Origin of the sequence: Lentzea nigeriaca, assembly GCF_016907955.1 — a bacterium.
GTDB lineage: Bacteria > Actinomycetota > Actinomycetes > Mycobacteriales > Pseudonocardiaceae > Lentzea > Lentzea nigeriaca.
Map to the genome: position 1 here is coordinate 114355 of NZ_JAFBCX010000010.1, position 55535 is coordinate 169889.

Annotated in this window: 62 protein-coding genes (2 of these 62 only partly in view); 36 read left to right on the forward strand and 26 right to left on the reverse strand. The window is 69.7% G+C overall.

Annotated features, from left to right (window positions below; all coding sequences use genetic code 11):
• Positions 1-1246, reverse strand: the 5' portion of a protein-coding gene (locus tag JOD27_RS30475; protein ID WP_204765743.1) for an MFS transporter. The gene continues 17 nt to the left of window position 1, outside the view; only the first 1246 of its 1263 coding nucleotides appear in the window; it begins with the start codon at positions 1244-1246; the stop codon falls past the left edge of the window.
• A 3-nt stretch (positions 1247-1249) separates the two neighbouring features.
• On the reverse strand, positions 1250-2743 hold the full coding sequence (locus tag JOD27_RS30480) for a carboxylesterase/lipase family protein (RefSeq protein ID WP_239569626.1): 1494 nt from the start codon (positions 2741-2743) through the stop codon (positions 1250-1252).
• 145 nt (positions 2744-2888) lie between these two features.
• Between JOD27_RS30480 and JOD27_RS30485 the strand changes: the two genes are divergently transcribed.
• From JOD27_RS30485 to JOD27_RS30495, 3 genes are read left to right on the forward strand one after another with little or no spacing between them, the layout of a single operon-like run.
• Positions 2889-3542, forward strand: a complete 654-nt coding sequence (locus JOD27_RS30485; RefSeq protein ID WP_307830416.1) for an HAD family hydrolase — start codon at positions 2889-2891, stop codon at positions 3540-3542.
• Positions 3539-4543, forward strand: coding sequence for a phosphotransferase family protein (locus JOD27_RS30490; protein ID WP_204765744.1), 1005 nt, complete (start codon positions 3539-3541; stop codon positions 4541-4543). Before JOD27_RS30485 ends, JOD27_RS30490 begins: the two co-directional genes overlap by 4 nt.
• 1 nt (position 4544) lies before the next feature.
• Positions 4545-5771, forward strand: coding sequence for an acyl-CoA dehydrogenase family protein (locus tag JOD27_RS30495; protein ID WP_204765745.1), 1227 nt, complete (start codon positions 4545-4547; stop codon positions 5769-5771).
• 53 nt (positions 5772-5824) lie between these two features.
• Here JOD27_RS30495 and JOD27_RS30500 read toward each other — a convergent pair whose 3' ends face one another.
• The 4 genes from JOD27_RS30500 to JOD27_RS30515 form a co-directional block, all read right to left on the reverse strand.
• Positions 5825-6286, reverse strand: coding sequence for a hypothetical protein (locus JOD27_RS30500; protein ID WP_204765746.1), 462 nt, complete (start codon positions 6284-6286; stop codon positions 5825-5827).
• Positions 6287-6395: 109 nt separating this feature from the next.
• Positions 6396-7019 carry a hypothetical protein gene (locus JOD27_RS30505; RefSeq protein ID WP_204765747.1) on the reverse strand — a complete coding sequence of 208 codons (624 nt, stop codon included), beginning with the start codon at positions 7017-7019 and terminating at the stop codon, positions 6396-6398.
• A gap of 110 nt (positions 7020-7129) precedes the next feature.
• Positions 7130-7843 (reverse strand): poly-gamma-glutamate hydrolase family protein, encoded by a 714-nt coding sequence (locus tag JOD27_RS30510; RefSeq protein WP_239569628.1) that lies wholly within the window; start codon positions 7841-7843, stop codon positions 7130-7132.
• A 54-nt stretch (positions 7844-7897) separates the two neighbouring features.
• Positions 7898-8329: an Hsp20/alpha crystallin family protein gene (locus JOD27_RS30515; RefSeq protein ID WP_204765749.1), complete on the reverse strand. Its 432-nt coding sequence runs from the start codon at positions 8327-8329 to the stop codon at positions 7898-7900.
• Positions 8330-8431: 102 nt separating this feature from the next.
• Between JOD27_RS30515 and JOD27_RS30520 the strand changes: the two genes are divergently transcribed.
• Positions 8432-8977 (forward strand): HSP18 transcriptional regulator, encoded by a 546-nt coding sequence (locus JOD27_RS30520; protein ID WP_204765750.1) that lies wholly within the window; start codon positions 8432-8434, stop codon positions 8975-8977.
• 263 nt (positions 8978-9240) lie between these two features.
• On the opposite strand, the gene JOD27_RS30525 is transcribed toward JOD27_RS30520, so the two are convergent.
• Together JOD27_RS30525 and JOD27_RS30530 are read right to left on the reverse strand one after the other, a co-directional pair.
• Positions 9241-10089 (reverse strand): S66 peptidase family protein, encoded by an 849-nt coding sequence (locus JOD27_RS30525; protein WP_307830417.1) that lies wholly within the window; start codon positions 10087-10089, stop codon positions 9241-9243.
• Positions 10086-11972 (reverse strand): prolyl oligopeptidase family serine peptidase, encoded by a 1887-nt coding sequence (locus JOD27_RS30530; RefSeq protein WP_204765751.1) that lies wholly within the window; start codon positions 11970-11972, stop codon positions 10086-10088. The genes JOD27_RS30525 and JOD27_RS30530 overlap by 4 nt, the downstream gene beginning before the upstream one ends.
• A gap of 78 nt (positions 11973-12050) precedes the next feature.
• Between JOD27_RS30530 and JOD27_RS30535 the strand changes: the two genes are divergently transcribed.
• Together JOD27_RS30535 and JOD27_RS30540 are read left to right on the forward strand one after the other, a co-directional pair.
• Positions 12051-12617, forward strand: a complete 567-nt coding sequence (locus JOD27_RS30535; RefSeq protein ID WP_189251517.1) for a DUF3090 domain-containing protein — start codon at positions 12051-12053, stop codon at positions 12615-12617.
• A 1-nt stretch (position 12618) separates the two neighbouring features.
• Entirely contained in the window at positions 12619-13407 is a 789-nt protein-coding gene (locus JOD27_RS30540; RefSeq protein ID WP_204765752.1) for an SCO1664 family protein, read from the forward strand.
• Here the strand turns inward: JOD27_RS30540 and JOD27_RS30545 are convergent.
• The gene (locus JOD27_RS30545) at positions 13404-13649 is read right to left on the reverse strand and encodes a hypothetical protein (RefSeq protein WP_204765753.1); all 246 of its coding nucleotides are present in this window, start codon (positions 13647-13649) and stop codon (positions 13404-13406) included. The two genes, JOD27_RS30540 and JOD27_RS30545, sit on opposite strands and share 4 nt — an antisense overlap.
• 38 nt (positions 13650-13687) lie before the next feature.
• Between JOD27_RS30545 and JOD27_RS30550 the strand changes: the two genes are divergently transcribed.
• The 16 genes from JOD27_RS30550 to JOD27_RS30625 all read left to right on the forward strand — a co-directional run bounded on the left by JOD27_RS30550 (position 13688) and on the right by JOD27_RS30625 (position 28219).
• The gene (locus tag JOD27_RS30550; RefSeq protein ID WP_204765754.1) at positions 13688-14722 is read left to right on the forward strand and encodes a S66 family peptidase; all 1035 of its coding nucleotides are present in this window, start codon (positions 13688-13690) and stop codon (positions 14720-14722) included.
• Between the two features lie 98 nt (positions 14723-14820).
• Positions 14821-15249, forward strand: a complete 429-nt coding sequence (locus JOD27_RS30555; RefSeq protein WP_204765755.1) for a hypothetical protein — start codon at positions 14821-14823, stop codon at positions 15247-15249.
• A 5-nt stretch (positions 15250-15254) separates the two neighbouring features.
• Positions 15255-15956 (forward strand): aminoglycoside phosphotransferase family protein, encoded by a 702-nt coding sequence (locus JOD27_RS30560; protein ID WP_204765756.1) that lies wholly within the window; start codon positions 15255-15257, stop codon positions 15954-15956.
• A gap of 127 nt (positions 15957-16083) precedes the next feature.
• Complete coding sequence (locus JOD27_RS30565) at positions 16084-16902, forward strand: DUF3097 domain-containing protein (protein ID WP_204765757.1); 819 nt, start codon at positions 16084-16086, stop codon at positions 16900-16902.
• A gap of 77 nt (positions 16903-16979) precedes the next feature.
• Positions 16980-17405, forward strand: coding sequence for an NfeD family protein (locus JOD27_RS30570; protein ID WP_204765758.1), 426 nt, complete (start codon positions 16980-16982; stop codon positions 17403-17405).
• Positions 17406-17452: 47 nt separating this feature from the next.
• A complete protein-coding gene (locus tag JOD27_RS30575; protein ID WP_372441762.1) occupies positions 17453-18640 on the forward strand; it encodes an SPFH domain-containing protein in 1188 nt (395 codons plus the stop codon).
• Between the two features lie 161 nt (positions 18641-18801).
• Positions 18802-19224: a YciI family protein gene (locus tag JOD27_RS30580; protein ID WP_204765759.1), complete on the forward strand. Its 423-nt coding sequence runs from the start codon at positions 18802-18804 to the stop codon at positions 19222-19224.
• 14 nt (positions 19225-19238) lie between these two features.
• Positions 19239-20531, forward strand: coding sequence for an RNA polymerase sigma factor (locus tag JOD27_RS30585; RefSeq protein ID WP_204765760.1), 1293 nt, complete (start codon positions 19239-19241; stop codon positions 20529-20531).
• A 4-nt stretch (positions 20532-20535) separates the two neighbouring features.
• Entirely contained in the window at positions 20536-21591 is a 1056-nt protein-coding gene (locus JOD27_RS46880) for a sensor histidine kinase (RefSeq protein WP_204765761.1), read from the forward strand.
• Complete coding sequence (locus JOD27_RS30595) at positions 21588-22238, forward strand: response regulator (protein ID WP_204765762.1); 651 nt, start codon at positions 21588-21590, stop codon at positions 22236-22238. The genes JOD27_RS46880 and JOD27_RS30595 overlap by 4 nt, the downstream gene beginning before the upstream one ends.
• A 116-nt stretch (positions 22239-22354) precedes the next feature.
• A complete protein-coding gene (locus JOD27_RS30600; protein WP_204765763.1) occupies positions 22355-23278 on the forward strand; it encodes a hypothetical protein in 924 nt (307 codons plus the stop codon).
• Positions 23275-24300, forward strand: a complete 1026-nt coding sequence (locus JOD27_RS30605) for a hypothetical protein (RefSeq protein WP_204765764.1) — start codon at positions 23275-23277, stop codon at positions 24298-24300. Before JOD27_RS30600 ends, JOD27_RS30605 begins: the two co-directional genes overlap by 4 nt.
• Positions 24297-25331, forward strand: coding sequence for a cache domain-containing protein (locus JOD27_RS30610; protein ID WP_204765765.1), 1035 nt, complete (start codon positions 24297-24299; stop codon positions 25329-25331). Before JOD27_RS30605 ends, JOD27_RS30610 begins: the two co-directional genes overlap by 4 nt.
• The gene (gene pgsB, locus JOD27_RS30615) at positions 25332-26513 is read left to right on the forward strand and encodes a poly-gamma-glutamate synthase PgsB (protein ID WP_204765766.1); all 1182 of its coding nucleotides are present in this window, start codon (positions 25332-25334) and stop codon (positions 26511-26513) included.
• Positions 26507-26989: a poly-gamma-glutamate biosynthesis protein PgsC/CapC gene (locus JOD27_RS30620; protein ID WP_204765767.1), complete on the forward strand. Its 483-nt coding sequence runs from the start codon at positions 26507-26509 to the stop codon at positions 26987-26989. The genes pgsB and JOD27_RS30620 overlap by 7 nt, the downstream gene beginning before the upstream one ends.
• A 156-nt stretch (positions 26990-27145) precedes the next feature.
• A complete protein-coding gene (locus JOD27_RS30625) occupies positions 27146-28219 on the forward strand; it encodes a hypothetical protein (RefSeq protein ID WP_204765768.1) in 1074 nt (357 codons plus the stop codon).
• Here the strand turns inward: JOD27_RS30625 and JOD27_RS30630 are convergent.
• The gene (locus JOD27_RS30630; protein WP_204765769.1) at positions 28183-29631 is read right to left on the reverse strand and encodes an amidase; all 1449 of its coding nucleotides are present in this window, start codon (positions 29629-29631) and stop codon (positions 28183-28185) included. The genes JOD27_RS30625 and JOD27_RS30630 overlap by 37 nt on opposite strands.
• 145 nt (positions 29632-29776) lie before the next feature.
• On the opposite strand from JOD27_RS30630, the gene JOD27_RS30635 reads away from it, so the two are divergent.
• The gene (locus tag JOD27_RS30635) at positions 29777-30610 is read left to right on the forward strand and encodes a pentapeptide repeat-containing protein (RefSeq protein ID WP_204765770.1); all 834 of its coding nucleotides are present in this window, start codon (positions 29777-29779) and stop codon (positions 30608-30610) included.
• Here JOD27_RS30635 and JOD27_RS30640 read toward each other — a convergent pair.
• Positions 30598-31098, reverse strand: a complete 501-nt coding sequence (locus JOD27_RS30640) for a CGNR zinc finger domain-containing protein (protein ID WP_204765771.1) — start codon at positions 31096-31098, stop codon at positions 30598-30600. The genes JOD27_RS30635 and JOD27_RS30640 overlap by 13 nt on opposite strands.
• Before the next feature lie 26 nt (positions 31099-31124).
• Here JOD27_RS30640 and JOD27_RS30645 point away from each other — a divergent pair, with 26 nt between their 5' ends.
• The gene (locus tag JOD27_RS30645; protein WP_204765772.1) at positions 31125-31331 is read left to right on the forward strand and encodes a hypothetical protein; all 207 of its coding nucleotides are present in this window, start codon (positions 31125-31127) and stop codon (positions 31329-31331) included.
• Positions 31318-31932 (forward strand): TetR/AcrR family transcriptional regulator, encoded by a 615-nt coding sequence (locus JOD27_RS30650; RefSeq protein WP_307830418.1) that lies wholly within the window; start codon positions 31318-31320, stop codon positions 31930-31932. The genes JOD27_RS30645 and JOD27_RS30650 overlap by 14 nt, the downstream gene beginning before the upstream one ends.
• On the opposite strand, the gene JOD27_RS30655 is transcribed toward JOD27_RS30650, so the two are convergent.
• The 5 genes from JOD27_RS30655 to JOD27_RS30675 form a co-directional block, all read right to left on the reverse strand.
• Positions 31886-32563 carry a hypothetical protein gene (locus JOD27_RS30655; RefSeq protein WP_204765773.1) on the reverse strand — a complete coding sequence of 226 codons (678 nt, stop codon included), beginning with the start codon at positions 32561-32563 and terminating at the stop codon, positions 31886-31888. The genes JOD27_RS30650 and JOD27_RS30655 overlap by 47 nt on opposite strands.
• Before the next feature lie 9 nt (positions 32564-32572).
• Complete coding sequence (locus JOD27_RS30660) at positions 32573-33121, reverse strand: AAA family ATPase (RefSeq protein ID WP_204765774.1); 549 nt, start codon at positions 33119-33121, stop codon at positions 32573-32575.
• Between the two features lie 10 nt (positions 33122-33131).
• The gene (locus JOD27_RS30665) at positions 33132-33995 is read right to left on the reverse strand and encodes a ferredoxin family protein (RefSeq protein ID WP_204765775.1); all 864 of its coding nucleotides are present in this window, start codon (positions 33993-33995) and stop codon (positions 33132-33134) included.
• Between the two features lie 78 nt (positions 33996-34073).
• Positions 34074-34397, reverse strand: a complete 324-nt coding sequence (locus JOD27_RS30670; RefSeq protein ID WP_204765776.1) for a hypothetical protein — start codon at positions 34395-34397, stop codon at positions 34074-34076.
• Positions 34394-34981, reverse strand: coding sequence for a PadR family transcriptional regulator (locus JOD27_RS30675; protein ID WP_204765777.1), 588 nt, complete (start codon positions 34979-34981; stop codon positions 34394-34396). The genes JOD27_RS30670 and JOD27_RS30675 overlap by 4 nt, the downstream gene beginning before the upstream one ends.
• A 48-nt stretch (positions 34982-35029) precedes the next feature.
• Between JOD27_RS30675 and JOD27_RS30680 the strand changes: the two genes are divergently transcribed.
• Together JOD27_RS30680 and JOD27_RS30685 are read left to right on the forward strand one after the other, a co-directional pair.
• Positions 35030-35728, forward strand: a complete 699-nt coding sequence (locus JOD27_RS30680; RefSeq protein WP_204765778.1) for an SDR family oxidoreductase — start codon at positions 35030-35032, stop codon at positions 35726-35728.
• A 55-nt stretch (positions 35729-35783) separates the two neighbouring features.
• The gene (locus JOD27_RS30685; RefSeq protein ID WP_204765779.1) at positions 35784-36413 is read left to right on the forward strand and encodes a class I SAM-dependent methyltransferase; all 630 of its coding nucleotides are present in this window, start codon (positions 35784-35786) and stop codon (positions 36411-36413) included.
• Here the strand turns inward: JOD27_RS30685 and JOD27_RS30690 are convergent.
• From JOD27_RS30690 to JOD27_RS30705, 4 genes are read right to left on the reverse strand one after another with little or no spacing between them, the layout of a single operon-like run.
• A complete protein-coding gene (locus tag JOD27_RS30690) occupies positions 36410-36772 on the reverse strand; it encodes a VOC family protein (RefSeq protein WP_204765780.1) in 363 nt (120 codons plus the stop codon). The genes JOD27_RS30685 and JOD27_RS30690 overlap by 4 nt on opposite strands.
• Before the next feature lie 13 nt (positions 36773-36785).
• On the reverse strand, positions 36786-37712 hold the full coding sequence (locus JOD27_RS30695) for an isopenicillin N synthase family dioxygenase (protein ID WP_204765781.1): 927 nt from the start codon (positions 37710-37712) through the stop codon (positions 36786-36788).
• A 42-nt stretch (positions 37713-37754) separates the two neighbouring features.
• Positions 37755-38504: a ZIP family metal transporter gene (locus tag JOD27_RS30700; protein WP_204765782.1), complete on the reverse strand. Its 750-nt coding sequence runs from the start codon at positions 38502-38504 to the stop codon at positions 37755-37757.
• Positions 38505-38507: 3 nt separating this feature from the next.
• A complete protein-coding gene (locus tag JOD27_RS30705; RefSeq protein ID WP_204765783.1) occupies positions 38508-39593 on the reverse strand; it encodes an epoxide hydrolase family protein in 1086 nt (361 codons plus the stop codon).
• 52 nt (positions 39594-39645) lie between these two features.
• Here JOD27_RS30705 and JOD27_RS30710 point away from each other — a divergent pair, with 52 nt between their 5' ends.
• Complete coding sequence (locus JOD27_RS30710; protein WP_204765784.1) at positions 39646-40590, forward strand: helix-turn-helix transcriptional regulator; 945 nt, start codon at positions 39646-39648, stop codon at positions 40588-40590.
• Between the two features lie 180 nt (positions 40591-40770).
• Here JOD27_RS30710 and JOD27_RS30715 read toward each other — a convergent pair whose 3' ends face one another.
• Both JOD27_RS30715 and JOD27_RS30720 read right to left on the reverse strand, forming a co-directional pair.
• On the reverse strand, positions 40771-43701 hold the full coding sequence (locus JOD27_RS30715) for an NACHT domain-containing protein (RefSeq protein WP_204765785.1): 2931 nt from the start codon (positions 43699-43701) through the stop codon (positions 40771-40773).
• A gap of 29 nt (positions 43702-43730) precedes the next feature.
• Positions 43731-44282, reverse strand: coding sequence for a cadmium resistance transporter (locus JOD27_RS30720; RefSeq protein WP_204765786.1), 552 nt, complete (start codon positions 44280-44282; stop codon positions 43731-43733).
• 94 nt (positions 44283-44376) lie between these two features.
• On the opposite strand from JOD27_RS30720, the gene JOD27_RS30725 reads away from it, so the two are divergent.
• Positions 44377-45261, forward strand: coding sequence for an SDR family NAD(P)-dependent oxidoreductase (locus JOD27_RS30725; protein WP_239569633.1), 885 nt, complete (start codon positions 44377-44379; stop codon positions 45259-45261).
• A gap of 9 nt (positions 45262-45270) precedes the next feature.
• On the forward strand, positions 45271-45831 hold the full coding sequence (locus JOD27_RS30730) for a TetR/AcrR family transcriptional regulator (RefSeq protein WP_204765788.1): 561 nt from the start codon (positions 45271-45273) through the stop codon (positions 45829-45831).
• An 11-nt stretch (positions 45832-45842) separates the two neighbouring features.
• Here JOD27_RS30730 and JOD27_RS30735 read toward each other — a convergent pair whose 3' ends face one another.
• A complete protein-coding gene (locus tag JOD27_RS30735; RefSeq protein ID WP_204765789.1) occupies positions 45843-46340 on the reverse strand; it encodes a DinB family protein in 498 nt (165 codons plus the stop codon).
• 78 nt (positions 46341-46418) lie between these two features.
• On the opposite strand from JOD27_RS30735, the gene JOD27_RS30740 reads away from it, so the two are divergent.
• Positions 46419-46883 (forward strand): GNAT family N-acetyltransferase, encoded by a 465-nt coding sequence (locus JOD27_RS30740; protein WP_204765790.1) that lies wholly within the window; start codon positions 46419-46421, stop codon positions 46881-46883.
• Positions 46884-47424: 541 nt separating this feature from the next.
• Here JOD27_RS30740 and JOD27_RS46885 read toward each other — a convergent pair.
• From JOD27_RS46885 to JOD27_RS30755, 3 genes are all read right to left on the reverse strand, one after another.
• Positions 47425-48717, reverse strand: a complete 1293-nt coding sequence (locus JOD27_RS46885; RefSeq protein WP_307830419.1) for an ASCH domain-containing protein — start codon at positions 48715-48717, stop codon at positions 47425-47427.
• Between the two features lie 208 nt (positions 48718-48925).
• The gene (locus JOD27_RS30750) at positions 48926-49531 is read right to left on the reverse strand and encodes an AAA family ATPase (protein ID WP_204765791.1); all 606 of its coding nucleotides are present in this window, start codon (positions 49529-49531) and stop codon (positions 48926-48928) included.
• 12 nt (positions 49532-49543) lie between these two features.
• Positions 49544-50419: a hypothetical protein gene (locus tag JOD27_RS30755; protein WP_204765792.1), complete on the reverse strand. Its 876-nt coding sequence runs from the start codon at positions 50417-50419 to the stop codon at positions 49544-49546.
• Positions 50420-50593: 174 nt separating this feature from the next.
• Between JOD27_RS30755 and JOD27_RS30760 the strand changes: the two genes are divergently transcribed.
• From JOD27_RS30760 to JOD27_RS45360, 5 genes are all read left to right on the forward strand, one after another.
• Positions 50594-51571, forward strand: coding sequence for a tyrosine-type recombinase/integrase (locus JOD27_RS30760; protein WP_204765793.1), 978 nt, complete (start codon positions 50594-50596; stop codon positions 51569-51571).
• A 119-nt stretch (positions 51572-51690) separates the two neighbouring features.
• On the forward strand, positions 51691-52515 hold the full coding sequence (gene ku, locus JOD27_RS30765; RefSeq protein WP_204765794.1) for a non-homologous end joining protein Ku: 825 nt from the start codon (positions 51691-51693) through the stop codon (positions 52513-52515).
• Positions 52516-53961 (forward strand): non-homologous end-joining DNA ligase, encoded by a 1446-nt coding sequence (gene ligD / locus JOD27_RS30770; protein ID WP_204765795.1) that lies wholly within the window; start codon positions 52516-52518, stop codon positions 53959-53961.
• Entirely contained in the window at positions 53951-54823 is an 873-nt protein-coding gene (gene ligD, locus JOD27_RS30775; protein WP_204765796.1) for a non-homologous end-joining DNA ligase, read from the forward strand. Before ligD (JOD27_RS30770) ends, ligD (JOD27_RS30775) begins: the two co-directional genes overlap by 11 nt.
• 38 nt (positions 54824-54861) lie before the next feature.
• A protein-coding gene (locus JOD27_RS45360) for a GrpB family protein (protein WP_307830420.1) crosses the window boundary here: on the forward strand, positions 54862-55535 show its 5' portion. 376 nt of this gene lie beyond the right edge of the window; only the first 674 of its 1050 coding nucleotides appear in the window; it begins with the start codon at positions 54862-54864; its stop codon lies beyond the right edge, outside the window.

The window sequence follows — 55535 nt, forward strand, 5'->3', positions numbered from 1 at the left end:
TCTGCCGCTGGTCCCGTTCGTCCGAGTGACCTGACCCGTCCGAACGAGTGGCAGCGTCCGAACGAGTGGGCACGCTGAACCTCCACAACAACGCCGATCCGCCTGCCGCGAGCACGCCCAGTGCTCCGGCGGCGGCGACGACGTGGTGCACCGCGAGGGTTTCCGCGGCCACACCGGCCAGGGCCACACCGATGCCCTGGGAGACCCGCAACGCGGTCACGGCCAGGCCGAACGCCTGCCCGCGCGAGGAGTCCGGCACCGCGCGCACGAACGTCGTGTTCGCGACCAGGTGATACGCACTGGCCGCACCGGACAGCGCGAACAACCCCACACTGACGGCCAGGCCCGGCCGCAGTACGGCCGGGACGAGTACCGCACACGCGGCGATCGCCAGCCACGGCATGACCCGCAGCTGCAGCGGTTCGGTCAGGCGTGCCACGAGCAGCATGCCCGCCGCCGCGCCCGCCGCGTAGGCGCCGAAGATCGCCCCCACTCCCGCCGGTCCCGCCCCGAGCTGGGCCGCGTACGGCGCGGCCAGTGCCTCGCCGACGATGTAGAACCCCGAGACGCTGGCGAGCGCGACGAGCGCCCGCAACCTCCGCTGCCCCCACACCAGCCTCGCTCCGCCGACCAGGTCGGCGGGCCACGCCCGCACGTGCGGACGCCGCGGGGCGGGCCGGTCCAGCAGGAACACGCCGATCAGGAACGCGGACACGAGGAACGTCACCCCGTCCGCGACCAGCACCAGACCGGGCCCGAGCAACGCCACCAGGGCTCCGCCGGTGAGGAAACCGGCGACCTGGGCGGCCTGTGCCACCGTGCTGAGCACCGCCTGGCCCAGCGGATAGCGGGCGTCGGGCAGGATCTGCGGCAGCAGCGCCGCCTTCGCCGCGCCGTGCGGTGTCCCCGCGAACTGCACCAGCACCAGCAGCGCCGCCAGCGCCCACAACGGCATTCCCGGCACCGCCATGAACAACAACAGAGCGATGCGGACCAGGTCGGCGGCGACCATCACGTCCTTGCGTGCGAACCGGTCGGCGAGCCCCGCCAGCAGGGGCCCGCCGACCAGGTCCGGCAGGAACGTCAACGCGTACGTCAGCGCGGTCAGGCCGGTGCTGGCGGTGCGGTCGTAGACGTGCACCGTCAGCGCGACCCGTGCGAACTGGTCCCCGGCCACCGACACCACGTGCGCCACGAACAGGGCGCGGAACTCCCCGTCACGGGCGAGGTCACGGTAGCCGGGCATGTCCTACAGCATGGACGACCAGAACCCGCACTGATGATCACGAGCGAAATCGGTGCCGGTGATTGCACCGGGTGCCAGTGACCGCACCTGCGAACGCCACCCCGGATCACCGGTGCGCGCGAAGTGGCCCCACGCCGCGATCATGTAGTCCGACACCTTCTTCTGCGCGGCCGTGAGCGGTGCGCCCAGGTCGAACAGCATCAGCAGCTCGGAGCCGTGATACGCCTTGTAGTCCGGGAACGGCGGCAACGGGAAGATCATCGGGATGTCCTGGTCGGCGAACTCGTACCCGGACACCCGCGCGTACCGCCCGAGCTGCCGGCGCGCCTGCTGCGACGGGCACGACCATCCCTTGTCCGTCAGCGCCGTCGCCAGCTCGTCGCGGGCGTCGTTGTTGCCGTTCACCGGATAACGGGCCGCCACACGATCGGCGTCGCGCTCACCGAACAACTGACCCAGCACCGCCCGGTAGCCGGACTCCGGGATCGGCTGCGGGAAGATCAGCGGCGCGAACAACGTCATCTCGTCGTGCGTCGACCCGACCATCGTCGGCACGTGGTGCATCCGCCCGGTTCGCTGCGCCACCACCGGATCCACCGGCAACACCGCGGTGTCGTAGGCGGGCGCGTTGAAGAGGCCGTGCACGGTGAGCAGCTTGTCCACCGGCTGCTGCCGCAGACACGCGAGGTCGGGGCACCCGAGCGTGCCCGCGCCCTGCTTCTCCACGTCGGTCCGCGTCCGCCAGATGTGGACGAACTCGCCGGGCTTCGTGCCCGGTGTGGTGAGCCCGCACGGACCCGACTGGATGATCGCCTTGGCGAACAGCCCCGCCGCCCGCGGTGACGCCAGCTGCGCACACACGCTCAACCCGCCGGCCGACTCACCGAACACCGTGACGTTGCGCGGATTGCCGCCGAACGCGGCCGCGTTGCGCTGTACCCACCGCAACCCGGCCTGCTGGTCGGCCAGACCGAACGCGCCCGACCCCGGCAGACCGGGGTGACCGAAGAACCCGAACACCCCGAGCCGGTAGTTCACCGTCACCACGACGACGTCGTTCTTCGTGGCCAGCCACCGCGCGTCATACGACGACGCCGACCCCGCGGTGAACGCGCCACCATGGATCCACACCATCACCGGCCGTGGTTTCACCGCCTTCTTCGCCGGGGTCACGACGTTGAGGTACAGGCAGTCCTCGACCTGCGACGGCGGCTGGCCCAGCTGCGAGTTCTGCGCGCACACCGGCGCGGGCATCGTCGCATCCCGGACCCCCTGCCACGCCGAGGCCGGCTGCGGGTCCTTCCACCGGTTCTCACCCACCGGTGGGGCGGCGAACGGAATGTTGCCGAACGTGCGATATGTGCTGGTCACCGTCCCCGAGACCAGGCCCTTGTCGGTGCTGACGACCCGCCCGTCCCCGTCCGCCTGCGCCCCTGGGACCTGGATGAGGGCAATCGCCGTCGCGGCGGCCGAGGCCACCGTCACCATCCTGTTCATCAGTTGCCGAACCCCCTTCGGGCTCGAACGTAGCGCGGCCCGCAATGGGTTGAAAAGCGCTGAAGGATGACCTGTCCCATCCTCGAAAGTCGGTGTTCGACACCACCGGTTGCCGACATACCGACCGGTCGGTACCCTCCGGTTCGTGGGTGACACGACACTTCCCGAACCGCTCGTCGACGCGCTCGTCTTCGACTGGGGCGGCGTCATGACGGTCTCCGTGCCCGAGTTCGTCGGCGCGTGGCTGCACGCCGAGGCCATCGACCGCGACGTCTACAACCGCATCATGCGCGAGTGGCTCAGCCGCGACGCCCGGCCCGGCAATCCGGTGTTCCGCCTGGAGACCGGTGAGCTCAGCGTCGCGGAGTTCGAACGGCTGCTCGCCGCCGAGCTGATCACCACCAGTGGTGAGAAGGTCGACGAGACCGGGCTGCTGCGGCGCATGTTCGGCGGCGCCACCCCCGACCCGGCGATGGTCGAGCTCGTCCGCAAGGCGCGTGCGGCCGGCCTGCACACCGCGCTGCTGTCCAACAGCTGGGGCGAGGGCTACCCGAAGGACCTGCTGATCGAGCTGTTCGACACCGTCGTGATCAGCGGCCGCGTCGGCCTGCGCAAACCCGACGAGCGCATCTACCTGCACACCCTCGAACAGATCGGCGTTCCCGCCGGTCGTGCCGTGTTCTTCGACGACGCGCCGGTCAACGTCGAAGCCGCCCACGCCGTCGGCATGCACGCCTTCCGCCACACCACCGCCGACACCACCCGCGCCCACCTCGCCACCCTCGGAGTGACCCTGTGACCGCACTGCCCGGCCTCGACCTGGAGGCACTCGCCGCACACCTGGGCACAGGTCCGCTCACCGGCGAGCTGTTCCCCGGCGGTCGTTCCAACCTCACCTACCGCGTCACCGACGGCACTCAGCGCTGGGTCCTGCGCCGCCCGCCCCTGGGGCACGTGCTGGCCACCGCGCACGACATGGCCCGAGAGTTCCGGGTCATCTCCGCCCTCGCGCCGACGTCGGTGCCGGTGCCGCACGCCCACCAGCTCGTCGAGGACACCTCCGTCATCGGCGCGCCGTTCTACCTGATGGAGGAGATGCCGGGCGCCGCGCTGCGGGAGCGGTCGCAGTGCCCGTGGCTCACCCCCGGCATGGCCCGCACACTGTCGGAGCGGCTCGTCGACGTGCTCGCCGACCTGCACTCCGTCGACCCCTCGTCGGTCGGCCTGCAGGACTTCGGCCGGCCGGAGGGGTTCCTCACCCGGCAGGTCACCCGGTGGGGCAAGCAGCTCGACGCCTCCCGCAGCCGCGACCTGCCCGGCATCGACGACCTGCGCGACAAGCTCGCCGACACCGTGCCCGCCTCGGGCCGCGCCGCGATCATCCACGGCGACTACCGCCTCGACAACGCCCTCGTCACCCAGGACCCGCTGCAGATCAGCGCCGTCCTGGACTGGGAGATGGCCACCCTGGGCGACCCGCTCGCCGATCTCGGCCTGCTCTACGTCTACTGGGCGGGCCTCGGCGTCGACAACGACCCCATCACCGGCAGCGTCCCTTCGATGCCAGGCTTCCTCTCCGCCGACGAGCTCGTCGCCCGCTACACCGAGCGCACCGGCACCGACACCTCCGGCCTCGGCTGGTACATCGCCTTCGGCTACTTCAAGCTCGCCGTGATCGTCGAAGGCATCCACTACCGCTTCGCCAGCGGCAAGACCGTCGGAGCCGGCTTCGAGAAGCTCGGCGCCTTCACCGTCCCCCTCGTGCGGCAGGGACTCGCCGCCGCCCACAAGGAGCTCTGACATGGACTTCGCCTACGACGCCAAAACCGAGGAACTGCGGTCGAAGCTGCTCGCCTTCATGGACTCCCACGTCTACCCGGCCGAAGCCGTCCTGGAGCAGCAGCTGCACGACGCCGCCGACCCGTGGGAACGCCAGCCCATCCTCGAGGAGCTGAAGGCGGAAGCACGCCGCCAGGGCCTGTGGAACCTGTTCCTGCCCGCCACAAATGATTCCGGGCGCGAGCACGGTGCGGGCCTGACGAACCTGCAGTACGCGCCGCTCGCGGAGATCACCGGCCGCAGCCCCCACCTCGCCCCCGAGGCGCTCAACTGCGCCGCGCCGGACACCGGCAACATGGAGGTGCTGGCGATGTTCGGCACCGACGAGCAGAAGAAGCAGTGGCTGCAGCCGTTGCTCGACGGCGAGATCCGCTCGGCGTTCTGCATGACCGAACCCGATGTGGCCTCCTCCGACGCCACCAACATCGCCACCCGCATCGAACGCGACGGCGACGACTACGTCATCAACGGCCGCAAATGGTGGTCCTCGGGCGCGATGAACCCCAACTGCGCCATCTTGATCGTGATGGGCAAGACGGATCCCTCTGCCGACCGGCACCGCCAGCAGTCGCAGATCCTCGTCCCGCGCGACACCCCCGGCATCACCGTCAAGCGCGCCATGCACGTCTTCGGCTACCAGGACTACGCCCACGGTGGCCACGCCGAGATCGAGTTCAAGGACGTGCGCGTGCCCGCGTCCAACCTCATCGCCGGTGAGGGCGAGGGCTTCGCCATCGCCCAGGCCCGCCTCGGCCCCGGCCGCATCCACCACTGCATGCGCCTGATCGGCATGGCCGAACGCGCCCTCGAACTGATGTGCCGCCGGGCCGCGTCCCGCGTCGCGTTCGGCAAGCCCATCGCCGCCCAGGGCGTCGTGCACGAGTGGATCGCCGAGTCCCGCGTCCGCATCGAACAGGCCAGGCTGCTCGTGCTCAAGACCGCGTGGCTGATGGACACCGTCGGCAACAAGGGCGCCCACACCGAGATCCAGGCCATCAAGATCGGCACCCCGCTGATGACCGAATGGGTCATCGACAAGGCCATCCAGGCCCACGGCGGCGCCGGCGTCAGCCAGGACTTCCCGCTCGCCGAACTCTTCGCCGCCACCCGCACCCTGCGCATCGCCGACGGCCCGGACGAGGTCCACCGCATGTCGCTGGCCAAGCGAGAGCTCAAGAAGTACCTGTAGACGTGCCGCGGGGCGGGCCGACGTGGCGGCCCGCCCCGGACAGCGCTGATCGATCAGGTCTGGTGGACCAGGGTCGCGCCGGTGAAGAAGTCCTCCAGGGCCGCGGTGACCGACTCGTTCTCCGTCACGCACTTGTAGCCGGGCGGCTGCGCCCCTTTCAGCACGAGTCGCAACCTGGCGGTACCCGTGACGACGCCGTCCTCACCGATCGGGTACTCCGTCGCGTCCAGGGCGGACCCGAACCTGCGCACGCGCAGAACCGACGTGCCCTTCGTGCAGACCATGTTTACCTCGGCGGTCACCTTGACCGAGATCACGGTCTTGCCGCCCTCCACCTCCACGTCCACCTCTCGGAACGAGACGGTCGCGACGGCGCCGTCCCAGCTGACTTTGGTGTCCTCCGGCACGAAACGCGCCTCGGCCGCCAGTGCGGCGCCGGAACCGCCGGCCAGGACCGCCGTGAGGACCGTGGCCGTCGCGGCGAATCTCGCCAGAACCCGGCGTGCGGAAAGCATGCTCACCCCTTGTCAGGTCATCGGCCGGAGTTGATGAACGGCGCGTTTGTTCACCTCAGCTCAGGTGGACAAACGCGCCGTTCATCGCGAGCCGAGAGGGAATTCGCGGTCAGACCGGCTCGAAGTCCACCGGGATGTCGTTGTTGTTCTGGTCCTTGCCACCGCCGGACTCACCGTTGACGACCGTGAAGTCCTTGGTCGTGCCGTTGTAGTCCAGCCGCAACGTCTCGAAACCGATGCGCAGGGTGGACACGCCCCGCAACGCCGCGGCCGAGACCTTGAACTTGATGTCGATGTTGACGTCGATCAGCTGCTCGTCGCGGAAGGTCTCCTTCAGGACGCTCTGGCTCTTGTCCTTCTTGAAGCTCGCCACCCACACCTTCCAGCCCGACGACGACGGAAGGTTGTAGACCTGCCACAGGCTCACGAAGTTGTGGCTGCGGAGCCGGCCCGTGATGCGTCCCTCGAGGTCGAAACCCTGCGACTGGATCTTGATGTTCTTCAGCGAGCTGAAGCCGTGGAACGCGGTGACCTCGTCCGCGGCCGCCACCCTCTGGGACCCGGCGTCCGGGAGGATGAGGTCGAACTGGCCGTTGGACACATCGATGGTGATCGGGCTCGGCGCGCCGGCCGGACTGGCGGAAGCTGCAGTTCCCCCCGCGGTCAAGGCCATGACGCTGACAACGACCGCCACCGTCGCCTTGGCGCACTTTCTCCATGCACGGTTGTACATGTCCGCCTCTTTCAATGTCGGTATGCAGGGCCGAGGCGCTGAGGCCTCGTTCTTCCTGCGAATACCTCATCAGGAGGCACTGGACGTCGATTGGACGTCGATTGGACGCCCTAGTTGTTCAGGGCCTCGCGCGCCGCCAGCGCCGCCCGGCACGCGTGCACGAAGTCCCAGAACACCTCGGTCGTCGTGTGCCGCCGGTCCGACCGCGAGTTCTCCGCGAACATCGCCGAGCGCAGGGGAGTGGTGAGCTCCAGCTGCCCGCCCTGCCTGCCGCGCGTGCGGTTCGCGATGTTGGACCGGTCGTAGCCGCCCAGTATCGGGTGGTCGACGGCGTCGATCGTGTGGAACCCGGCCCGCCGCAACCGCGTCAGCAGCTCCAGCCGCAGCAACGCGTCACGGCCGCCGACCAGCACCGCCCGGTCGTGGTCCTCCAGGCCTGCCGCCGCGGCGGTGCAGCCGTGCAGGCCCAGCGCGTGCGAGGCGCCGGACACGAGATCACGGGCCACGTGGTCGTCGCAGTTGGACGAGGTGACGTGCAGCTCGTCGTTCGCGACCGACCGCAGGCCCTCGAACATCCAGTAGTCGTGCGTCTGGCCGATCGGCACGCGCGTGGACGGGTGGTAGCCCGCGATCGCCAGGCACAGTTCCGACGTGCCGACCTCGATGCCACCGCCGTGCGGGGCGAGGACGACAGAGGGGGTACGGGGGCGGTGCCGCTTGAAGCGGCGCCGGTAGTCCACCCGTTCCACCAGGCGGGGATCGGCGTAGAGGTCGGAATTGGACGCGTAGACGTCCAACGCCGTCCACTGGGGCTGGGGTCTCATGGCGGGCGGAAGCCTACCTGGCATCACCCGGTCGGCCGCCGCCCGCCGGGTGACTCACGCGTCGATCTGCTTGGGCGCGTCCTCGCCCGTGGTGATCGCGATCTTGCGGGGCTTCGCGCGCTCGGCGATCGGGATCCGCAGCGTCAGCACACCCGCGTCGTACTTGGCGTCGATGTGGTCGGTGTCGAGCGTGTCGCCGAGGAACAGCTGGCGCGAGAACGCGCCCAGGGGCCTCTCCGACACCTGCATCTCGACGTCCTTGCCGACCGGCCGGCGCTCGGCCTTGACGGTGAGCACGTTGCGCTCGACGTCGAGCTCGATGGCGTCCGGCGTGACACCGGGCAGGTCGAAGCACACGACGAACTGGTCGCCGTCGCGGTAGGCGTCCATCGGCATCGCCGTGGGGCGAGACCACGTCCCCGGAGTCCCGAAGACCTGCTGGGTCAGCCGGTCCAGCTCACGGAACGGGTCAGTGCGCATCAACATCTGACACCTCCTGTTATCCCTGTGGACTGTCAATGCGCTGTACCACCGTTGTAGCATGTCGTCGGAACGATGACAAGTGCCGAACGTCATCGGAAGGACGACATGACGAGCGACTACGAAACCGTCCGCGCGGCGGCCGCCGAACCGGGCGACGCCAACCAGGTCCTGGCCGCCCTGATGCTGCTGCGCAGGCTCCGCGACGAACTGTCCGGCTGGGAACCCCAGCTCATCGAAGCCGCCCGCGCCCTGGGCACGAGCTGGGCGGACCTCGCCCCGGCGCTGGGTGTCGCGAGCAGGCAGGCCGCCGAGAAGCGCTACCTGCGCGTGCGCCGCACCGGCGAGTCCGGCACCGGCGACGAACGCGTCCAGGCCGAACGCGACCGGCGCGCCGGCGACAAGGCCGTCGCTGCCTGGGCCCGCGAGAACGCGAGCGTCCTGCGCATGCTGGCCGCGCAGGTCGGGCCGCACGACCCCGCGGTGCAGCAGGCCCTCGGCGGTACGGACGCGGCAGGGCTGCTCGGGGCGCTGAACGAGGCCGCGCCAGCGCTGCGGGACGGGCAGCCGGGGCTCGCCGAGCAGATCACGAAGATCGGGCAGCACACCGACCAGCTGCGGCTGGACGCGCAGAACCGCCGCACCGGTCCGTGAGCACCCGATCTTGTCGGTAGTGCCGAGTACGGTGAAACGCAGGGGTTCCCAGCTCGGGGGGACGCCTGCGGCAGCGTGCCCAACGCCCAACCCGCACAGCGTTTCACCGACGCAGCGGACAGCGCCGTGCCATGCGGGGCGGAATGCCGGTCGGCCCAACGTGCCCGCACCCAGCTGCACGGCGTTTCACCGACACTCCGGACAGCGCCGGGTGAGGCAGGGCGGAGTGCCGTGGAAACTGGGGCGGCCCTGCGCCAGCGTGCCTACACCAGCGTCAACGTCCCCGCCGACGCGTCCAGCACCGCCTCCACCCCCAGTGGCAACGACCACTGGCCGGCGCAGTGCCCGAACCCGAACTCGCCCAGCACCGGCACCCCCAGCCCGGCCAGCCGGTCGTGCAGTACCGACGCCACGTCACCGCAGCCCGTCCACGACCCCAGCACGATCCCCGACACCGGTTCGAACCACCCGGCCCGCACCAGCTGCGTCAGGATCCGGTCCAGCCGGTAGGGCTCCTCACCGACGTCCTCCAGCAACGCGATCGCGCCGTCGACCGGCGGCGCCCACCGCGGCCCGCCCACCGCCGCCGCGAGCAACGCCGCGTTGCCGCCCGTCAGCACCCCACGCGCGGTCCCCGCCACCACAGGCGTTCCCGCCGTCCACGACGACACACCCTCGAACAACAACGCCCGCAGCCGAGCCTGCGCCACCGGGTCGTCCACGAAATCCGAGGTGCCCGGCATCGGCCCGAACACCGTCGCCTGACCCACCGCGTTCAACTCGGCGTGCAGCACCGTCACGTCCGACGACCCCACGAACACCCGAGGCGGCAGGTCCTTCCACGGCACCAGGTCCGTCATCCGCAGACACCCGTAACCGCCCCGCACACACACCACCGCGGCCACGTCCGAACACCACGCCGACACGAACTCCGCCGCCCGCGCCTCGTCCGACCCGGCCAGATACGGCAACGACCACGCCTCCACCACGGGTGTGGTGACCTCCAGGCCCCACGAGCGCAGCACCGCCACACCCGCGCCGACCTTCGATGCCGAGGCCGGGCCGGCCGGTGACACCAGCGCGACCCGGTCCCCGCGAACCAGCAAGCTCACTCGGACAGTTCCAGCACCGGAACACCAGGCGGGACGAATCCGAAGACCTGGCCGTAGAACGACAGCTCCGCCTCCAGCGCCGCCTTGATGTTCTCGGCCTTGCGGAACCCGTGCTGCTCACCCTCGAACCTCAGGTAGGCGTGCCGGATCCCCGACCCCGCCAGGTCCGCGGCGAACCGGTCGGCCTGCTCCGGCGGGCAGATCTCGTCCTCCAGGCCCTGCAGCAACAGCACCGGACCCGACACCGACCGCGCCCTCGTCGACGGCGACCGCTCCCGATAGCGCTCCTCCGCCTCCGGCAGCCTGCCGACCAGGCCCTCGACGTAGCGGGACTCGAAGTCGTGCGTCTCGCCGCCCTCCGACGTCCAGCCCTTCAGGTCCAGGATCGGGAACGCCACCATGCCGCACTGGTACACGTCCGTCGAGGTCAGCGACGCCGCCGACGTCCAGCCACCCGCCGAACCACCCCGGATGCCCAGCCGCTGCGGATCCGCCGTGCCCTCCTTCGCGAGCTGCTGGGCCACGAACGCGCAGTCCTCCACGTCCACGACACCCCACTGCTCGCGCAGCCGCTCCCGGAACGCCCGCCCGTACCCGGTCGAGCCGCCGTAGTTCACCGCCACCACACCGATGCCGCGGCTGGTCAGATACGCGATGTCGGAGTCCAGCTTCGGCAGTGCCCGCCCCGTGGGACCGCCGTGCACGTGCACCACGTACGGCGGCAGCTCACCCTCGGGTGCCGCGAAGTCAGGGTTCGACGGCGGATACACGTACGCCGGGATCTCGCCGAACATCCGCTCCACCGGCACCGGCACGTACGCGTCCTGCGGCGACGACTCGCCCCCGGTCAGATACGTCAGCTCACCGTTGGACAGATCCAGCCGCACGACCGCGAACTCCGACGTCGGCCCCGCCGCACCGCACACCACCACGCCGTCGCGCACCGACAGGTCCGGCGCCCACGTCGGCAGATCGGTCTCCACATCGGTCACCGTCGCCGACCGCTCGTCCAGCACCGCCAGGTGCCCGGACCGCACCACCAGGTAGCGGCCGGGAGACAGCGTCGCGAACCAGCGGTTGCCCAGCCGCCACATCGGGCCGCCCAGCTCCTGCTCGCACGGCGCCAGGTTCGCGCGCGACCCGTCCAGGCCGACGCGGAAGAGGTTCCACCAGCCGTCCGGGTCCGTCAGCGCCAGCAGCGAGTCGCCCTCCCACTCGAACTGGCACACCGCCTCCGTCTCCGATCCGCACAGCACCCGGTGCCCGGCCGACCCGACCTCAGCCACGCACAGCTCGGTGCCGTCCCACGGCATCTGCGGGTGGTTCCAGCCGATCCACGCGAACTTCGTGCCGTCCGGGCTGACCTTCGGGCCCGTCATGAAGTGGTGCGAGGCGCCCAGCACCCGCACCTCACCCTCGGCGGTGATCGCCACCAGCTCGCGGCGCACGTCGGTGCGCGCGTCACCGGTGATCGTCTCCCGCACGCACCACACCTCACCGTCCGGGCCCGCGGACAGGTCGGCGTAGCGCATGCCGTGGAGCCGCTCCGGCTCCGGTGTCAGCGGGGTCGGCCGCGGGTCGTCCGGGTTGAACACGTACACGCGCTGGTCGTTCCAATGCGTGAACGCCACCCTGTCCTCGGCCAGCACCACGAACGGCCTGCCGCCGTACTCGTGTACCCGGTTGCGGGCGTTCCACGGCGCGGGCAGCACCTCCACACCGTCACGCACCAGCGCCACCCTGCCGCCCTCGGCCGGCCGGCTCTCCGCCCACCACACCCGCTCACCGTGCAGGTCGGCCCACTGGAACCCACCACCCGGCTTCGAGGTGTCGCCGGCGCTGATCGGCGAGGTCCACGTCCCGTACGAAGCGATCTTCACCACAACCCGACCCTATACGCGGAGTGTTTGGTGGGGGAGGACCTGCCGACGATCTCCGCGTGGCCTAGGGTCGTAAGGGCCATGGCTCGCGTCATTCACGTATTCCGCGCACCCGACCGGTTCGTCGCAGGAACCGTCGGGCAGCCCGGCGACCGCACCTTCTACCTGCAGGCCTCCGAGCAGAGCAGGTTGATCAGCGTCGCCTTGGAGAAGCAGCAGGTCCAGGTCCTCGCCGAACGCATCGGCTCGCTGCTCGAGGAGGTGCACCGCCGCTTCGGCACCGACGTGCCCGACGACGCGCCGCCCGACGACCTCGACACCGAACCCCTCGACGTGCCCGTCGAGGAGGAGTTCCGCGTCGGCACCATGGGACTCGGCTGGGACGCCGAGAGCAAAGCCGTCGTGATCGAACTCCTCGCGATCTCCGAGGAGGAGGTCGACGAGGCCGTCGTGCTCGACGACACCGAGGAAGGCCCCGACGCCGTGCGGGTCTTCCTCTCCCCGTCCGCCGCCCGCGCCTTCGCCGAGCGCGCCGACCGCGTCGTCAACGCCGGCCGCAAACCCTGCCCCCTGTGCGCCGAACCGCTCGACCCGGACGGCCACATCTGCCCGCGGCAGAACGGCTACCGCCGCACCGAAGAAGACTGACATGGACACCGCCGCGGCCCTGGAGTTACTCCACCACGGCCGCATCGAGGTCGAAGGTCGCCTCGTCGACGCCTCCAACGCCACCCTGTTCTGCAAGATCACGCTGAACGGCGTCGACGCGCAGTGCGTCTACAAACCCGTGCGCGGCGAACGTCCCCTGTGGGATTTCCCCGACGGCACCCTCGCGGGCCGCGAGGTGGCCACCTACCTGATCTCCGCTGGCGCGGGCCTCGACCTGGTGCCACCCACGGTGCTGCGGCCCGGCCCGTTCGGCAGCGGCATGGTCCAGCTCTGGGTCGACACCCGCGAAGAGGACGAACTCGTCGACATCGTCGGCGTCGAGGACGTCAAACCCGGCTGGATCCCCGTCTTCCACGCCCACGACCGCTTCGGCGACCCCGCCGTCCTCGTCCACGCCGACCACCCGCGCATCGCCCTCATGTCCGCCTTCGACGTCGTCGTCAACAACGCCGACCGCAAAGGCGGCCACGTCCTGCACGCCCTCGACGGCTCCGTCTACGGCGTCGACCACGGCATCTGCCTGCACACCGAACCCAAACTCCGCACCGTGCTGTGGGGCTGGGCCCGCGAACCGCTGCCCGCCGAGGTCCTCGACGCCCTGCGCCGCCTGCGCTCCGCCCTCGACGGCACGCTGGGGGAGTCGCTGCACGACCACCTCACCCGCGCCGAAGTCCGCGCCGTGGGCGAACGCACCGACAAGCTCCTCGCCGCCGGCGTCTACCCCGAACCGTCCGGCGACTGGCCCGCCATCCCCTGGCCCGCCTTCTAGGTCAACTGCTCGGCCAGCGCCGCGATCTCGGCCCCGTCGTACTCGCGCAGGATCCGGCGCACACCGCTGCGGAACGACTGGTGCTGCTCCCCGGACAGTCCGTATCGCCGCACCTCGATCTCCCACAACGCGTTGTCGTCGACGGCCTCGCTGAGCGCCCGCAACCCGTGCCTCGCGTCGACACGCCGGTGCAGACAGCGCTGCGACGCGGGCCAGCGCGCCACGATCTCCGCCAGCAACACCAGGTGACACGCCCCGCGCGTTACTACGCTCGGCAGCCATGTCGATGATCAATCCACCCAAGCCCCAGCCCGGTGACCGGGTCGCGATCGTCTCCCCGGCCGCGGGCTTACCCGGCCTGTACCCATTGCCCTACGAGCTGGGCCTGCACCGCCTGAAAACCGAGTTCGGCCTGGAACCGGTCGAATACCCCACCACCCGCAAGATGGGTGCCTCCCCGCAGGAACGTGCCGCCGACCTGCACGAGGCGTTCGCCGATCCGACGATCAAGGCCGTGATCGCCACCATCGGCGGTGACGACCAGATCACCGTGCTGCCGCACCTCGACGAGGCCCTGATCACCGCCAACCCCAAGCCGTTCTTCGGGCACAGTGACAACACGAACATGCTGCTGTGGCTCGCCAACCGCGGCATCGTCGGGTTCTCCGGCGGCAGCGTCATGGTCCACTTCGGACGGCCCGGCGCCATGCACCCGGTCAGTGCCCAGTCGCTGCGGGCCGCGTTGTTCACGCCGGGCGAGTACCGGCTGACCGAGACCTTCGCCTACGGCGACAAGGACCTGCCGTGGGAGGAGCCGGGCACGTTCGACGCCGAGCCGCTGCTCGAGGCGAGCGGCGGGTGGATCTGGCACCAGGCTGACCAGGTGGTGCGGGGCAGGTCGTGGGGCGGCAACCTGGAGATCCTGTCGTGGCTGATGATGGCCGACAAGGAGATCAAGACGCCCGAGCACTACGAGGGTGCCGTCCTGTTCTTCGAGACCTCCGAGGAGATGCCCAGCGACGTCGAGGTCTACCGGATCCTGCGCAACATGGGGGAGCGCGGGCTGCTGCGGCGGTTCGCGGCAGTGCTGGTCGGGCGGCCCAAGTCGTGGTTCTTCACCAACCAGGACACCGACCGCGCCACCTACACCAGCGCGCAACGCGAGGCCGTGCTCAAGGCGTTCGGGCAGTACGCGCCGGACACGATGATCGTGTTCGACGTCGACCTCGGCCACACCGACCCGCAGGTCGTCATCCCGGTCGGCGGCACGATCACGGTCGACGGGCCGCAGCGCGCGATCACCGTCACCTACTGAGTCCAAATGAGATGCGTTTGACGCGCGGATCACTGGGCCCTATCTTCGTGAAGGCGTTCTGACCTGCGAAAACATGTGCGTTGCGAATGCGGGAGAAGATGGCGCAAGCAGAACGGATCGTCGTGGTCGGCGCGGCCGATCTCGGCGCGAGAGCAGCCGTGTGCCTGGCCCGCAGGTTCGGGCCGGTACACCTCATCGGCCCCGGTGCCGACGCGCTCGCCGAGATCGGTGTGCGGCGCTACCCGCGCGCCATCGTCCGGGACTTCGACCTCGACACGCCCGCGGTGATCGTCGACAACGACGGCGGCCGCCTGCAGCGGCTGGTGTGCGACCGGCTCGTCGTGGTCGGCTGGCCCGTGCCGCTGCTGCCGGTCAACCGGTGGGTGATCGACGGCAAGGTCGCCGTCGCGGGCGACGGCGCGGACCTGAAACTCCTCTCCACCTGCTTCGACGTCAACGGACTGTGGCGCCCGGCGCTGGCCGAGTACCAGGTCCGCCGCCAGGCGGGAGCCGACTCGCTAGCCTGAACCAGGTGATCGACGAGGACGCCAGATCCCGGCTCATCAGACGTTTCGGCCCCGACGTGACGCGGTGGATCGACGCACTGCCCGGCCTGATCGACACCCTGACCACCCGCTGGGGCCTCACCGTCTCCGAACTCATGCCCGGCGGCACCGGCGCCACCTTCCTGTGCGCCGGCGCCGTGCTGAAGGTGACCCCGGACCACGACGTCGCCGCCCTCGAAGCCCGCGCCCTCACCGCCTGGGCCGACACGCCCGCGATGGTCGACGTGCTCGACACCGACCTCGCCCGCGGCGCCCTGCTGCTGGAGAGGATCACCCCCGGCACCCCCGCCGACGAACCGGCCCGGGTCGTGCCGGAACTGCACGCCGCGAACCCGGCGGGCTTCCCACCGCTCAAGGCCCGCGTCGACTTCCTCTTCGAAACCCTGCTGACCCGCCGCACCGGCACCTACTACGCCACCGAACACCACCGCGCCCGCAAACTCGCCGAGGACGACGTCGCCCAGGTGCTGCTGCACGGCGACATGCACCCCGGCAACGTCCTGCAAGGCCCGCACGGCCCGAAAGCCATCGACCCGCGTGCCCACGTCGGCGACCCGGCGTTCGACTGGATGGACTTCGTGCACGACGGCCACGACCTGCACGGCGCCGACGTCGACCTGGACCGCGTCCACGAGTGGCTGACCGCCTTCAAACCGTTCTACGGCTAGCGCACCGCACAGCGCGGACCTGGCAGGGTTCCCGCCCGAACAGCAGAGCGCCCGCGAACTCGCCCGAGCACGAGTCGATCGCGGCGTTCAAGCCACTGTTCGGTTACTACGGCTAGGGTTTCGGGTCGTGCGATCCCACGACTACGGCCGCGACGTCCTGTCCACCCCGAAGCGCAAGAAGGTCCCGGAGATCCCGGCCGAACCCGGCCTCGTCGTCGAGGACCCCGCCAGCGGCTTCTGCGGCGCCGTCGTGAAGTACGAGCACGGCCAGGTCGTCCTGGAGGACCGCCACGGCCGCCACCGCCTGTTCCCGCTCAACCCCGCCGGGTTCCTGCTCGACGGCCGGCCGGTCACGCTCGTCAAACCCGCGCCGCAGCAACAGAGACCCCGCATCAGCGCGTCCGGCTCGGTCCGGGTCGAGGGGCTGCGCGCGCAGACCGCGAAGGCCAGCCGCATCTGGGTCGAGGGCAAGCACGACGCCGAGCTCGTCGAACGCGTCTGGGGGCACGACCTGCGGGTCGAGGGCATCGTCGTGGAACCGCTCGACGGCGTCGACGAGCTCCCGCAGCGCATCACCGAGTTCGGCACCGCGCCGCACCGCCGCCTCGGCGTGCTGGTCGACCACCTCGTCGCGGGCTCCAAGGAACAGCGCATCGTCGAGCAGGTCCGCGACGCCAACGTCCTGGTCACCGGCCACCCCTACGTCGACATCTGGCAGGCCGTGAAGCCGGAGGCCCTCAGGATCGAGGCTTGGCCCGTGATCCCCAGGAACGTCCCGTGGAAGGAAGGCGTCTGCGCGGCACTGGGCTGGGGCGAGACCTGGGAGGGCTGGCAGCGTGTGCTGGGCGCGGTCGGCAGCTACCGCGACATCGAGTCCGACCTGCTCGGCGCGGTCGAGCGGCTGATCGACTTCGTCACCGCCGGGCCCGACGGCATCGGTGGTTGATCGATTTCGTTACGGTCGGGGGCCCAGCACGGTGAATCTCGGAGCCGCGTGCTCCCCGGTGGTGTATGTATGGGCGCATGGCCGCGCTGATCTGGCTGATCGTCGGGATCCTGCTCGTCGTCGCCGAGGTTCTCTCCGGTGACTTCGTGCTGGTCATGCTCGGCGCAGCCGCTCTGGCCGCGGCGGGTGCGTCCGCGCTGGGTGCCGCCGACCTGGTGAGCGTGCTCGTCTTCGCCGCGTCCTCGCTCGGCCTGATCGTCGGCGCCAGGCCGGTGCTCAAGAGGCGGCTGCAGCTCGGCTCGGGGATCAAGATGCACCACGAGGCGCTGCTGGGCAGCAAGGCCATCGCGTTGACCGCGGTCGACGAGAACGGCGGGCAGGTCAAGATCGGCGGCGACACCTGGAGCGCGCGCACCCTCGACGGGTCCGTGATCGAGGCAGGCGAGGCCGTCACCGTTGTCGAGATCTCGGGCGCGACCGCCGTGGTCATAGCCGCGGTGTGAAGCACTTTCCAGTGAGGATGTGAACGGAGTTGGACCCGATCACCGCTGTGGTCGTGGCCGTCATTGCGATCTTCGTGCTGACCATCGCCGTCAAGTCGGTGCTGGTCATCCCGCAGGCGCAGGCCGCCGTCATCGAACGCCTCGGCCGCTTCCGCACCACCGCGGCGCCCGGCCTGAACATCATCGTGCCGTTCATCGACAAGGTGCGCGCCCGCATCGACCTGCGCGAGCAGGTCGTGTCGTTCCCGCCGCAGCCGGTGATCACCCAGGACAACCTCACGGTGTCCATCGACACGGTCGTGTACTTCCAGGTCACCGACCCGCGCAGCGCGGTGTACGAGATCTCCAACTACATCGTCGGTGTCGAGCAGCTGACGATCACGACGCTGCGCAACCTCGTCGGTGGCATGAGCCTGGAGGAGACCCTCACCTCCCGCGACCACATCAACGGCCAGCTGCGCGGTGTCCTCGACGAGGCGACCGGCCGGTGGGGCCTGCGCGTCGCCCGCGTCGAGCTGAAGTCCATCGACCCGCCACCGTCCATCCAGGACTCGATGGAGAAGCAGATGCGCGCCGACCGCGAGAAGCGCGCCATGATCCTCACCGCAGAGGGCCAGCGGGAGTCGTCGATCAAGACCGCCGAGGGCCAGAAGCAGTCGCAGATCCTCGCCGCCGAGGGCGCCAAGCAGGCGGCGATCCTCGCCGCGGAGGCCGAGCGGCAGTCGCAGATCCTGCGCGCGCAGGGTGAACGTGCCGCCCGCTACCTGCAGGCCCAGGGTCAGGCCAAGGCCATCGAGAAGGTCTTCGGCGCGATCAAGGACGGCAAGCCCACCCCTGAGGTGCTCGCGTACCAGTACCTGCAGACGCTGCCGCAGATGGCGCAAGGCGACGCGAACAAGGTCTGGATGATCCCGTCCGACTACGGCAAGGCCCTCGAGGGGTTCGCCCGCATGCTCGGCGCGCCCGGCGACGACGGCGTCTTCCGCTACGAGCCGCCGGCCGACAACGCCACGCGGCCCAAGCCCGAGGACGACGACGAGTCGATCGCCGACTGGTTCGACACCGCGCCGGACCCGAAGGTCGCCGAGGCCGTCGCCGCCGCCGAAGCCGTGGCGCGCAAGGAGGTCCCCGGTCCGCTGAGCACCCCGCCGCGGCCGGTCGCCTCCGCCTCGCCGGTGCCGGAGCTCGAGGCGGAGCAGCCACGCTCCCTGCACCAGCCCGACGACGAGGCCTGACCCCCGCTTTGCACGATGAAGGGAACGGTCATCCACCTCACGGGGTGACCGTTCCCTTCATGAATTTCTGGGGTGGGTGTCGATTGAACGGGATGCCCGTTCGACCTCGGCGTGAAAGGGTCCACAACGGACCCGCACGATCCCACTGGGGAGTGACACACATGAAGTTCATGCTGATCTGGCGCCAGACCTCCGCCGACGCCTGGGACAGCCTGGGCGAGATCGACTTCGACAAGATGCTCGAGACCGTCGGCCGGTTCAACGAGGAGATGATCGAGGCGGGCGTGCTGCTCGCCGCGGAAGGTCTCGCACCGGCGGAGGAAGGCGTCGTCGTCGACTTCGGAAGCGAACCGCCCGTCGTCACCGACGGACCGTACGGCGAGACCAAGGAGCTGTTCAACGGCTTCTACCTGATCAACGTTCCCACGATCGAGGACGCCGTCGAGTGGGCCAAGCGCGTCCCGCTCACCGGTCCCGGTTTCAAGACCGAGATCCGCCGCGTCCCCACGATCGACGAGTTCCCCCAGGACAACGAGTGGATCAAGAAGGAGCGGGCGTGGCGCGAGGCGAACAACCAGCTCTGATTTGATCTCCAGCCATGAGCGACCCCACCGGCCGCAAGGCCGTAGCCGCGGTGTGGCGCATCGAGTCCGCGCGGATCATCGGTGCGCTGACCCGCTACACCGGCGACTTCGCGCTGGCAGAGGACCTCGCCCAGGAAGCACTGGCCGAGGCGCTGGTGACCTGGCCGCGCGAAGGCGTGCCGAACAACCCGGCCGGATGGTTGCTCACGGTCGGCCGGCGCCGCGCGATCGACGCGTTCCGCCGCCGCAGCACCCGTGACGAGAAGTACGCCGCCCTCGCCCACAACCTGACCGAGGGCGGCGCGCTCACCGGTGCCACCGACCCCGGACCCGCGCCCGACGACGTGCTGTGGGACCCGGACCAGATCGACGACGACACCCTCGCGCTGATCTTCACCTCGTGTCACCCGGTGCTGTCGCGCGAGGCCGGTGTGGCGTTGACGTTGCGCGTGATCGGCGGTCTGACCAGCGACGAGATCGCGCGGGCTTTCCTGGTGCCGACCGCGACCGTGCAGGCGCGCATCACCAGGGCGAAGAAGACCCTGGGCGCGGCGAACGTGCCGTTCGAGGTGCCTCCGGTCAACGAACGCCCCGCCCGCCTCGCCCAGGTCCTCAGCGTCATCTACCTGATCTTCACCGAGGGCTCCTCGGCCAGCTCCGGTGACGAGGTCATGCGCCTCGACCTCGCCGGGGAGGCTCAGCGGCTGGCGCGGATCCTGTCGCGGCTGATGCCGGGCGAACCCGAGGTCCACAGCCTGCTCGCGTTGCTCGAGCTCACCGCCGCCCGCTTCCCGGCCCGCCGCGGCCCCGATGGCGAGACGGTGCTGCTGGAGGACCAGGACCGCCGCCGCTGGGACCGGTCCGCGATCGCCCGCGGCCGGGCGGCGCTGGCCAAGGCCGCTGAGGCGGGCCGCGGCTACGGCTACTACGGGCTGCAGGCCGCGATCGCCGAGTGCCACGCGCTGGCACCGTCGGTCGAGCAGACCAACTGGGACCGCATCGTCGCGCTCTACGAGGGGCTCGGCCGCCTCGCCCCGTCGCCGGTCGTGGAGCTCAACCGGGCGGTCGCGGTCTCGATGGCGAAGGGACCCGCCGAGGCGCTGCCGATCGTCGACGAACTCGCCGCGGGCGACGCGTTCAAGGACTCGCACCAGCTACCCGGCGTGCGCGGCGAGCTGCTGCGCAGGCTCGGCCGGTTCGACGAGGCGCGAGCGGAGTTCGAGACGGCCGTTCGGCTGTGCGGCAACGAGCGTGAACGCGCTGTGCTGACCCGCAAGCTCGCCGGTCTGGTGACACCGGGAAACTGAACGTGTGCGTTTCGAGGCGGGCCGGCCGGGTTTCGGCGGGCGAAAACGGGAACTGCTGACCGACGTCGCGGCCGTCGTGGTGTGCGGTGGCATCGACCTCATCTCGGCGGACGGGCTCGGCGAGGCGGGCTGGGCGGTCGGTGCCGCCGGTCTGCTCTCGGTGCGCAGGAAGTTCCCCGCGGCCGTGGCGGTGCTGGTCGCCTCGATCGACTTCCTGGCGCCCGGCCAGGTCTTCGCGGCGTTGTTCTGCGCCCTGTACACGGTCGGCACCCACGCTCGCGTGGTCTCCGGTTCGCTCGCGGTCGTCGCGGCCGCGGTGGGCTTCGCGATCCCGGCGTGGGATGACGAGGAGCAGCTCAACGTCATCTTCGTCGCTTCGGAGATGGTGTTGCAGCTCCTGCTCCCGCTCGCGATCGGCCTGTACGTCCGGCGTTCCCGGCAGATGGCGGAGATGCAGCGGGATCAGGCCGTCGCGCGGGAGCGTTCCAGGATCGCCCGTGAGATGCACGACGTGCTCGGCCACAAACTGAGCCTCATCGCATTGCACGCGGGAAAGCTGGAACTCAGCGGCACCCCGGACAGCGCGGCCACCGAAACCGCGCAGCTGCTCGGCGGGACCAGCCGCGCCGCCATGCGGGACCTGCGTCAGATCATCGGAGTGCTGGACGCGGAACCGGTGACCGTGGCCGGCCTCACCGATCTCATCGACAGCTCGCGCCGCGCGGGTGTGCGGGTCGAGGCCGCGTTGTCCGATGTCCCGCCGGAGCTGTCCGACGCCGTGCGGCGCGTGGTGCAGGAGGCGTTGACCAACGTGCACAAGCACGCCGGACCGGTTGACGTCGTCGTCGAGTTCAAGACCGTGCAGGGCAGGCCGCGGCTGACGGTCCGCAACAGTCCACCGGCACGACCACCCCGGACCCGCGGCACCGGCACCGGCAGGGGCCTGGCCACGCTTGCCGCTGAGGTCGCGGGGGCAGGCGGCGAGTTGAGCTGGGGACCAGAGGCAGACGGAGGTTTCGTGGTGACGGCGGTGTTCGAGGAGGGCGAGGGCGTCCGATGATCTCCGTTGTCGTCGCCGACGACGAGCAGCTGGTCAGGGCGGGCATCCGGGGCGTGCTCGAGACGGCGGAGGACATCATGGTCGTGGCCGAGGCCGCGAGCGGCTCCGAGGCGCTGCGGCTGGTTCATCGCCACCAGCCCGACATCCTGCTGCTGGACATCCACATGCCCGGCGGTGACGGCCTGGCCGCGGCCGAGATGGTGTGCAAGCACGTGCCGGCCACCGCGGTCGCCATGCTGACCACGTTCACCTACGACCGGTACGTCCAGCGCGCGCTGCATTCGGGGGCCGTCGGGTTCCTGCTCAAGGACATGGAGCCGCGAGCGCTCATCGACGCGGTGCGGGCGATCGCCGCGGGCGACGCGTTTCTCGCGCCGCGGGTGACCCGGTCGCTGCTCACCACGTTCCGCGACCGGGATCCGAGGCGCGGCAATCGCGCCCGAGCCCGGCTGGCCGGGCTGACCGACCTCGAACGCAAGGTCCTGCGGCTGCTCGCCCAGGGCCTGGCGAACGCGGAGATCGCGCGTTCCTGCCGGATGAGTGAAGGCTCGGTGAAGGCGCACGTGAGCCGCATGCTCGTGAAGCTGGACTGCGGCAATCGCGTGCAGCTGGCGGCGATCGCCTACGACGCGGAGGACAACTACTGACGGGCCGGGGGCAGCTGTCCGGGTGACTGGTCGTGAGCCCTCCAGGTGTCCAGTGGTGGCTGGACGATAGATACATCGCACGGCCACGCCGGTCGTGGCCGTGCCAGGTTCTATTTGTGATCAAACTTCGCTCGACCGTACGGGTCAGCGTGACGATCGTGGTCGCGATCGTCGTCGCCGGGCTCGTGCTGTATCTGCTTCCCACCGGCAAGAAGGACGACAAACCCGACACCGCCGGCAAGACCGACCTGCTTTCCGACGTTCAGCGGTTCTCCCAGGGCATGTCCGCGGAGACCGGCTACACGCGGCCGACCCAGGCCGAGCGCACCGCCGTGAGCAACGGCGTGCAGCGCGTTCTCGACAACGCGGCGGGTCAGGCCGGAGACGTGCTCGCCGCGGTGGGCTACACGATCCGCGAACGGGTCGACACCGCGACCAACCGTACGTTCTACGAGATCTCCGACAACGCCGTGGACTCCCGCGGCTGGGGCCGGATCATGATCGACACCTCGGAGAGCGCCCGCCTGGGCATCGAGGTCCCGCACCCCAAGGCCGACCAGGACAGCGAGTCGCTCGGCGTCGAGCTGTTCCGCAAGGCGCCGGGCTCGGTGCTGGTGGTCGCCGGGGCGCACCGCCGCGCCGCGGAGAACCGGGTGGCCGACATGGCGCACACGACCAGCAGCGTCTTCGAGGACCTGCACGAGCTGCTGGTGCGGCGCCGGATACCGGTCGTGCAGCTGCACGGGTTCCAGAACGAGACCGCTCCCGACAGCGACGTCGTCGTCTCCGCCGGACCACCACTGAAAAACCAGTTCGCGCAGCAGACCGCCCAGCGGCTGGAGTCGGCGGGCCTGTCGGTGTGCAAGCCGTGGGTGACCGGGTGCCCCGGTCTGGAGGCGACCACCAACGTGCAGGCGCGCTACTCCGACGAGCAGAAGGCCGACTTCGTCCACGTCGAGGTGTCCAGGGACATCCGCGACAGCCCGTCGGCCCGTGACCAGGTCGCGTCCGTGCTCGCGGTGAGGAAGGGCGACAGATGAGCCGCACCCGTGTCCCCGGCGTGCTGGCGCCCTGGATCACAGGGCTGGTCCTGTTCACGCTGCTGGCGGGCGGTGCGACCGCCTATCTGGCGCGGCCGCGCGCGGTGTCCCCGGTGCCCCAGTCCGTGCTCGACGCCCGGCGCGAGAGCGCGACCGCGGCCGCGCAGGCCATCACCCGGTCGCTCAACGGCGGGCTGAGCAGCATGGCCGAGGTCGCCACCGTCGTCGACGAATCCCTGCGGCAACGCAACCGCGCGTTGCTGATCCCGTTCCGGGCCCGGATCTGGAAGTCGCTCTACGTCCTGGACCAGACCACCAGGACCGTCATCGCCCAGGTCGGTGAGCCCGCCCAGCCCGCGGTGCTCGGTGAGCCCCTGCCCAAGGAGGCGGGCATGAAGATCGCCCAGGTCGGCACGACACACCAGATCGTGCAGTACACGCCCGTGGGCAAACCGGCGGAGGCGAAGTACCTGCTGGTCGGGCACTACGACCCGAACCGCCTGAGCGACCTGCTCACCGCGGCGGGTGCGGAGGGCACGTGGCTGGTCGACCGGTCCGGTGCGGCGATCGTCGGCGTGGGCACGAGCAAACAACCACCGGAGGGGTTCGTCCCACCCGAGGCGGATCCCGGCGAGAACGCCGCGGGCAGCCAGGCGCGGCAGGCGGGCGACCGGATGGATGTGCTCGCCTGGGCCTCCCTGACCGGACGGGCCCCGGCGAACGGTCTCGGCTGGAGCGTGGTGTCGGCCAAGCCGGTCACCGACGTCGCCGTGGCCACCGACGACTCCCGGCGTCGCGCGATCACCGCGGGCACGACGCTGGCGGCCCTGGTCGTGGTCGTGTTCGCGGCGCTGTTCCTGGTCGTGCAGCGGCCGATCCGCAGGCTGAGGCAGGTCAGCGGCGAGCCGGCAGCGCCAGCACCGAAGTACGGCGAGGCGGGCCGCGTCGCCCAAACGTTCGCCCAGGCCCGCACGCCCAAGGCCGACCAGACGGCCGACGAGGAACTGGCAGGCCGGAGATGACCACACGTTCCTGCCGTCACTTCCCGATCGCCCTCGCCGTCTGGACGCTCGGCGGCACCGCCTTCCTCGGCCTCGGCGCGGCCGTGGCGACCGCGCCGTCGTCCTGGCTGGTGGAGGACATTCCGCAGAGCGTCGTGACCGAACAGCAGACCCGCACGGCGCTGGCCGCCCGTCAGCTGCAACGAGCACTCGACAGCGGCGCGTCCGACCTCAACGCCGTCGCCGCGGGCATCAAGACGCTCCACGACGTCGACACCCCAGGCCGGTTGCTCACGCAGCTGATGTCCACGCGAACCCGGTACCGCGGAGCCGCCTACCTCTCACCGAGCGGCGCCGTGCTGGCCAAGGCCGGCGAGGACGTCGACGCGGGCGCGGTCGCCGCGTCGGACAAACCGGCGCTCGCGGCCGCCGCACCCCAGGGCGTGTCACCGCGGGTCTTCGTCGCGGTGCCGGTCACCGGTGACCGGGCGGGCCGGATCGTCGCCGAGTTCAAGCCGCAGTCGCTGATCTCGCCGCTCGCCCTGGCCGGTCCGGGAAACACGCGGCTGCTCAACGCCGACCGGCTGGTGATCGGCGCGACGTCGGGCTTCACCGCGTTCGAACCGCTGACCAGGCCGGACCTCGACCAGGCCGCCCAGTCCGCGCGCACCGCGGGAGCGGGGGCCGCCCTGCACGACGTCGACGGCCGCCGTCACCTCGTGAGCTGGGCGCCGGTGACCACGACCGAACAGACCCGGCAGCTCGGCCTCGTCGTGGTCACCGACCGGCCGGAGACGTCACTGACGCTTCCGCACTCGTCGGAACGCAACGAACTGGTCCTGCTGGGGGTGCTCATCGCGGCACTGACCGTCGTGGTCTTCGGCTGGTTGTACGCGGTGGTCATCAGCCCCCTGCTGGCGCTGGCCCGCGATGCCAGGCGGATCGCGGGCGGCGACACCGCCACACCGGTCATCGTCCGCCGCTACGACCATCTCGGCCTCGTCGCACGCGACCTCGAACGCGTCCGGCGCGACCTGCTCGGGAGGGCCTGAATGTTGTTCCTGTACACGGTGTTCGCCGCGGTCCTCGGCGTGCTGCTCGTCGCGGGGATCGTCGAGCAACGCCGGCACCTGCGCACGCTGCACGGCATTCCCAGCCGCATCCTCGTCAACGGCATCCGCGGCAAGAGCTCGGTCACCCGGCTGTGCGCCGGGGCGCTGCGCGGTGGTGGCCTGACGGTCGTCGCGAAGACCACCGGCACGGCGGCCCGGTTCATCCACCCGGACGCCACCGAGGAGCCGGTGTACCGCAAGTTCGGCATCGCGAACGTGGTCGAGCAGATCGGCATCGTGCGCCGCGCCGCGGCGGCCCGGCCGGACGTGCTGGTCATGGAGTGCATGGCGGTCATGCCGCCGCTGCAGGAGGTCAACCAGACCAAGCTCATCCAGTCCACCATCGGGGTGCTGAGCAACGTCCGCGAGGACCACCTGCAGGAGATGGGCCCGACATTGGAGGACGTGGCGCGGTCGCTGTCGCGGTCCATGCCCGTCGGCGGTGTCTGCGTCACGGCCGAACGCGACCTGCTGCACATCCTCCAGGAGGAAGCGGACAAGCGGTCGTGCCTGCTGATCGCCGTCGATCCCGACGACGTCACCGACGAGGAGCTGGACGGGTTCGCCTACCACTCCTTCAAGGAGAACGTCGCCATCTCGCTGGAGGTCGCCCGCCTGGTTGGGGTGCCGCGCGACCTGGCGCTGAAAGGAATGCAGGAGGCGCCGCCCGATCCCGGCGTGCTCACCGTCGAGTCCTACCGCTTCGGCACCAAGACGCTGCGGTTCGCCAACGTCTTCGCCGCCAACGATCCCAGGTCCACCGTGATGAACGTGCAACAGCTCATCGAGCGCCGGCAGATCCAGGCGCCGATCTTCACCCTGATCAACTGCCGTCCCGACCGGGTCGAACGCAACGGCCAGATGGGCGAGATCGTGCCGGAACTGCTCACCGACAAGCTCTTCGTGATCGGCCACCCCAGCCGATCGGCGCTGGCGAAGGTCCCACCGGGCTGGCAGGGCGAGGCGTTCGACCTGGGCGGTGCGAACCGGCCGGTCGAGGACATCCTGAAGGCCGTCGTCGACGAGATCGACGACGAGGCGTCGCTGGTCGCCATCGGCAACATCCACGGTCAGGGTGAGCTGCTGCTGGGCCACCTCGAACGGGCGGTGGAACGGTGCTGACCGCGACGCTGACGCCCGAGGTGGCGGTGCTGGCCATCGCGATCGGGCTGGTGTTCTCGCTCGGCTGCTACCTGGTGTCCAACCTCTCGCCAGGCGGGATGATCACGCCGGGCTGGCTCGGCCTGGCCCTGATCACCGACCCGCGCAGGCTGTGGATCATCGCCGGGGTCACCGTGGCGACCTACTTCGGGACACGGCTGCTGCAACGGCTGGTGATCCTCTACGGCAAGAGGCTCTTCGCCACGGTGCTGCTGCTCGGGGTGTTCCTGCAGCTGACGATCTTCCTGTTCCTGTCGAGCGACCGGCCGTTCCTGTTCTCCCACGGCACGCTCGGCTTCATCGTGCCCGGCCTGATCGCCTACCAGTGCGTGCGGCAGCCGATCAAGGCCACGCTGATCTCGACCAGCGTGGTCACCGGGCTGTCCTACGTCGTCCTGCTCGCCGGTGTCCTGCTCAACTTCCTGCCCCACCGGTAGCGCTCCCCGTTCGGGCGGCGTACGCGGGGCGCTTTCGTACGCTCAGAGAGTACGGAAGCTCCCCGCGTACCGAACGGCAACGACGGAAGGTGAACCTTAAATCCGTTAGGGCGACATCTGTGGCACTCGACTGGGCTACGCGGGAATGATGTTGTGATGACCTCGCTGCCCGCCGCCGTCGCCTCCGCGTTGCTCGAGGCCGACGGCGAGGACGCGGACTGGCCGGCCCGCTGGCAGGCCCTCACGGGCGTGTCGGTCGAGCTGCAGTCGTTGCTGGTCACCGACCCCGGCCCGGAGCTGGTCGGGCTGATCGAGCAGATCGTCACCCAGCTGGCCGACGGAGTGGCGAGCACCAGAAGACACCGGGTCGAGCTCGCCGAACTGGCCCACCGCGTGCTCGGCACCCACGCCCGCGCGTGCGCCCAGACCCGCCCGGACCCGGTCCGGCTCGCCGACTGGCTGCTCGACCTGCAGCTGCGCCACCCCGACGCCCCCGACGTCAGCCTGGCCGCCTACGCCGACGCGCTCGACGAGGAGGGGCTGAGCCACTACCGCGAGCGCGCGGTGACGTTGTTCGAGCTGCTGCCCGTGATCGGGTTCGGCGAGACCGGCCGCTACGACCGCGAGCGCTGGGCGTTGCTGCGGATCATGGAGGAGCTGGCCGAGTACACCGACGACGTCGACCTGCAGCTGCTGGTGCTGTCGAAGGACCTGTCCTCGGGCTGGCACTACCTGCAGGTCGCGACCGTGCTGCGCGACAACGGCCGCGGCGACGAGGCCCTCGACTGGGTCGACCGCGGGCTGCACGCGGTCGGCGGGCGGGGTGCGGCACTGCGGCTGATCGACCTGGCTGTGGAGGAACACCTGCGGCGCGGCAGCCCGCCGCGGGCGGTGGAGGTGTGCAAGCAGGCGTTCTTCGCCCGGCCCAACCTCGACGTCTACCTCAAGATCCGGGCCCTGGTCGTGCACACCGACTGGCCGCCGGTGCGGGCGGAGCTCGTGAACCACCTCGTGCAGGACGGCAGCCGCCTCGCGATCGAGGTCTACCGGCGCATCGTCGAGGTCGAGCTCGCGCGGCGCGGCATAGAGGAGCAGGAACTCGTCGTCGAATGGCTCCACCAGCTACGCGGTCTGCAGCCCGACGCCTTCGCCGACTACCTGGAGCACATCAAGTCCCGCCACGTCGCGGACCGTCAACTGCTCGACGAGTTGTCCCGGCGAGGACTCTGACCGAGGCCGGAGGGGGTCCGGTCCGCCCACGGCCGGGCGCGCTCCAGCTGGGCGGACACCGACAGCAGCGTGCACTCGTCGTGACGGCGGCCCACCAGCTGCACCGCGAGCGGCAGACCGGAGGACGTGCGGCCGGCCGGGACGACGGCGGCCGGGTTGCCCACGACGTTCCAGATCTGCAGGAACGACGTGTAGTGCGAGGCGGCCAGCAGCGCGGTGACGACGTTGCGGTGGTCCCACTCGCCGACGCGGATCGGGGGGCGGGTCAGCGCCGGGGTGAGCAGCACGTCGACCGAGGTGAAGATCCGGTTCGCGTAGGCGGTGAGCGACGCGTCGTCCTTGCGGGCCCAGCGGACCAGGCCGCGCGGCAGGCGGCGGCCCAGTTCGGCGACCGCGCGGGTGCGGGCCTCGACGAGGTCGGGGAACTCCATGCCGTTGCGCGCCAGATGGGCGTTGTGCAGGTACCGCACGGCGAACTGGGTCGACGCGACGACGTCACGCATGGGCGGGTCGATGCGCATGACGTCGTGGCCGAGGTCGGTGAGCAGCGCGGCGGTGTCCTGCACGGCGTCGCGGACCTCGTCGGCGATCGGGATGCCAGGACCCCACGGCCGCAGCGACACCCCGATCCGCAGCTTTCCTGGGTCGGTCGTGGCCGCCTCGGTGAAGCTGGTGCGCGGCGGGTGCGCGACGTGCACGTCACCGGGTGCCGCGCCGTGGATCTGGTCGGCGACCAACGCCCAGTCCAGCACGGTGCGGGTGATCGGCCCCGCGACGACGAGCCCGCCCCACACCTCGCGTTCCGGTGCGAGGGAGACCCGGCCGCGCTGGGGCTTGAGCCCGAACAGACCCGTCACCGCGGACGGGATGCGGATCGACCCGGCGCCGTCGGTGCCGATGGCCGCCGCGGCGAGCCCGGCCGCGACCGCCGCGGCGGAGCCACCGCTGGAACCGCCGGGGGAGTGCGTCAGCGACCACGGGTTGCGCGTCGGCCCGGCCCAGCCGCTCTCGGTGTAGGGCCACAGGCCGAGCTCGGGCATGCGGGTGCGGCCGATGATCACCGCTCCCGCCTTGCGCAGCCGCTCGACGATCGCGGAGTCCGCAGGTTCCGGTGTGCGGGCGGCGTTGGTGCCCTTCGTCGTCGGCAGTCCCGCGATCGCGATGTCCTCCTTGACCGCGATCGGCACGCCCAGCAGCGGCACCTCCTCGCCGCGCGATTTCCGTTTGTCGGCGGCGTCGGCTTCGGCCAGTGCCTGCTCGGCGAACACCGCGCGGAACGCGTTGAGCTGCGGATCGAGGCGCTCGATGCGGGCGAGGTGCTCGGTGACCAGGTCGCGCGCGGTCACCTCACCGGACCGCACGGCGTGCGCCTGCCTGGCCACCCCTGCGAAACACAGCTCCGTCAGCTCCATGGACCGACCCTAAGCGCCGACAGGTGATCTACAGAATGGGAGTTCCCGCGCAAGCTCGGCGACGTCGCCGGCTGACAGGCCAATGGGTGCCGCGTTGAATTCCACCACTGTCTGATGGAATGACCCAGGTCACATCATCGAACGCATGGTGTCTCTCTCGCGCTGGCTGACCCGGCTCACCTTCCACCACGACGTCGAGGTGCCTCCGTCCCGCCCGGCGCGGACACCGGTGCGCGACATCCGCTCCCGGCTGCTTTCCCGCGACGCCGACGCACGCCTGAGCGGCCTGCGTGACTGGGCCGAGTACGGCGCGCGGGCGGTGGAGCACCGGCAGCCGGCGCTGGACCTGCTGTGCGAGGCGCTGCGGGAACTGCCGTGGCCGGGCACCGAGGCCGATCAGCGGTGGCGGCTGGTGCTGCAGGCGAGCCTGACGGCGCGGCTGCGGCCGGGGCCGGGTTTCTGGCTGGGCAGCGACATCGACCTGCGCCACACCACGCTCGTCGACTTCGACCTGGCGCAGTGCCGGGTGGGCGCTGCCCGGCTGGACGGCAGCCGGTTCGTCGGCGACGCCCGCTTCGACCTGGCCACGTTCCTCGGTGACTTCACCGCGCACGGGGCGTTCTTCGGGCGGCACGTGGTGTGCACGCAGTCGGTGTTCGCGCGCGGGTTCGGGCTGCGCGAGGCGACGGTGTGCGGCAACGGCGAGTTCTCCGGCATCCACGCCGCCGGGGCGGTGACGCTGCGCGGGACCCGGTGGTCCGGCCGCGCGGATTTCACCGGTGCCCGGTTCGGCTCGGAGCTGGACTGCTCACGTGTGCGGTTCGGTGGGCGTGCGCTGTTCCGGCGTGCCTGGTTCGCCGGTGCCGCGTCGTTCGCCGGCACGTGGTTCCGTGGCCGCGAGGACTTCGTGGACGCGGCGTTCGGCGGCGAGACGTCGTTCGAGAACATCCGCTTCGGGCACCGGGTTCACGCCGACTGACGGCTGCGGTGCTGTGCCACGGCGACGCGGTTGGCGCACTTGGTGGAGCAGAAGCGGCGGCGGCCGTTGCGGCTGGTGTCGACGAACACGGTGTCGCAGCCGTCGCGGTCGCACCAGCCGATGCGCCCGGCGTCCTCGCAGAACAACGCCGCCATGCCCGCGGCCGTGTAGGCCTTGACCCGCACGTCGGTGGGGGCGTCCTCGCGCGCGTAGTGCAGGTGCGGCGCGCGGCCGTCGTGGGTGGAGATGTAGTGCGTGGTCGACGACTCGGCCAGAAGCTCGTTGAGCAGGTCCACGGCCGGGGCGCGGAAGACCTGCCGCAGCCGCTCGACCCAGTCTCGTACGTCACGTTCCTGGCGGGCGTCGAGGGAGCCGAGCGGCTTGTAGTCGGAGGCTTTCAGCACGTCGAGCAGGGGTGTGGCGCGGTCGGCGTTGACCAGTTTCGCGGCGAGCTCGGCGGCCGCCCCGCCGTAAGGGTTGAAATGCACTAGACCATGACATCAGGCTGGGGTGCATGATCGCCACCTGCCCCGCCTGCCGCTGGCCCTGCTCCTCCGCCGTCTCCGCCCACGGCTCGGTGTCCTACGTCCGCTGCGTGTGCGGCCTGTTCCTGGTCGTCGAACGCGGGGTCATCATCGCGACCGCCGGGACCAGCACGTTCGCCCCGATTCACCACACCCGTGGTGATCTTGCTAGTGTCCCGGACCGTGAGCCGTCGTGATCTTCTCTGCGACACCGCGATCCAGATCCTCGCGGTGGAAGGCGGCCGGGGACTGACCCACCGCGCGATCGACCGCGAGGCCGGCGTCCCCATCGGCACCACCAAGAACTACTTCCCGACCCGCGAGTCGATCCTCGAGGCCGCGGCGGCGCGCATGACGTCGTTGCACCGCGCGGCGGTCGACCGCCTGCGCGAGACGACGCCGGCCGACATCAGCGCCTCCGACGTCGCCGAGCTCTACCCGGCGCTGCTGCGCCGCGCGGTGGCCGACGACCCGACCCAGATGCTCGCGATGGTCGAGCTGTACCTGGAGGCCGTGCGCCGACCCGGTGTGCGGGCGGCCCTGTCGGGGATGGTGCTGGCCAACGCCGAGGCCGGTGCGGCGTTGCAGCAGGCGGCCGGGCTGCCCTCGACGGTGCGCGACACGGGCCTGCTCGACGCCTACTTCCTGGGGGTGGCGATCTCGCTGCTGGCGTTGCCGGTGGAGACGCTCGAGACCGTCGGCCTGGACGACCCGTACGCGCTGGGGATCGGCGTGTTCTCCGCGACCGTCCCTAACGCCGGCCCGTCACCAGAACGGAGATCAGCAGAATCAGGCTGATCACGGCGGGCACCACGCACGCGACGGCGAGCATCGCCAGCCCGAACTGGTCACCGCCGTCCGGGGTGCCGGGGATCGTGGAAATGGCCCACGCGGTGATGCCTCCGCCGACGAGCGTGATCGGCCCCAGCACCGCGGCGGCACGGCCTTTGACGTGCTTGCGGATCGGTTCGCGCGCCGCGGCGGCGCAGTGGGTGCCCAGCGCGGCGACGATCACGCGGCTGTCCTGGGTGAGGCCGGTGAAGTGCAGCAGCGCCCCGTCGGCGAACCGGATCGTGCAGTCGATGTCCGAGCCGGTGTAGGAGTAGGTGCCGCGTTCGGCGACGTCGACGGCCTTGACCTGGTCCCACGTCCAGGCCCGGCGCACGCCGCCGAACTCGTGCGCGAGACCGCTCTCGTAGACCTCGATGACCTCGGGCTTGCCCGCCTTGCGCAGCAGCACCACCGCGGCCGGGCCGGCGATGAGCAGCGGGAAGGCGGCGAAGATCAGCGCGTACTGCGCGCCGTCCAGGTCGATCACGAACATCAGCACCAGCAGCAGGGCGCTGACCAGCGCGACGACCAGCAGCACGCGGCCCATGACGCGTCTTCGGTCGGTGGCGACGACATGTGTGCTCTGCAGGGGACCCATCCGATCAACCTACCGGCCGGGTCCGGCAGTGCCCGGCTCCTTCGCCAGCGCGGCCATCAGCGTTTCGTATGTGTGGTCGGCGTCGGCGCCGTCGGTCTCGATGACGACGCTTTCGGGCGTGAGGTAGGCGGCGAGATGCTGGTGGATGCGGCGGATCACGGTGGCGCCGCCCATCGCCTCGACGGCGGTGTCGATGTGGTGGTCACGCCGCCGGAAGCGGTCGATCGTGGTCTCGGGTGCGGCGAGCAGCACGAACTCCCGGTACCGCGCGCCCGCCGCCGCGGCGGCCTGGGCGAAGGCCGCGCTCTGGCCGCGGTCGGTGATCAGCTGCGGCATGACCACGTCGTGCCCGCAGGACAGGTGCCGGGCGGCCATGGCGAGGGCGAGCGGGCGGACGAGCCTGACGGTGCCGGGGAAGTCGTCGCGCCAGCCGCCGATGAGCCGCACGATCTCGTCGGCGTCGAGGTTGAGCGTCTTCGGGTGCTCGTCGGCGTAGCGGGCGGCGATGGTCGACTTGCCGACGCCGGTGGGGCCGTTGAGGTGGATCAGCGTGGGCACCGCGGCCACGTCAGCGGCAGACCTGCGCGAGCTCGTCGATCGCGGTGGCGACCAGGGCGATCGCGATGTCGGGGGACTTCCCGCAGCTCGCGGGCCGCGGCGGCACCGGCTGCTCGCTCAGCGTCACCCGCCATTCGCGGCCGTCGGCGTGCCGCACGGTCGCGGAGTCGTTCGTCTCGCCGACGACGGTGAGCACGTCGCGGGTCTCGCCGATCTGGGCGCGGACGGCGACCTCGGCGACCTGCCCTCGCGGGGTGAAGCAGGACCGGCCGCGGCACCGATCGGCGAGGATGCCCTCGGTGACGACGCGCTGGGCCAACTGGTGGTCGAGCCGCCCGTACAGGTGACCGGTGGGCAGCAGGATGCCGGTGGGGGCGAAGCGGTGTCCGCCGGTGTGCGTGCACTCCCACAGGTTCAGCGCGGTGGCGATCGGGCGGCCGTACAGGGCGCAGCAGACGTCGCGTTTGCTGTTCGTGCAGACCAGCAGCAGCGGGTCGTCGACAGGGGTGCCGAACGCGGTGGAACGGCCGTCGCCGAGCGCGGCGAAGTCGAGTTCGAGGGCTTCTTCCGGCGTGGCGAGGTCGGCTTGCTCCAGCCACGACGCGCCGGGCTTTGTCGAGGCCAGGTACACGCGGCGGCTGCCGGCGACGCGGTGGTCGGCGTGTTTGCCTGGGCGGCGGATGAGCAGGATGCGCACGCCGGTGCCGGCGGCGCGGCGCTGCAGTTCGGCACCGAGCTCGGGGTCGAGGTGGCTCTGCACGATCGCGTCGCGGCCCCACGGGCCCGGCTGCTCCAGGCACAGCCACGCCGTCGCGGTCGCGGCCGTGCCGGCCAGTGGTTCGCCCGCGAAGTCGGAGAGTATCGAGCACCTCATCTGCACACTCTATACGTCCGATCGGGTGAGGAATAAGGGCACCCTTACTTGGTTTCACCGGGACGGCCGTCGCGAAACTCAGCTCTCGAGCTGGGCGATCCGCTGCGTCAGCGCTTCCTCCAGGCGGGCGCGGTAGCCGATGAACAGCTTGTTCGCCAGGTACGGCGCCCAGTTGCCCTGGCCGGAGATGTTGTGGACGCGGTGCACGAGCAGCGCGCCCTCGGGGTGCGGGTGCACCGCGTCCTCACCGCGGTACCACCAGTCGCCCCAGTAGGCGATGACGCCCCGCTCGCGGTCGACGAGCCGGTGCGACCCGGACTCGCCGGCGTCGGCGAACATCCGCTCCCGCACCTCTTCCAGCGGCGCGTGCACCACGCCGGACACTTCGAACAGCAGTCTCATCGGTGCTTGTCCTCCCAGTGTTCGTATCCGCCGACGGTGCCGTCGCGGGTGGCGGCGGCGAACCAGGCGAGCCAGGCGCGTTCGGCGCGCAGGATGGCCATCCGGTAGTCGAGCTCGATCCACGCGAGCTGCGGCAGTCCCATGCCGGCGAGCTTCTCCAGCAGCACGGCCAGTGCGGTGAGCTGCTCAGCGACGGCCGCCAGGCGCTGTTCGACGACGGTGAGCGCGTCGTGTGGTGGCAGCAGGCCGACCATCGAGATCCCTGCCTCGAACCGCCGGTACTCCTTGGCGGGGACGGCGATCAGCTCGCGCAGCCAGTCGTGCAGCTCCGCGGTGCCCGCCTCGGTGACCGCGTAGACGGTGCGTTCGGGGCGGTTGCCGGCTTTCTGGGTGGCGGCGGCGGTGATCAGCTCGTGGCGGTGGAGCTGCTCGACGACGGTGTAGAGGGAGCCGTAGTTGAGCTTGATCACCTCCTCCTGATGGCGTTCCCGCATGGTCTGCGCCATCTCGTAGGGGTGCATCGGCCGTTCCGACAGCAGGGCCAGCACCGCGAGGGCCAGCGGGTTCGTGCGCTTGAACGTCATATCCGCTCCCGTATATCCGCCACCGAATATATGGGTAGGGTGGGCGACATGACAACGGTGATCACCGGGGGAAGCCGGGGTATCGGTGCCGCGACCGCGCGCAGGCTCGTGCGCGACGGGCACCGGGTCGTGATCAGCTACCGCCAGTCCGCCGAGGAGGCGCGGCTGCTGGAGAAGGAGCTCGGCGTACTCGCCGTGCAGGCCGACACGTCGAACGAGGACGACGTCGCGCGGCTGTTCGACGCCGCGGGCGACGACATCACCGGCGTGGTGAACAACGCCGGCATCACCTCACCGTCGGGCCCGCTGGCCGAACTGCGCACCGAGGACCTGCGGCGCGTGGTGGACGTGAACGTGATCGGTGCCTTCTTCGTGGCCCGTGAGGCGGCACGGCGGATGACGCGCGGAGCGATCGTGAACGTGTCGTCGGGGGCGGCGACGCTGGGCAGTCCGGGGGAGTACGTCCACTACGCCGCCACGAAAGCCGCGGTGGACGCGTTGACGATCGGCCTGGGCAAGGAGCTCGCGCCGCGCGGGATCCGCGTCAACGGCGTGCAGCCGGGCACCATCCGCACGGAGATCCACCAGCTGTCGGGGCAACCGGACCGGCCGGACAAGGTCGCGGGCCGCGTGCCGATGGGACGCCCCGGCGAGGCCGAGGAGATCGCGAACGCCATCGCGTGGCTGCTGTCGGAGGAGGCCTCCTACGCCGCGGGCGCGATCCTGCGCGTCACCGGCGGAACGTGAGTGCGGACTTTCGCCTCTGAGGCGGCGCGGACCGCCGGCCCTAAGCTTCTCCGTCATGTCCGCGCCCACGCTCACCGACTTCGTGCTCGCCCACACGACCCTCACGCCGGTGCCGCTGGTACCCGAGGTGGTCCTGCACAGCGCGGTCGAGGCCATGGACCTGTGGGAGCTGACCGAGAACGACGAGCCGCCGTTCTGGGCGTTCCCGTGGGCGGGCGGCCAGGCCCTGGCCCGGCACCTGCTCGACCACCCCGGGCTGGTGCGCGACCGCAAGGTCTTCGACCTCGCCTCCGGCTCCGGCCTGGTCGCGATCGCGGCGGCACTGGCGGGCGCGGACTCGGTGACCGCCAACGACATCGACCCGCTGTCACTGGCCGCGGTGGAGCTCAACGCCGCCGTGAACGGCGTCGCGGTCCGCACCCTGGCCGGTGACCAGCTCGACAGCGACGCCCACGGCGCCGACGTCGTGCTGGCCGGCGACGTCTTCTACGACGCCCAGATCACCGCGCTGGTGCTGCCGTTCCTGACCAGAGCCGCGGCACGGGGCGCGCTCGTGCTGCTCGGCGACCCCGATCGCGCGCACCTGCCGCGCGACCGGTTCACCGCGCAGGCCCGCTACGAGGTGCCGGTGCCGCTGACGCTGGAGAGCACCGAGACCCGCAGCGCCACGATCTGGCGCGCCTAGTTGGTGACCAGGCAGAACGGGTGCCCGGCCGGGTCGGTGTAGACGCGGAACCCAACCGGTTGGGGTGAGCCCTTCAGCAGCGTCGCACCCAGCTCCAGCACGAGCGGCTCGGCGGCGTCCAGGTCGGTGACCAGCACGTCGAGGTGGATCTGCTGCGGGTGCTCCTGCCCGGGCCACTGCGGCGGCGAGTAGTCGTCGACGCGCTGGAACGACAGCCTCCTGCCGTTCGGGAGGGTCAGCGTCGTCCACTCGCCGTCGGAGTCGGTGATCTCGCCGCCGAGCACCTGCCGGTAGAACCCGGCCAGCACGTCCGGATCCGGGCAGTCGATCACCACGTCGTAGAGCTCACCGATCGCCATCAACGCCCCCAAGTCATCCGATCGAGATGGCCGCGAGCTTCGCCCGCAGGTACTCACCGCCCCCGACTTCCGGGTAACGGCCGTCGAGCGACACGATCCTCGCATCGGTGTCGGTGTTGTAGAAGAAGATCAGCGACACCAGGTCCTCGTCCGGCGCGGAGGCGTCCGGCGGGAGCACGCGGTGCGGGGTGGACCGCCACCGGTCCGACACCCAGCGGGCCATCAGGTCACCGATGTTGACGGTGAAGGCGGCCGGGTCGAACGGCGCGTCCTCCCACACCCCGTCGGCACCGCGGACCTGCAGCCCGCCCACACCGTGCTGGCGGTCCAGGATCGTCACCGTGCCGAAGTCGGTGTGCTCGCCGATGCGGAACTGCCCCGGACTCGGCGGCCCGACCTGCCGCAGCGGCGGGTAGTGGTTGACGTTCATGTTGTACGAGGGCGCGCGCGTGTGACGGGTGAACAGGTCTTCCGGCTCGCCGAGCGCGACCGCGAAGATCGTCAGCAGCTCGTCGGCCAGCGCCCGCATCCGCCGCAGGTAGTCGGTCACCACCGGTTCCAGCTCGGGCACCTCGCCCGGGAAGACGTTGGGGCGGAAGAAGAACGGGTCGTCGCCCGCGGAGTCGTCCGAGCCGAACGTCAGCGTCTCCTTCAGATCCGGCGGTGCCATGCCGCCGTCGGCGCGGCCGGTGGCCTGCTCGTCCGGCGGCAGCCAGCCCCGCCCACCGGTGCGCACGGCGTAGGGCTCCTTCTCCTCGGTGGGCAACGCGAAGAACCGCCGCGTCAGCTCACGGGTGCGATCACGCAGCTCGTCCGGCACACCGTGCCCGGTGATCAGCAGAAACCCCGACTCCCGCAACGCCGCGTCCACCCGCGCCGCCACCTCGGCACGCCGCGTGCCGTCGAACCATCCGGTCAAGTCCACCAGCGGAACACCCATGGCTGCACTCCTACCGCCGCCGCACCGATCGCACCAGGTGAACTAACCCAACCGTTCCACCACGAACGCGGTCAGGAACCCCGCCGTCGTGCACAACCCCGTGTACAGCCTGGCCCGTTCGTAGGCCTCCGGGATCATCGTGTCCGCGATCATCGCCAGAATCGCGCCCGCCGCCACCGCCGTGATCACCGCGATCAGCTGCGGTGACGCGTCGTCCAGCACGAGATTGCCCAGAGCCGCGGCGACACCGCTGGCCACCGCGATCGCACCCCACACCCCGAACACGTACCCCACCCCGCGGCCCGCCTGCTTCATACCGGCGACGCTGGACAACCCTTCCGGCACGTTCGAGATGACCACCGCCACCAGCATCGCCACCCCGATCCCGCCACCACCCAGCAGCGACACCCCCAGCACCACCGACTCCGGCACGCCGTCGAGCAACGCACCCACCGCGATCGCCGTGCCACTACCGGCCTGGTCCTGCTCGGACGGCTGGTTGCTGGTGCGCTTGCGATGCCGCGCACCCCGCCGCGCCAGCAGCACGTTCGCCAGCACGTACACCACCGCGCCACCGAGGAACCCGACGGAGGTGGCGAGCAGACCACCGTTGCGCTCCGCCTCGTCCATCAGCTCGAACGCCGCCGCCGCGGTCAGCACACCCGCACCGAACGCCATCACCACCGCGACCACATCACGGGGGACACGCACGAACCAGGCGACCAGGGCGCCCACCACGAGCGCCCCGCCACCCGCCAACCCCCACAACCCGGCTTCAACCCACTGCGCCACGACCTACATCTTCGCGAAGAACGCCTTCAGATCACCGGACAGCTCCTCCGGCGCGTCGTGCCCGGAGTAGTGACCACCCGTCGCGAACTCCGACCAGTGCACGATGTTGTGGTGATCGCGCTCGGCGAACCGCCGCACGGTCTGGAAGTCGTCCCGGAACACCGCCACACCCAGCGGGAACGTCGTCGGCTCCGTCGGCGTGTCCTCGCGGTGCTTGTCCTCGAAGTACAACCGCGCCGACGACCCCGCCGTCGCGGTGAACCAGTAGATCGACACGTTCGCCAGCAGGAAGTCCCTCGTCACCGCCGGCTCACCCATCAGCTGCATCGTCCACGCCAGCTGCCCGACGGGGGAGTCCGCCAGCGCGAACGCCACGTTCTGCGGCCGCGCCTGCTGCAAATTCGCATACCCCGACAGGTTCTCCCAGAAGTTCTGCAGCACCCCGAGCCGCCGGAAGTCCTCCTCGGTCAGCCCCTCCATCTCCGCCGGATCACCCGACGGGAACGAGAAGACCTGCGTCACGTGCACCCCCGCCACGTGCTCTGTGTCCGCCCGACCCACCTCGGGCGCGATCAGCGCCCCCGCGTCGTTGCCGTGCACCCCGTACCGCTCGTACCCCAGCCGTGCCATCAGCTCCACGAACGCCCTCGCGATCCGCCCCGAGTGCCAGCCGGTCTCGGTCGTCGGCCCGGAGAACCCGAACCCCGGAATCGACGGGATCACCAGGTGGAAGTCGTCCCGCAACCGGTCGATCACCCCCACGAACTCCATGATCGACCCCGGCCAGCCGTGAATCATCAGCAACGGCAACGCCTCCGGATTCGCGCTCCGCACGTGCAGGAAGTGCACATTCGTCCCGTCGATCTCGGTCACGAACTGCGGGTGCGCGTTGAGCGTGCGCTCCACCGCCCGCCAGTCGAACTCCTCCGCCCAGTACCGAGCCATCTCCCGCACCGTCTCGACCGCGTCCCCGTACCGCGCGCCCGCCCCCGGCACCTGGTCCGTCCACCGCGTCCGCGCCAACCGGAACCGAAGCTCCTCGACGTCCGCCTCGTCGACCGCGATGTGGAATTCCCTGATCTCCGTCATAACCCAAGGCTAGAAGGCCTTGTGGCCAACTCCTGTCCTAAAGTCTGCAGGCATGTTGGAAACCTCGGCACGCCTGCTGCGCCTGCTCGCCCTCCTGCAGTCCCGCCGCGACTGGCAAGGCGCGGAACTCGCCGACGAACTCCAGATCAGCCAGCGCACCGTCCGCCGCGACATCGACCGCCTGCGCGAACTCGGCTACCCCGTCAACGCCACCACCGGCACCTTCGGCGGCTACCGCCTCGGCGCCGGCGCCGAACTCCCACCGCTGCTGCTCGACGACAACGAAGCAGTCGCCGTCGCCGCCGCCCTGCGCACCAACGCGGTGACCGGCCTCGAAGAAGTCTCCCTGCGCGCCCTGCTCAAACTCGAACAGGTCCTGCCCTCACGCCTGCGTCACCGCGTCTCCGCCCTGCACCACATCGAATCCGTCCCACGAGACACCCCCGGGCCCGCCCTCGACCCCGAACTCCTCTCCACCCTCGCCGCCGTCTGCCGCGACAGCGACACCATCCGCTTCGACTACCACTCCCACGACGGCACCCCCTCCCGCCGCCGCGTCGAACCCCACCGCCTCGTCAACTGGGGCCGCCGCTGGTACCTCGTCGCCTGGGACTGCGACCGCACCGACTGGCGCAGCTTCCGCGTCGACCGCATCAGCCCGCCCCACCCCCCGTTCGGCCCCCGCTTCACCCCACGCGACTTCGACGCCACCACCTACGTCGCCTCCAGCACCACCTCAGCCGCCTGGCGCTTCCAGGCCCGCGTCCTCGTCCACGCCCCAGCCGACGTCGTCGCCACCCGCATCACCGCCGCCGTCGGCACCGTCGAAGCCGTCGACGCCACCACCTGCGTCCTCGTCACCGGCGCCGACACCGTCGAAACACTCGCCGTCTGGATCGGCATGCTCGGCCACGACTTCGAAGTCACCTCACCACCCGAACTCGTGGCACACGTTCGCACCCTTGCGGCCCGCTACGCCCGCGCCGTACAAGACTGACCATGGCCATCACCGGACGGGACATCGAGCACCTGCTCTACACCGACACCCCGGACCCGATCCTGGTGGTGCACAACGGCTCGACGGAGATCGTGGCTGCCGCCAAGCTCGGTGGTTACACGGGCGCGGTGGTGGTGTGCTCGCGCACGGAGATCTTGCGGAGGGTGGGGGAGCGCGACCTCACGGAACAGGATCTCGCTCAGTTGGCCGAGGCCCTCGCGGCTGCAATTCAACACCCAGATCAGCAGCCGCCGCCTTGGCCCGCTTGAGCAGATCCGGCCGACCCGCAGTCAGCGTGGAGACGTCGCACACGCTCAGGTAACCGGTCACGTCGAGGAAGTCCCGGTCGGCCGGGAACCTGAAACCTCGCTCGTGCAACCGCAGCCACGCGTCCAGCGCTTCGACGTTGGCCACGTCGGCTTTCGTACCGTACTTCTGCAGGATCGCCAGATCGTCGCCTCCACGCCCGATCCGTGCGAAGAGCTGCTCCACGAACAGCGAGCGAGGCACCGGCAGCTCGGCAAGCCGCACCAGGGCGGGCAGGCACTTCTCCACCGGTGTCGCCGCCAACATGATCAGTGCAGCTGTCGCCTCGATGCCGTGCGCCGCCGCGAGCGGTGTCACCGCGTCCCGCAACGTCACCGCGACCGCGTCCAGCGTCACGTACGGCTCGGACATCAGGATCCAGTCCCGCTCCCTGTCTCCCGTCCCGACCCTCAGGCTGACGGCGAAATGCCGATCGCGATCCCGTTCGACCCACAACCCGCGCACGACACTCGCCCACTCGGCCGAGGACAGGCGGGACTTCCAGAACAACGCCTCGCGCTGCCAGTCCTCGACGCTCACGTTCAGGTCGGGCGCGTAGACCTTGTCGCGCAACACCAGCGCCAACGCGACCAGGTTCAGCGAATACGTCGCGTCCCTCGCCGAGTCGGTCATCACGTTGGGCTCGTAGACCCCACGTGACAGCCGCCGCTCGTTGCGCGCCCCGAACAACCGCACCACGAGGTCGAACAGCTCCTCCGCGTCCGCCGCCCTCGCGAACTCCCGCAGGAAGTCCAGCACCGGCTTGCTCGTGGTCAGCGCCGTGAACGACAGGACGGAGTACAGCTCCGTGTCGTCCACAGTGGACTTGCGGCGCGACCGGGCGGCATCCTCGCGGCGCAGATCGTCCAGCCGGCCCCACACGAACCGGGCGACCAGGTACTCGCCGAAGGTCGCGTGCAGGAACTCATAGGTGCGGAGCCTGGTCTTGTCCTCACGGACCGCCTCCGTCTTCTGCACGAAGAAGAACCGCCCCAGAACCGTCTCGCCGGCCGACAAGGGAGTACGGGTTCCTATCCGGCGATCAGGCGACTCGACACCGAGCAGCTGAGCCAGGTCGGATGTCACCTCGTGCTCGGCCACCCACTGCGCGCCGCGGTTGAACATCGCGAGTCCGACCACCGACAACCGCTCGAGCTCGAACTCAACGTCCTCGTCGACATCCGTGCCGGCGCTCTTGGCCACCTCACGCCGCGCGAACCGGTCGAGCAGCCGCTCGTACAGCTGGCCCCTGCTCATACCGAGGTGATCACGCTGGAACGAGCTGTCGACCGCGTCGTACAACGCCAGCATCAGCAGCAACAACGGCTGCGAGGCGAGATCCCGGTACTCCAGCACGGTCTCGACGGGCAGGGGAGGGTTGACCGCGTTCCACACCGCCAGCCACGCGGCGACCTGCTCGTCGGAGAACGGCAGCAGCCGCACCACATGCGTGCCCACCGGCAACTCCAGCCCAGCGCAGACGCTCAGCCTGCTCGTCACGACGAAGACCGCAGGCCTGCCCATGTCCTGCAGCGTCTGCTGGAACTCGGCGATCACGGTGAGGTAGCGCGTCTGGCTCACGCCCGTCGCCTGCAGCAGCTCGTCGAACCCGTCCAACACCACCACGGGCAGCGCCCCGCCGGTGCTCCGCGAGAACTCGGCCCAGCTCACCGGCTCGTGCAGCAACTCGTGCAAGCCGTGCTCCATCTGCCGCTTCAGATCAGCGTCCGCGGGAGTGCCGCGCAGCTCGACCCGCACCACGGCGAAGTCCGACGCCGGCAACCGCGCCGCCAGCATCTCGGTCAGCACCGACTTGCCCGACCCCGGATCACCCAGCACCAGCAGCGGCGACGACAACGCCTCCGGCGACGTCAGATACCCCACCAGATAGGCGTAGAGATCGTCACGGACCTCCACGTCGTCCCACCACGCGTGCAGCGATGGCGCTGCCGCACGTTCGGTGCCGATCACCACCTGGAACCGCGGGTCGACATAAGCCTCGGCCAGACTCGGGATCCGCACCCCGTCCGGCACCTCGGTCGACTTCACCAGCGGCCGCCGCAACGCGCCCCGGTACGCGCCGGCCAGCTCGCTGAACCGCACTTCGGGGGTCAGGTCGGTCGTGGTCTCCCGCAACACCTCCTCCAACCGCGCCAACGCGGATCGCGTCGCACGCGCGTCGTGCACCGAACACCAGAACCGGACTTCCGGGTATTCGGCCGCGAGCTGGCCGAGCAGCTCCTCGTACCGCTCGACTGCCCGCCCCGGCAGGGTGAGCCCGATCGCCTCATCCACCCGACCGCGCTGGGTCTCGTCGAGCTCGTCCCAGGACGCCAGGCTCCTCAACACGTCGAACAACGCGACGCCCATGGTGACGTAGAACGAGTTGATCCGGTCGAGGTTGTGCTCGTACGGGCGGCCAACCGAAGGCAACGGCAGGCTGAGGTCCCACGGGTTGAACCGGACGACCAGATCGCGATCCTGCGGACGCAGGCTCACGTGCACCCGCTGCTCTTCGAACGCCTCGAAGAACGCCGTCATCACCAGCACCGCGTGCGCGGCGTGCAGCTGCTGCGTGCGGGTGTAGCGGCTGACGTTGCGGCGCCGGGCGGAGACCTTGGAGATCAGCTCGTTGCTGAGCCTGATGAAGTCCGGCTTGGCGTCGAACAGGTCCAGCACCTGCCACAGCCCCAACGAACCCGCGAGCAGCGCGCCGTTCAGCAGCTTGTCCATCTTGGCGACGATCGGGTGTTCCCTGCCGCCGAGGCTCTTCACTGCCTCGTTGTAGCTGTAGGTCCTTCGCACCCGAAGCTTTCTACCCGACATGCGTGTGCTCAGCCGGAGAACAACACCAAAAGACCAATCACGATCAGCACCACAGGCAGGGCGATGTGGCCCCACTTGGCGAGAGCACGCGCGACCACCTGACGGGACGCCAGGAACCAGCCCGCCAGGCACCACACGCCGACCAGGACCAGGAACACCGCCACGTAGACCCACAGGGATTCGGCGACGGTGAAGACCGGGACGTAGACGCCGATGTTGTCGCCGCCGTTCGCCAGCGTCACGCCTGCCACGGCGAGGACGCCTGGGGCGGCGTCCGGCTCCTCATCGTCGTCGTTGCCGCGCCAGAGTGACCAAGCCGCTTTGACACCGAGGGCCAGGGGGATCAGACCCAGCCACGGGCGGAACTGCTCCGGCAGGAGCGAGGCACCGAGGGCGCCGACGACGGCCAGGGCGAGGATGCCCGTGAAGCCCAGGTACTGACCGGCGACCACCTGCCAGGCCACGCGGGCCCGCGCGAAGAAGAGCGCGAGGAGCACCAGGTCGTCGACGTTCGTCACCGCGAACATGCCTGCTGCCTGGCCGACCACCCCGAGATCCACGGCGGCATTCTGCACGCGAAGAAACGGATACCGAATCCGGATGTGTGCTAGCGTTGCGGAGGTAAGTGGATGAGCTATCCGGATTGGGGTTGTGATGGTAAGCAAGGCAGTGGTCACCGCGGGGACCGGAGGCATCGGGCTCGAGACAGCCGTCGGGCTGGCGAAGGCCGGGTACGCGGTCACCGTCGTCGGACGGAACGCCCAACGTGGCGCTCGAGCCGTCGAGAGGATCAACGCAGGGGGAGGGGAGCCCGCGCGGTTCCTGCAGGCCGACCTCGCCGTGCTCGACGAGGTGCGCACGCTCGCGGAGCGGATCGCCACCGAGGGGGAGCTGGCCGTGCTGGTCAACAACGTCGGCGCGATGTTCCAGGACCGGACCGACCTCAACGGGGTCGAGGCGTCGTTCGTGGTCAACCACCTGTCGCCGTACCTGCTGACCGAACTGCTACTGCCGGCGTTGCGGAGCGGCGCGCCCAGCCGGGTGGTCAACGTGACGAGCGGGGCGGTGGCGCTGGCGAAGAAGGTGTTCGACGAGGTCGAGCCGCCCGGCGGGTACTACGGCTTCCACTGGTACGGGCGGGCCAAGCTCGCGAACCTCGCCTACACGCTCGACCTCGCCGCGAGGCTGGAGGGCAGTGGCGTGTCGGTGTTCGCGGCCGATCCCGGGGGAGCGGCCACCGACATGACGGATGGCACGATGCGCAACGCCAAGATCGTGTCGCCCGGCCTGCGGTTGTTGTGGCCGTTGGTGCGGCGGAAGTTCGAGCGATCGACCTCCGGAGCGGCGTCGGTGGCGGCGCGCTCGTCCATCGTCGCCGCCACCGACGACACCCTGCAGACCGGCCTGCTGATCGGGCCCCAGGGCACGCCCGTCACGCCCATCAAGGCGGCCACAGACCCGCGGACTGCGGCGGCAGTACGCAAACTCACCGAACAGCACGCACCGATCGAACGCGTTCCGGATGGGGTATCCAATTAGGCTGGAGGCATGACGCCGCAGCGCAAGGACGCCGCCCGCAACTGGGACCGGATCCTCACCGTCGCCAGGGAACTCGTCGACGAAGGCACCCCGCTGCAGCTCAACGACGTCGCCCGGCGCGCAGGACTGGGCGTCGGCACGGTCTACCGGCACTTCCCGACCACCGAAGCGCTCCTGGAGACCGTCGCCACGCCTCGCCTGGAGGCACTCGTCGACCACGGCCAAAAAGCACTGACCGACGACGACCCGTGGCAGGCCTTCTCCGGCTTCCTGACACGGCTCGTCGAAGCCCAGGTCAGCGACCCCTCACTGGCCAAGGTCGCCGCCACCGCCGACGACGCCCTGCCACGCACCACCGAACTCAAACAGCAGATGATGGCCACCGGCACCAAGCTGCTCGCCCGCGCCCGCCAAGCCGGAGCAGTCCGGCCCGACCTCGCCGACGGCGACATCGTCCCGCTCATGTGCGGCGTCGCCTACGCCACCTACGTCCACAGCGACGGACCCGCCGACCGGCTGCCCACCGCCCGCCGCTACCTCGCCACCCTGCTCAGAGGCCTCAGTGCCTGACCTCGAGAGCCTCACCACCGGCCCTCACCCGTCGCGCCGTCGATCTGCTCCCGCACGATGTCCGCATGCCCCGCATGCCGCGCGGTCTCCGTCAGAACGTGCACCAGAACGTTGAACAACATCACCTTGGGCCGCGGCCACCACGGCACAAACCCAGGGGAGTCCACCGACAACGCGGCGATCGTCGCATCCGAATGCGCCCACACGCGCCGATAACGACCAACGATCTCCTCACGCGTCTCACCCTCGGCAGCCCGCATGTCCGAACCACGCGCCGCAAGATCGTCCCACCGCGGCATCGGCTCCGGAAAAGGCCGGTCGAACACCTCACCGAAATACCGCGACTCCGACAACGTCAGATGCTTCACCAACCCCAGCAGGTTCGTGCCACTCGCGGTCAACGGCCGGCGCACCTCCGACTCGTCGAGGCCGTCGAGCTTCCACACCATCACCTCGCGCAGCTCCCGCAGATCGCTGTGCAGATACTCCTTGGCGAACTCATCGATCATGAGACTCAAGCCTGCCACGGCACCTCTATCGCCACCGTGACGTAATGGGGCAGTGGGGCAGGAGCTAGCGTCACGATCATGGCGAACTGGACACTGCGCCCGGCATCGATCTCCGACGTCGAGGCAGTCGCCGAGCTGCGCGCCGTGGTTCTGAAGGCGGACCTGGACCGGCTCGGCCGGTACGACGAGCAACGCGTGCGGCAACGGCTGCGAGACGGATTCGACGCGGCCCACACCGAGGTGATCGAGGTCGACGGCCTCTTCGCCGGCTGCGTGGCGCTGCGCCCGGCCGAGGACGCCCACTGGCTGGAGCACTTTTATCTGGACCCGCAGCAGCAAGGTCAGGGCGTCGGCTCGGCCGTGCTGCGCGAACTGCTGGAGCGGTGCGACCGCAGCGGAGTCGTCGTCCGGTTGAACGTGCTGCAGGGCAGTTCGGCCCAACGGCTGTACGCACGCCACGGGTTCACCGTCGACACCGAGGACCCGGTGGACGTGTTCATGGTGCGCACGCCGGGGAGACCCGATCCGCGTTACTTGACATAATGTAGATTATCGGCGAAACGGTGACCTGCGAAGATCGCCTTCAGAAGGGGTTGAAACCGGCCCTGTTGCGCGTCTGCGAGCACCGCCAGCGGGCAGGCTGGCCGTACTCGCAGACGCCGCAACATCTGAACACCGGCGATGTCGGAGCGCGGTCGACACCGACGACTCGTCAGTGAGACGTACGCAGGGACGCGTCATTACGCTCACAATCCCCGACAAGTGACGCCACCTGGTCCAGCGCCCGGCGAACCCGGACTAAACGGACATTTCATGCATAATCGCCATTATCCAGCACGGAACACACGGTCAGTTGCGGAACATGCGAACGGATGGCGTCGACATGCCGGACGCAGATCGCTCAGCGGTCCCTCGCGACAGTCAGACGCCATCTGATATCCGCGGTTCTGATCTCGATGAGCAGCATTCTCGCTTGGTCACGCCCACGGGAAGGTCAGTCCCCTCCCCTGGCCTGCTGCGCGAACTGTCCAGGTCGTGCCCTACCCAGATCATGGGAAGCCACGTTTGGCCTGGTCACGTTGAATCAGACTGGGCGGGGCGGGTCGACGAGTTCGATGCCGATCGCCACGACGCCGAGAGCTTCACGTTCGGGCGGGTAGATCTGGCGGATGTTGACGAGCTGGTCCTCGCGGGTGGCGGTCGGGTTCACCGAGGCGACCGGTTCGTGGTCGAACATCTCCTCGAAGCTGGTGTAGCGGTTGACCTTGGTGACGCGGGTCAGGACGTTGTCGCCCTGGCAGTTGAAGCGGATCAGTGAGCCGGGCTTGATGTTGCGGCGGCTGGAGTCGTTGACGCGGATCTCGGTGGTCTTGCGACCTTGGGCGATGAGGTCGAAGTAGCGCTTGTAGATGCCCATCTCGTGGGCGCGGACGGTGGGTTCGGCTGGGCGTTGGGTCATGAGTCGGCCGAGTTCCTTGACGGTGAACGAGCGGAAGAAGTGCTTGGGGTCGGTGAGCAGTTCGCCGACCAGCCAGACCAGAGCGTCGGCGTAGTCGTCGACGTTGCCGGGCCAGGCGGTGGTGTCGAGCATCCACGGCTCGACGTCCGGAGGCAGAGCCGCGCGGCCCTGTTCGCGCAGCAGCGATTTCGACAGCTTCGCGCCGGTCGGGGCGAGCACCTGCGGGGTGAACACCCGGATCGACATTTGGGCGGCCGGCGTGCCCAAGGCACCGAGAGCGCCGTCGACGAGTTGGCAGCCAAAGGCCCAGTCGCCGCCCTTGAGCATCACGTGCAGCACGTTGGTGTCGCGGCCGAATGCGCGCTCCTTGACCAGATTCCGGTACAGCGTCGCCAGGTCCAGGTACGGGGTGTCGTCCTCGGGGTCGATGTGGACCTCGTAGTTGCCGTGGTCCATACAGACTGCGGTGAAGGTGGCGCCGTCCTCGTCCAGGTGGGCGAGCCGGGTGCGGTCGGCGCGTTTTTCCGCCCATCCACACTCCGGGCACGGCACCCGGATGTGCACCACCCCGTGGCTGGGTGCCATCCACCAGCGGATGTCCTCCAGGCGCTCCAGCGTGCGCAGGAACTCAGCCCGAAACCCTGGCGTTGCCTGCTGGTCGGTGTAGGTCTCCAGTTCGTAGGCAGTGTCCGTCGCTTCCGACAGCGAGCGGAAGAACGCCTGGTAATAGCCCTCGATCAGCTCACCGATCTGGTCTTTGCCCAGGACGTGGAAGTAGGTCTTTTGGTAGGCGTGATGGGTTTCCGGGTCCAGGTCGACGGTGTGCGGGGCGTTGTCCAGCGCACCGAACCGCACGACTGTGTCGATGGAGAACTCCCGTCGGGCGATCTTGGCGAGCAGGAACGCCGCTGTCTGCACCAGGTTCGTCCCCAGGTGCGGGCTGCACCAGGTTCGTCCCCAGGTGCGGGGCACCGTTGACTTGCGTGCCGACCACGAACTCGATCCGCTTCGGGCGCGAGGCGAGCACGCGGGGCCGGAGCAGGTCGATCGAGCGCAGTAGAGCGTTGGCCAGGATGCTGTTCGGTGAGACGAGGAGCGCGGGTTTTCCGTGGCGCGACAATGGGGTTCACGCTCCTCGACTGGGTTTGGGCAGGCGCAGGTTGGCGCAGATGAAGTCCAGCCGGGCGGTTGCCGAGTCGGCCGCGACGAACACCGGCTCGTACCCGGCGTCGTAGTAGCCCTGCACGATCAGCTCGTGGACTCGGCGGATCTCGCGGTCCTTGGCCCACACGATGTCGTCGGGGTCTTCGAAGGTGTCCAGCGGGTCCAGCACGAAGATCGCGTCGTAGCGGTACCGCTTTGTCGCCTCTTCGAGTTCGAGTGTGGGCTTGAGGCCGAAGAAGCCTTCCCAGCCGTAGCCGTCCGGGATGCCCCGGTTGTAGAAGCGGATTCCGTGGACGTGCGAGGTGTGCTCGGCGACGAACGCTTCCAGGACCTCGAGCGAGTACTCGCGCCGGTCCTCCTTCCGCAGGTGACGGCCGAGGCGTTCGCGGTGCTTGCGGTAGATCTCGCGCCCCGGCTCGTCGACCATGCAGGGGATCCCGGCGGCGTGCACCGCGCTGATCAAGTCGTCCTTGCCCGAGGATGGGCCGCCGGTGATGACGTAGCGGCGGGGGTCGCCGGTCTCTGCTGCGGCGAGCACAGCGGACAGGTTGGGGTTGATGCTGGTCACGGGCTTCCGATCTCATTGACGGGTCGGGGTTTGTGGTGCGGTGAGGAAGCCTTCTGTCCAGGTGTTGCTCAGACCGGTCTCGCCGTGCAGGTGCGCGACGAACTGCGCCCGGCTCGCGCCACCGGCGGCAGCCTCGGTCAGGCGTGACGTCTGAGCTGCGGTGAGCGGTGGGGTCCATCCGGCCAGCGCGGTCAGATCGTCCACCGAGAGGTCAGGGGCGAAGGCGGTGGTATAGCTGATCGCCTCGGCACGGGCGACGGCCCACCGCCACGCGGCGGTCACCGCGGCGCGGAGGACGTCGGTTCGGTCCGCCCGCAGGCTGATCAGCCGTTCCACGGTGAGCAGCTCGGCGCGGGCGGCATAGATCGCCGACCACAACAGCGACAGCTGCTGCTCCTGCTCGGCCACCTCCCACGCGAACGGGTCTGCGATCACCGGCTGGCGCGCGGCTGTTGGTGCGAGCCGGGGGGCGATCAGCGGTGAGCGGGTGAACCGGTCGGCGTCGGCGAGTAGCTCGGCCGCCAGCGTGGTCACCAGCTTGGGCTCGATCCGTTTGCGGAAGTGGTGCACCTCGTGGCCGGCCTGCTCGGCTGCGAGCTCGCGCCGCATCGTCAGGTTGACTCCCGGTGTGGCTGGAGGCAGGCCGAACAGCGCCCGTGCCGCCGTCGCGTATCGGGTATCGGGGAATCGGGCCAGCAGACCACGCAGGGTTCCGTCCAGCGCCGTGGCGCGGCTGGCCTCGTCTGCCGGGTCGACCGTCCGGGCGATCACGCCACGCAGGTCCAGCAGGACCGGGTCCACGGCCGCCAGGGTGACTGGCAGTCCGCGGCGCAGCAGCCGTCTGACCGCGGCGAGCACCTCGTCCTCTGCTGGGCTTTTTCTGGGCATGTGGTGAGTGAAGCATGATGCCCAGAAAAAGCCCAGCGTTGGGGTGCGGCATGGCGCGACTTGAGGCGGCCAGCCAGGATGCGCTCCCGGCCCGTCTGCGCGAGTCTTGCGGGCCCAGAACTCGTGATGCTCGAGCACGTGAGTCCACCGGTAGAACACGGGATTGTCGGTGCCGTGCGGTACAAGATCCATATGTACGTGCTCGCCGCTCAGGACGCCTTCTTCCTCGCCCGCCGGACGCGCAAGGACTCGCCGCACACGACAGCGGCCTACCGGCGCGATCTCGCCGGTGTGAACACACTCCTGGCGGAGACGCTCCACTCCCCTGTCGAGGGCCTCACGGTCGGGCACCTCACCGGGGCGAACCTGCGCCGGGCCTTCGGGCTCTTCGCGGACACCCATGCCAAGAGCTCGGTGTTGCGCGCGTGGTCGACGTGGAACCAGTTCCTGACGTTCTGTGTGGCGGAGGATCTCATCGCCGGCAACCCGATGGGCGCTGTCGCCCGGCCCAAGACCCCTCCGCTCGTGCCGAAGCCGCTGCGTGGTGAGGACACGCCGGAACAGCTGCTCACCGCGGCCGCGGAGGGTGCGCGGAAGGGTCGTGACCCGTGGCCGGAGCGTGACGTGCTGGTCATCGCGCTGGGCTTGGTCGCGGGTCTGCGCAGTGCCGAGATGCGGACGCTCACGCTGGCGTCGATCGTCGGCAGGGAGGGTGATCGGCGGTTGCACGTGAGGGGTAAGGGCAACCGGGACCGGAGTGTGCCGATCGAGCCGCCGATGGAGCGCATCGTCGACGCGTATCTGAAGAGTTGCCGGCAGCGGTTTCCGCAGGGCCGGTTCGACCGGGACAGCGCGTTGCTGCGGGATCGGCATGGTGAGCCGATCGGGCGGGGTGGGCTGGAGTACCTGGTGAAGTCGTGTTTCCGGTGGGCGGGGTTGAACGACAGGGTGCCGACGGGGGCGAATCTGCACGCTCTGCGGCACACGTTCGCGACGCGGCTGGCGGAGGACGGTGCGAGTGCGAGCGAGATCATGGCGTTGCTGGGGCATGCGAGTCTGGCGACGAGTCAGAACTACATCGAGGCGACGGCGCGTGAGCGGCGGGCGGCGGTGGCGAGCAATCGGACGTATCGGGCGCTGAAGGACATCTAGCGTGGCGCCGTCGCGGTGCGGGATCCTCGGGCTGCCGGGGGTCGCCCAGTTGCCGAATCGTTAGGCCGAGTGGGTGACCTGATAGTGCGAAAACCGCATTTCAGGGGTACCCAGTGAGAATGAGATCCGTGTGGCGTGGGGCCATCTCCTTCGGGTTGGTGACGATCGCCGTGCGCCTCTACACGGCTGTCGAGGAGCACGACTTTCGTTTCAACCAGGTGCACCGGGAGGACGGCGGGCGCATCAAGTACAAGCGCGTCTGTTCGGTGTGCGGCAACGAGGTGGAGTACAGCGACATCACCAAGGGCTACGAGTTGGACGACGGCCGGATGGTGATCATGGAGAACGAGGACTTCGAGAAGCTGCCGGTGAAGACCGACAAGTCGATCGACGTCCTGGAGTTCGTGCCGGCGGAGGAGATCGATCCGATCTTCTTCCAGAAGACGTATTACCTGGAGCCGGACAAGGCGGCGGCGCGGCCGTACGTGTTGTTGCGGGATGCGCTCGTGAAAACAGGTCAGCTGGCGGTCGTGAAGATCACGATTCGGCAGAAGGAGACGCTGGCGACGATCCGGGCGCGTGATGACGTGCTGGTGATGCACACGATGTTGTGGCCGGACGAGATCCGCAAGGCGGAGTTCGACTTCCTGGGGCAGAACGTGGAGGTGCGGCCGCAGGAGTTGAAGATGGCGACGTCGCTGGTGGAGTCGATGGCGGGTGACTTCGATCCGGACACGTTCACCGATGACTACCGGGATGCGCTGGAGAAGGTCATCGCGGCGAAGGCGGAGGGTGCTGAGCTGCCGGAGCAGCCGGAGGTCGAGGACAAGGGCGATGTCATCGACTTGATGACGGCGCTGGAGCGCAGTGTGGAGAAGGCGAAGGCGGGGCGGAAGGGTGCGGCGAAGAAGGCGCCGCCCAAGAAGAAGGCTTCGTCGGCGTAGATGGCCGGGCTCGACGAGTACCGGCGGAAGCGGGATCCGGGGCGGACTCCGGAGCCTGTTCCTGCTGCCGCGGACGAGTTGCCGCGCGGTGATAACGACACGTTTGTGATTCAGGAGCATCACGCGAGCAGTCTGCATTGGGATGTGCGGCTGGAGCGTGATGGTGTGCTGGTGTCGTGGGCGGTGCCGAAGGGTTTGCCGCCGACGACGGATGTGATTCGGCTGGCGGTGCACACCGAGGATCACCCTTTGGAATACGCGGAGTTCTCCGGGGAGATTCCGAAGGGTGAGTACGGCGGCGGTGAGATGTTCATCTGGGATCGCGGCCGGTACGAGACGGTGAAGTGGTCGGATCGCGAGGTGGACGTGATCCTGCACGGTCATCGTGTCGAGGGTCAGTTCGTGTTCTTCCGTTCGGGTGATGACGGCAAGAACTGGATGATGAAGCGGCGGCACGAGCCTGTTCGTCCGGACTGGGTGCCGTTGCCGGAGATGCTCAAGCCGATGCTGGCGGTGCCCGGTCCCCTCCCCCACGATGATGATGATCTTTGGGCTTACGAGTTCAAGTGGGACGGTGTGCGGGCGATCCTGAGGGTCGAGGGTGGCCGGGTGCAGGCGTGGTCGCGGCTGGGCAACGACATCACGGTCGCTTATCCGGAGTTGCAGGCCGTGGGTGAGCAGCTGGGGTCGACGGAGGTGCTGCTCGACGGTGAGATCGTGGCGTTGCGGGACGGGCGGCCGAGTTTCAGCGCGTTGCAGAACCGGATGCACGTGAGCAAGTCGGAGGCGGCGCGGAAGGCGGCGCGGCTGTATCCGGTGACGTTGTTGTTGTTCGATCTGTTGCATCTGGATGGTCGTTCGACGTTGCAGCTGCCGTTTCGGCAACGGCGTGAGCTGCTGCGAGAGCTGGGGCTGCGGGGTCCGAACTGGCTCACTCCCCCGTCCTATGACACCGATGGTGCGGCGGTGCTGGCGGCGAGCCGGGAGCAGGGGTTGGAGGGGGTGGTCGCGAAGCGGCTGGATTCGACGTATCAGCCGGGGATGCGGTCGCCGGTGTGGCGCAAGATCACCGATCTGATGGCGCAGGAGGTGGTGATCGGTGGCTGGCGGATGGGTGAAGGCAAGCGGGCGGGGGTGATCGGTGCGTTGCTGCTGGGTATCCCGCAGGACGGCGGGTTGGCGTTCGCGGGGTCGGTGGGTACCGGGTTCAACGACGCGGAGCTGGCGGTGTTGACGCCGCGGTTGAAGGCGTTGGCGCGCAGGACGTCGCCGTTCGTGACGGGTGTGCCGAGGGAGCGGGCGAAGGGCGCGAGGTGGGTGGAGCCGGAGCTGGTGGCGGAGGTGGTGTTCCGGCAGTGGACGCCGGACGGGCGGATGCGGTTTCCGGCGTGGCGGGGGTTGCGGCCGGACAAGTCGCCCGAGGAGGTGCGTCGGGTTGAGCAGTGACGCCACCGTGCGGGTCGAGGATCGGGTGTTGAAGCTGACGAACCTGGACAAGGTGTTGTATCCGGAGTTCGGGTTCACCAAGGGTGAGGTGATCGACTACTACACGCGGATCGCGCCTGTGCTGCTGCCCCATCTGCGGGAGCGGCCGGTGACGTTGAAGCGGTATCCGAACGGTGTGGACGGGAAGTGGTTCTTCGAGAAGAACGCGTCGGAGCACCGGCCGGAGTGGGTGCGGACGATGCGGTTGGAGTCGCCGGGCAGTTCGCGGGGCAACGAGACGGTCAACTACGTGATGGTGGACGAGTTGGCGACGTTGGTGTGGCTGGCGAATCTGGCGGCGCTGGAGTTGCACGTTCCGCAGTGGACGGTGGGTCCGCGTGGGGGCAAGCGGGATCCGGATCTGCTGGTGTTCGATCTGGATCCGGGTGCGCCGGCGACGGTGGTGGAGTGTTGCCGGGTTGCTGAGCGGGTGCGCACGGTGCTGGACGACGACGGTGTGGACGCGTGGGCGAAGACGTCGGGGAACAAGGGCATGCAGGTGTACGCGTACGCGCCGGCGAAGGACACGTCGGAGTACGCGAAGGCGGTGGCGCAGCGGCTGGCGAAGGAGATGCCGAACCTGGTGGTGGCGACGATGGCGAAGGCGGCGCGCACCGGGAAGGTGTTCATCGACTGGTCGCAGAACAATCCGGCGAAGACGACGGTGGCGCCGTATTCGTTGCGGGCTCGGGAGCGGCCGACGGTGTCGACGCCGATCACGTGGGACGAGGTCGAGGACTGTCAGGTGCCGGAGGAGCTGGTGTTCACGGCGGACGAGGTGCTGGAGCGGGTGGCTTCGGCCGGTGATCTGTTCGGTAGTTGATATTCTGGCCGACTGCCTAGTGGACTTGGGGGAAGGCCGTGAACATCGAACTGGCCGAGTACGACGTTGCCTGGCCTGGCTTGTACGAGCGGGAGCGGGAACGGATTCTGGGCGTGTTGCCGGGGGCTGAGCTGGAGCACGTGGGGTCGACGTCGGTGCCGGGGTTGTGTGCGAAGCCGGTGATCGACATGTTGCTGGTGGTGGGCGACGCGCGGGATGAGGCGTCGTATGTGCCCGCGCTGGAGGCCGCGGGGTATCGGGTGACGATCCGCGAGGACGACTGGCACGACCACCGCGTTCTCAAGGGTGCTGAGTCGGATCAGTCGGCTACGAACGTGAACCTGCACGTGTTTTCGCGTGGGTGTGCGCAGGTGCGGCGGCATCTGTTGTTCCGGGACTGGTTGCGGGCCGACGACGGCGACCGGGAGTTGTACGCGGAGACGAAGCGGAAGCTCGCGGCGCGGGAGTGGGAGCGGGTGCAGGACTACGCGGTGGCCAAGAACGAGGTGGTGCTGGAGATCCTCGAGCGCGCCTATGTCGCGTGGCGGCCTGCGGAGGGTGAGGTCGAGTACGTGACGGAGACGCCGCGGAACGTGCGGATCACGTTGGAGGAGTACAACCCGACGTGGCCTGACTGGTACGCGCGGGAGGAGGCGCGGATCCGGGGTGCCCTGGGCTCGGCGGTAGTGCGGCTGGAGCACGTGGGGTCGAC

Coding starts and splice junctions, on each gene's coding strand:
- JOD27_RS30480 (WP_239569626.1), bottom strand. CDS start 2,743: ATGAACAGGATGGTGACGGTGGCCTCGGCCGCCGCGACGGCGATTGCC.
- JOD27_RS30495 (WP_204765745.1), top strand. CDS start 4,545: ATGGACTTCGCCTACGACGCCAAAACCGAGGAACTGCGGTCGAAGCTG.
- JOD27_RS30500 (WP_204765746.1), bottom strand. CDS start 6,286: ATGCTTTCCGCACGCCGGGTTCTGGCGAGATTCGCCGCGACGGCCACG.
- JOD27_RS30505 (WP_204765747.1), bottom strand. CDS start 7,019: ATGTACAACCGTGCATGGAGAAAGTGCGCCAAGGCGACGGTGGCGGTC.
- JOD27_RS30510 (WP_239569628.1), bottom strand. CDS start 7,843: ATGAGACCCCAGCCCCAGTGGACGGCGTTGGACGTCTACGCGTCCAAT.
- JOD27_RS30515 (WP_204765749.1), bottom strand. CDS start 8,329: ATGTTGATGCGCACTGACCCGTTCCGTGAGCTGGACCGGCTGACCCAG.
- JOD27_RS30520 (WP_204765750.1), top strand. CDS start 8,432: ATGACGAGCGACTACGAAACCGTCCGCGCGGCGGCCGCCGAACCGGGC.
- JOD27_RS30535 (WP_189251517.1), top strand. CDS start 12,051: ATGGCTCGCGTCATTCACGTATTCCGCGCACCCGACCGGTTCGTCGCA.
- JOD27_RS30540 (WP_204765752.1), top strand. CDS start 12,619: ATGGACACCGCCGCGGCCCTGGAGTTACTCCACCACGGCCGCATCGAG.
- JOD27_RS30550 (WP_204765754.1), top strand. CDS start 13,688: ATGTCGATGATCAATCCACCCAAGCCCCAGCCCGGTGACCGGGTCGCG.
- JOD27_RS30555 (WP_204765755.1), top strand. CDS start 14,821: ATGGCGCAAGCAGAACGGATCGTCGTGGTCGGCGCGGCCGATCTCGGC.
- JOD27_RS30570 (WP_204765758.1), top strand. CDS start 16,980: ATGGCCGCGCTGATCTGGCTGATCGTCGGGATCCTGCTCGTCGTCGCC.
- JOD27_RS30580 (WP_204765759.1), top strand. CDS start 18,802: ATGAAGTTCATGCTGATCTGGCGCCAGACCTCCGCCGACGCCTGGGAC.
- JOD27_RS30585 (WP_204765760.1), top strand. CDS start 19,239: ATGAGCGACCCCACCGGCCGCAAGGCCGTAGCCGCGGTGTGGCGCATC.
- JOD27_RS30595 (WP_204765762.1), top strand. CDS start 21,588: ATGATCTCCGTTGTCGTCGCCGACGACGAGCAGCTGGTCAGGGCGGGC.
- JOD27_RS30605 (WP_204765764.1), top strand. CDS start 23,275: ATGAGCCGCACCCGTGTCCCCGGCGTGCTGGCGCCCTGGATCACAGGG.
- JOD27_RS30610 (WP_204765765.1), top strand. CDS start 24,297: ATGACCACACGTTCCTGCCGTCACTTCCCGATCGCCCTCGCCGTCTGG.
- pgsB (WP_204765766.1), top strand. CDS start 25,332: ATGTTGTTCCTGTACACGGTGTTCGCCGCGGTCCTCGGCGTGCTGCTC.
- JOD27_RS30625 (WP_204765768.1), top strand. CDS start 27,146: ATGACCTCGCTGCCCGCCGCCGTCGCCTCCGCGTTGCTCGAGGCCGAC.
- JOD27_RS30630 (WP_204765769.1), bottom strand. CDS start 29,631: ATGGAGCTGACGGAGCTGTGTTTCGCAGGGGTGGCCAGGCAGGCGCAC.
- JOD27_RS30635 (WP_204765770.1), top strand. CDS start 29,777: ATGGTGTCTCTCTCGCGCTGGCTGACCCGGCTCACCTTCCACCACGAC.
- JOD27_RS30645 (WP_204765772.1), top strand. CDS start 31,125: ATGATCGCCACCTGCCCCGCCTGCCGCTGGCCCTGCTCCTCCGCCGTC.
- JOD27_RS30655 (WP_204765773.1), bottom strand. CDS start 32,563: ATGGGTCCCCTGCAGAGCACACATGTCGTCGCCACCGACCGAAGACGC.
- JOD27_RS30665 (WP_204765775.1), bottom strand. CDS start 33,995: ATGAGGTGCTCGATACTCTCCGACTTCGCGGGCGAACCACTGGCCGGC.
- JOD27_RS30670 (WP_204765776.1), bottom strand. CDS start 34,397: ATGAGACTGCTGTTCGAAGTGTCCGGCGTGGTGCACGCGCCGCTGGAA.
- JOD27_RS30675 (WP_204765777.1), bottom strand. CDS start 34,981: ATGACGTTCAAGCGCACGAACCCGCTGGCCCTCGCGGTGCTGGCCCTG.
- JOD27_RS30680 (WP_204765778.1), top strand. CDS start 35,030: ATGACAACGGTGATCACCGGGGGAAGCCGGGGTATCGGTGCCGCGACC.
- JOD27_RS30685 (WP_204765779.1), top strand. CDS start 35,784: ATGTCCGCGCCCACGCTCACCGACTTCGTGCTCGCCCACACGACCCTC.
- JOD27_RS30690 (WP_204765780.1), bottom strand. CDS start 36,772: ATGGCGATCGGTGAGCTCTACGACGTGGTGATCGACTGCCCGGATCCG.
- JOD27_RS30695 (WP_204765781.1), bottom strand. CDS start 37,712: ATGGGTGTTCCGCTGGTGGACTTGACCGGATGGTTCGACGGCACGCGG.
- JOD27_RS30705 (WP_204765783.1), bottom strand. CDS start 39,593: ATGACGGAGATCAGGGAATTCCACATCGCGGTCGACGAGGCGGACGTC.
- JOD27_RS30710 (WP_204765784.1), top strand. CDS start 39,646: ATGTTGGAAACCTCGGCACGCCTGCTGCGCCTGCTCGCCCTCCTGCAG.
- JOD27_RS30725 (WP_239569633.1), top strand. CDS start 44,377: ATGGTAAGCAAGGCAGTGGTCACCGCGGGGACCGGAGGCATCGGGCTC.
- JOD27_RS30730 (WP_204765788.1), top strand. CDS start 45,271: ATGACGCCGCAGCGCAAGGACGCCGCCCGCAACTGGGACCGGATCCTC.
- JOD27_RS30735 (WP_204765789.1), bottom strand. CDS start 46,340: ATGATCGATGAGTTCGCCAAGGAGTATCTGCACAGCGATCTGCGGGAG.
- JOD27_RS30740 (WP_204765790.1), top strand. CDS start 46,419: ATGGCGAACTGGACACTGCGCCCGGCATCGATCTCCGACGTCGAGGCA.
- JOD27_RS30755 (WP_204765792.1), bottom strand. CDS start 50,419: ATGCCCAGAAAAAGCCCAGCAGAGGACGAGGTGCTCGCCGCGGTCAGA.
- ku (WP_204765794.1), top strand. CDS start 51,691: ATGAGATCCGTGTGGCGTGGGGCCATCTCCTTCGGGTTGGTGACGATC.
- ligD (WP_204765795.1), top strand. CDS start 52,516: ATGGCCGGGCTCGACGAGTACCGGCGGAAGCGGGATCCGGGGCGGACT.